Origin of the sequence: Pseudomonas entomophila (genome assembly GCF_013523125.1) — a bacterium.
GTDB lineage: Bacteria > Pseudomonadota > Gammaproteobacteria > Pseudomonadales > Pseudomonadaceae > Aquipseudomonas > Aquipseudomonas entomophila_B.
Map to the genome: position 1 here is coordinate 1 of NZ_JAAMQJ010000034.1, position 54404 is coordinate 54404.

The 54404-nt window shown below is 63.3% G+C and carries 40 protein-coding genes, 1 other RNA gene and 1 pseudogene; 20 read left to right on the top strand and 22 right to left on the bottom strand.

Annotated features, from left to right (window positions below; all coding sequences use genetic code 11):
• Window positions 1-293: 293 nt before the first annotated feature.
• The 9 genes from gcvH to G7007_RS16325 form a co-directional block, all read right to left on the bottom strand.
• Window positions 294-677 (bottom strand): glycine cleavage system protein GcvH, encoded by a 384-nt coding sequence (gcvH, locus tag G7007_RS16285; protein WP_181103283.1) that lies wholly within the window; start codon window positions 675-677, stop codon window positions 294-296.
• A gap of 46 nt (window positions 678-723) precedes the next feature.
• Window positions 724-1806, bottom strand: coding sequence for a glycine cleavage system aminomethyltransferase GcvT (gene gcvT, locus G7007_RS16290; RefSeq protein WP_181103284.1), 1083 nt, complete (start codon window positions 1804-1806; stop codon window positions 724-726).
• 119 nt (window positions 1807-1925) lie between these two features.
• Complete coding sequence (locus G7007_RS16295; RefSeq protein ID WP_181103285.1) at window positions 1926-3548, bottom strand: ABC transporter permease; 1623 nt, start codon at window positions 3546-3548, stop codon at window positions 1926-1928.
• Between the two features lie 309 nt (window positions 3549-3857).
• Window positions 3858-4859, bottom strand: coding sequence for an extracellular solute-binding protein (locus G7007_RS16300; RefSeq protein WP_181103286.1), 1002 nt, complete (start codon window positions 4857-4859; stop codon window positions 3858-3860).
• 105 nt (window positions 4860-4964) lie between these two features.
• A complete protein-coding gene (locus tag G7007_RS16305) occupies window positions 4965-6182 on the bottom strand; it encodes a 2-octaprenyl-3-methyl-6-methoxy-1,4-benzoquinol hydroxylase (RefSeq protein ID WP_181103347.1) in 1218 nt (405 codons plus the stop codon).
• Between the two features lie 9 nt (window positions 6183-6191).
• On the bottom strand, window positions 6192-6674 hold the full coding sequence (locus G7007_RS16310) for a DUF4442 domain-containing protein (protein WP_181103287.1): 483 nt from the start codon (window positions 6672-6674) through the stop codon (window positions 6192-6194).
• Window positions 6671-7870, bottom strand: a complete 1200-nt coding sequence (ubiH, locus tag G7007_RS16315) for a 2-octaprenyl-6-methoxyphenyl hydroxylase (protein WP_181103289.1) — start codon at window positions 7868-7870, stop codon at window positions 6671-6673. The genes G7007_RS16310 and ubiH overlap by 4 nt, the downstream gene beginning before the upstream one ends.
• Entirely contained in the window at window positions 7867-9201 is a 1335-nt protein-coding gene (gene pepP, locus G7007_RS16320) for a Xaa-Pro aminopeptidase (RefSeq protein ID WP_181103291.1), read from the bottom strand. Before pepP ends, ubiH begins: the two co-directional genes overlap by 4 nt.
• A 23-nt stretch (window positions 9202-9224) precedes the next feature.
• Entirely contained in the window at window positions 9225-9788 is a 564-nt protein-coding gene (locus G7007_RS16325; RefSeq protein WP_181103293.1) for a YecA/YgfB family protein, read from the bottom strand.
• A gap of 152 nt (window positions 9789-9940) precedes the next feature.
• Here G7007_RS16325 and G7007_RS16330 point away from each other — a divergent pair, with 152 nt between their 5' ends.
• From G7007_RS16330 to G7007_RS16345, 4 genes are all read left to right on the top strand, one after another.
• Window positions 9941-10150 carry a TIGR02449 family protein gene (locus G7007_RS16330; RefSeq protein WP_181092328.1) on the top strand — a complete coding sequence of 70 codons (210 nt, stop codon included), beginning with the start codon at window positions 9941-9943 and terminating at the stop codon, window positions 10148-10150.
• Window positions 10147-10464, top strand: coding sequence for a cell division protein ZapA (locus G7007_RS16335; RefSeq protein WP_181103295.1), 318 nt, complete (start codon window positions 10147-10149; stop codon window positions 10462-10464). The genes G7007_RS16330 and G7007_RS16335 overlap by 4 nt, the downstream gene beginning before the upstream one ends.
• An 18-nt stretch (window positions 10465-10482) precedes the next feature.
• Window positions 10483-10661, top strand: a non-coding RNA gene (gene ssrS, locus G7007_RS16340) — 6S RNA.
• Between the two features lie 84 nt (window positions 10662-10745).
• Entirely contained in the window at window positions 10746-11354 is a 609-nt protein-coding gene (locus G7007_RS16345; RefSeq protein ID WP_181103297.1) for a 5-formyltetrahydrofolate cyclo-ligase, read from the top strand.
• A 19-nt stretch (window positions 11355-11373) separates the two neighbouring features.
• Here G7007_RS16345 and G7007_RS16350 read toward each other — a convergent pair whose 3' ends face one another.
• A complete protein-coding gene (locus G7007_RS16350) occupies window positions 11374-11523 on the bottom strand; it encodes a hypothetical protein (protein ID WP_181103299.1) in 150 nt (49 codons plus the stop codon).
• Between the two features lie 171 nt (window positions 11524-11694).
• Here G7007_RS16350 and G7007_RS16355 point away from each other — a divergent pair, with 171 nt between their 5' ends.
• Complete coding sequence (locus G7007_RS16355; RefSeq protein WP_181103302.1) at window positions 11695-12147, top strand: EVE domain-containing protein; 453 nt, start codon at window positions 11695-11697, stop codon at window positions 12145-12147.
• Here G7007_RS16355 and G7007_RS16360 read toward each other — a convergent pair whose 3' ends face one another.
• Both G7007_RS16360 and G7007_RS16365 read right to left on the bottom strand, forming a co-directional pair.
• Window positions 12148-12558 carry a flagellar basal body-associated protein FliL gene (locus G7007_RS16360; protein WP_181103304.1) on the bottom strand — a complete coding sequence of 137 codons (411 nt, stop codon included), beginning with the start codon at window positions 12556-12558 and terminating at the stop codon, window positions 12148-12150.
• Between the two features lie 95 nt (window positions 12559-12653).
• Entirely contained in the window at window positions 12654-13304 is a 651-nt protein-coding gene (locus tag G7007_RS16365; RefSeq protein ID WP_181103306.1) for a gamma-glutamylcyclotransferase, read from the bottom strand.
• A gap of 398 nt (window positions 13305-13702) precedes the next feature.
• Between G7007_RS16365 and G7007_RS16370 the strand changes: the two genes are divergently transcribed.
• Entirely contained in the window at window positions 13703-16705 is a 3003-nt protein-coding gene (locus tag G7007_RS16370) for a T6SS effector BTH_I2691 family protein (RefSeq protein WP_181103308.1), read from the top strand.
• A 2-nt stretch (window positions 16706-16707) separates the two neighbouring features.
• Complete coding sequence (locus tag G7007_RS16375) at window positions 16708-17574, top strand: hypothetical protein (RefSeq protein WP_181103309.1); 867 nt, start codon at window positions 16708-16710, stop codon at window positions 17572-17574.
• A 9-nt stretch (window positions 17575-17583) separates the two neighbouring features.
• Here the strand turns inward: G7007_RS16375 and G7007_RS16380 are convergent, their stop codons facing one another.
• The 3 genes from G7007_RS16380 to G7007_RS16390 are packed head-to-tail and all read right to left on the bottom strand — an operon-like array spanning window position 17584 to window position 20956.
• Window positions 17584-18552, bottom strand: coding sequence for a CDP-6-deoxy-delta-3,4-glucoseen reductase (locus G7007_RS16380; RefSeq protein ID WP_181103311.1), 969 nt, complete (start codon window positions 18550-18552; stop codon window positions 17584-17586).
• Complete coding sequence (gene ubiD, locus G7007_RS16385) at window positions 18553-20019, bottom strand: 4-hydroxy-3-polyprenylbenzoate decarboxylase (protein WP_181103312.1); 1467 nt, start codon at window positions 20017-20019, stop codon at window positions 18553-18555.
• A 40-nt stretch (window positions 20020-20059) separates the two neighbouring features.
• The gene (locus tag G7007_RS16390; RefSeq protein WP_181103313.1) at window positions 20060-20956 is read right to left on the bottom strand and encodes a LysR family transcriptional regulator; all 897 of its coding nucleotides are present in this window, start codon (window positions 20954-20956) and stop codon (window positions 20060-20062) included.
• A gap of 104 nt (window positions 20957-21060) precedes the next feature.
• Here G7007_RS16390 and G7007_RS16395 point away from each other — a divergent pair, with 104 nt between their 5' ends.
• The 10 genes from G7007_RS16395 (at window position 21061) to G7007_RS16440 (ending at window position 31625) form a co-directional block, all read left to right on the top strand.
• Complete coding sequence (locus G7007_RS16395; protein ID WP_181103314.1) at window positions 21061-21912, top strand: isocitrate lyase/PEP mutase family protein; 852 nt, start codon at window positions 21061-21063, stop codon at window positions 21910-21912.
• 87 nt (window positions 21913-21999) lie between these two features.
• A complete protein-coding gene (gene zapE / locus G7007_RS16400; protein WP_181103315.1) occupies window positions 22000-23097 on the top strand; it encodes a cell division protein ZapE in 1098 nt (365 codons plus the stop codon).
• 88 nt (window positions 23098-23185) lie between these two features.
• Window positions 23186-23938 (top strand): sulfite exporter TauE/SafE family protein, encoded by a 753-nt coding sequence (locus tag G7007_RS16405; protein ID WP_181103316.1) that lies wholly within the window; start codon window positions 23186-23188, stop codon window positions 23936-23938.
• Between the two features lie 65 nt (window positions 23939-24003).
• The gene (locus tag G7007_RS16410; RefSeq protein WP_181103317.1) at window positions 24004-25530 is read left to right on the top strand and encodes a 4-hydroxyphenylacetate 3-hydroxylase family protein; all 1527 of its coding nucleotides are present in this window, start codon (window positions 24004-24006) and stop codon (window positions 25528-25530) included.
• Between the two features lie 70 nt (window positions 25531-25600).
• Window positions 25601-26644, top strand: coding sequence for an aromatic ring-hydroxylating dioxygenase subunit alpha (locus G7007_RS16415; protein WP_181103319.1), 1044 nt, complete (start codon window positions 25601-25603; stop codon window positions 26642-26644).
• A 14-nt stretch (window positions 26645-26658) separates the two neighbouring features.
• On the top strand, window positions 26659-28029 hold the full coding sequence (locus G7007_RS16420; RefSeq protein ID WP_181103321.1) for a diaminobutyrate--2-oxoglutarate transaminase family protein: 1371 nt from the start codon (window positions 26659-26661) through the stop codon (window positions 28027-28029).
• The gene (locus tag G7007_RS16425; RefSeq protein ID WP_181103323.1) at window positions 28026-29327 is read left to right on the top strand and encodes a SidA/IucD/PvdA family monooxygenase; all 1302 of its coding nucleotides are present in this window, start codon (window positions 28026-28028) and stop codon (window positions 29325-29327) included. The genes G7007_RS16420 and G7007_RS16425 overlap by 4 nt, the downstream gene beginning before the upstream one ends.
• Window positions 29320-30576, top strand: a complete 1257-nt coding sequence (locus G7007_RS16430; RefSeq protein ID WP_181103325.1) for an NAD(P)/FAD-dependent oxidoreductase — start codon at window positions 29320-29322, stop codon at window positions 30574-30576. Before G7007_RS16425 ends, G7007_RS16430 begins: the two co-directional genes overlap by 8 nt.
• Window positions 30577-30603: 27 nt before the next feature.
• Window positions 30604-31233, top strand: a complete 630-nt coding sequence (locus G7007_RS16435; protein WP_181103327.1) for an FMN-binding negative transcriptional regulator — start codon at window positions 30604-30606, stop codon at window positions 31231-31233.
• Window positions 31234-31235: 2 nt separating this feature from the next.
• Window positions 31236-31625 (top strand): tautomerase family protein, encoded by a 390-nt coding sequence (locus G7007_RS16440; RefSeq protein WP_181103329.1) that lies wholly within the window; start codon window positions 31236-31238, stop codon window positions 31623-31625.
• 73 nt (window positions 31626-31698) lie between these two features.
• Here the strand turns inward: G7007_RS16440 and rho are convergent, their stop codons facing one another.
• Window positions 31699-32958 carry a transcription termination factor Rho gene (rho, locus tag G7007_RS16445; protein WP_060395408.1) on the bottom strand — a complete coding sequence of 420 codons (1260 nt, stop codon included), beginning with the start codon at window positions 32956-32958 and terminating at the stop codon, window positions 31699-31701.
• A 240-nt stretch (window positions 32959-33198) separates the two neighbouring features.
• Window positions 33199-33525: a thioredoxin TrxA gene (gene trxA / locus G7007_RS16450; RefSeq protein WP_181103331.1), complete on the bottom strand. Its 327-nt coding sequence runs from the start codon at window positions 33523-33525 to the stop codon at window positions 33199-33201.
• A 240-nt stretch (window positions 33526-33765) separates the two neighbouring features.
• Here trxA and ppx point away from each other — a divergent pair, with 240 nt between their 5' ends.
• Complete coding sequence (gene ppx, locus G7007_RS16455; RefSeq protein ID WP_181103333.1) at window positions 33766-35268, top strand: exopolyphosphatase; 1503 nt, start codon at window positions 33766-33768, stop codon at window positions 35266-35268.
• On the opposite strand, the gene ppk1 is transcribed toward ppx, so the two are convergent.
• On the bottom strand, window positions 35255-37483 hold the full coding sequence (gene ppk1 / locus G7007_RS16460) for a polyphosphate kinase 1 (RefSeq protein ID WP_181103335.1): 2229 nt from the start codon (window positions 37481-37483) through the stop codon (window positions 35255-35257). The genes ppx and ppk1 overlap by 14 nt on opposite strands.
• A 19-nt stretch (window positions 37484-37502) precedes the next feature.
• Complete coding sequence (gene hemB / locus G7007_RS16465; RefSeq protein ID WP_060395412.1) at window positions 37503-38513, bottom strand: porphobilinogen synthase; 1011 nt, start codon at window positions 38511-38513, stop codon at window positions 37503-37505.
• 206 nt (window positions 38514-38719) lie between these two features.
• Here hemB and G7007_RS16470 point away from each other — a divergent pair, with 206 nt between their 5' ends.
• Together G7007_RS16470 and elbB are read left to right on the top strand one after the other, a co-directional pair.
• Entirely contained in the window at window positions 38720-39349 is a 630-nt protein-coding gene (locus tag G7007_RS16470; RefSeq protein ID WP_181103337.1) for a DedA family protein, read from the top strand.
• A gap of 156 nt (window positions 39350-39505) precedes the next feature.
• Window positions 39506-40174: an isoprenoid biosynthesis glyoxalase ElbB gene (gene elbB / locus G7007_RS16475; protein ID WP_181103339.1), complete on the top strand. Its 669-nt coding sequence runs from the start codon at window positions 39506-39508 to the stop codon at window positions 40172-40174.
• Window positions 40175-40229: 55 nt separating this feature from the next.
• On the opposite strand, the gene G7007_RS16480 is transcribed toward elbB, so the two are convergent.
• The 3 genes and pseudogenes from G7007_RS16480 to G7007_RS16490 all read right to left on the bottom strand — a co-directional run.
• Window positions 40230-40685 carry a YaiI/YqxD family protein gene (locus G7007_RS16480; protein ID WP_181103341.1) on the bottom strand — a complete coding sequence of 152 codons (456 nt, stop codon included), beginning with the start codon at window positions 40683-40685 and terminating at the stop codon, window positions 40230-40232.
• A 145-nt stretch (window positions 40686-40830) separates the two neighbouring features.
• Complete coding sequence (locus tag G7007_RS16485) at window positions 40831-41172, bottom strand: tryptophan synthase subunit beta (protein WP_181103343.1); 342 nt, start codon at window positions 41170-41172, stop codon at window positions 40831-40833.
• A gap of 156 nt (window positions 41173-41328) precedes the next feature.
• Window positions 41329-54369, bottom strand: a pseudogene (locus G7007_RS16490) (immunoglobulin-like domain-containing protein); the annotation flags it as partial.
• Window positions 54370-54404: the final 35 nt, after the last annotated feature.

The window sequence follows — 54404 nt, forward strand, 5'->3', positions numbered from 1 at the left end:
CCCGACCTCGTCAGACATTGGGCTGGAAATTCCCTGTTGAAGTGTTGACGGATCATCTGCAACTGCTGGCAACCAATCGGCTCAACATTATCAACTGACTGTTGCACTTGGAACCTGAGGCCGCCATCCTTCAACAATGGCCGTTCCATATCCATGACGAACTAGCGCCCCATAAAAAGCCCCTGCTTAGCAGGGGCCTTCTAGGTATTGCCTGACCGCGTCATTATCAGTATCACATCCGCAGACGCAAACCATGGAGCACGGCTTCAACCCAAATGTCTTTTAAATGCTGCTCATTCACCAATTGCACTCTTGTACCCCGCCGCATCCAGCAGCTTGTCCAGCTCGGCGGTATCGTTGGGCTTGAGCTTGAAGATCCAGGCGCCATAGGGCTTCTCATTGAGCTGCTCGGGCGAATCGGCCAAAGCGTCGTTGACCGCAATGACCTCACCGCCAATCGGGGCGTAGATGTCCGAAGCGGCCTTCACCGATTCGACCACGCCAGCCTGATCGCCGGCAGCGAAAGTCTTGCCGACTTCGGCCAGTTCGACGAACACCACGTCACCCAGGGCTTCCTGGGCGTGGTCGCTGATGCCGACGGTGACGGTGCCGTCGCTTTCCAGACGCGCCCACTCGTGGCTTTCGGCGAAACGCAGTTCGTCGGGAATATTGCTCATGTGTCTACTTCCTCGTTTGAATCAGCGGCGGTCCGCCGGAATGGGTTCAGATCAGGATCTTGCCATGGCGCACGAACGTCGGCTTGACCACGCGCACCGGGTACCACTTGCCACGGATCTCGACCTCGGCGCGGTCACGGCTGGCCATGGGCAGCCGGGCCAGGGCGATCGACTTGTTCAGCGTAGGCGAGAAACTACCACTGGTGATCTCCCCTTCGCCAACCCCGGCGACGCGGACCACCTGGTGAGCGCGCAAAACACCGCGCTCTTCGAGCACCAGACCGACCAGCTTGTCCTGCACGCCCTGCTCGATTTCGGCCAGCAGACCGGCGCGGCCGATGAAGTCGCGATCGCTCGGCTCCCAAGCGACACTCCAGCCGAGGTTGGACGTCAGAGGGGTATGGGCCTGATCGATGTCCTGGCCGTACAGGTTCATGCCGGCTTCCAGGCGCAGCGTGTCACGGGCGCCCAAACCACTGGGGGCGATACCGGCACCGATCATGTCGTTGAACAGCTGGGGAGCCTGCTCGCCGGGCAGGATGATTTCCAGCCCGTCTTCCCCGGTGTAGCCGGTGCGCGAGATGAACCAGTCGCCGTCGGCCTGCCCTTCGAACGGGTGCAGCGCCTGGATCAGCTTGGCCCGTGCCGCGCTGACCAGGCCGACGACCTTGGCGCGAGCGTGGGGGCCCTGTACCGCCAGGATCGCCAGTTCGGGCCGCGGCACGAGACTCACCTCGAAGCCCTCGGCCTGCCGTTGCAGCCAGGCCACGACCTTGTCGCGGGTCGCGGCGTTGGTCACCAGGCGGTAGCCCCCTTCGGTGCGATAGACGATCAGGTCATCGATCACCCCACCGCGTTCATCGAGCATGGGGCTGTAGAGCGCCTTGCCGAGGTGGTCCAGGCGGGCGACGTCGTTGGCCAGGACGTAGCGCAGCCACGCCGTGGCCTCGGGGCCGCTGACATCGAGGATGGTCATGTGGGAAACGTCGAACACGCCGCAATCATCGCGGACCTGGTGATGCTCTTCGACCTGCGAACCATAATGAAGCGGCATATCCCACCCGCTGAAATCGACCATCTTGGCGCCAAGCGCCAGATGCCAGTCATGCAGGAGCGTGCGCTGTCCCATGGGTTTCTCCTTCCAAGCAGGGTGAAGGCAGTGGATGACAGAACCTTGTCATCATTCGTTGTAAGACCTGCCGTCACAAATGCCGCGCATTGTAGCGGCATGGTCGCGGGCTGACACCCTCAGCGAGCCGTGCCATGGCCTTGGGCCGACCGCCGTATCAAGCCAATGACCGGCAGCAGCCCGACCAGCACCAGGGTCAACGCTGGCAAGGAGGCCCGGGCCCACTCGCCTTCGCTGGTCATCTCGAACACCCGTACCGCCAGGGTGTCCCAGCCGAAGGGCCGCATCAGCAAGGTGGCGGGCATCTCCTTGAGCACGTCGACGAAGACCAGCAAGGCAGCGCTGAACGCACCGGGCAGCAGCAAGGGCAGGTAGACCTTGAAGAACAGGCGAGGTCCCGCGACGCCCAGGCTGCGGGCGGCCTGTGGCAACGAGGGGCGGATGCGCGCCAGGCTGCTCTCGAGCGGCGCATGCGCCACGGCGATGAAGCGGATCAGGTAGGCCAGCAACAAGGCCGTCAGGCTGCCGAGCAGAACCGGCTGCGCGGCGCCGCCCAACCAGCCGGACAGCGGGATCATCAGCTGGTTGTCCAGGTAGCTGAAGGCAAGCATGATCGCCACGGCCAGGACCGACCCCGGCAAGGCATAGCCCAGGTTGGCCAGGCCGACGCCTGCGCGGATGCCACGCGTCGGTGCCTGGCGCTTGGCGAAGGCCAGCAGCAGCGCCACGGACACGGTGATCAGCGCGGCCAGTGCGCCCAAGTAGAGGGTATGCAGCACCAGACCCAGGTAGCGCTCGTCGAGGTCGTGCCGCCCGCGGGTGTACAGCCAGGCCAGCAGTTGCAGCACCGGGATGACGAAGGCGCAGGCGAACACCAGCAAGCACCAGGCGCTGGCCGCGAAGGCCTTGGGGCCACGCAGGTGGTACAAGGCCTGGGTGCGCGCACGCTCGTGAGCGGCATGCACCGGCCCTCGCGCCCGGCGCTCGCCGTAGAGCAGCACGGCGACCAGCAACAGCAGCAGGCTGGCCAGTTGTGTGGCGCTGGAAAGGCTGAAGAAGCCGTACCAGGTCTTGTAGATGGCCGTGGTGAAGGTGTCGAAATTGAACACGGCCACGGCGCCGAAATCGGCCAGCGTTTCCATCAGCGCCAAGGCGACTCCTGCAGCGATCGCCGGCCGCGCCATGGGCAGTGCCACCCGCCAGAACGCCTGCCAGGGCGAAAGCCCCAGCACCCTCGCCGCTTCCATCAGCCCCCGGCCTTGCGCCAGGAAGGCACTGCGGGCCAGCAGGTACACGTAGGGATAGAACACCAGCACCAGTACGGTGATCACGCCGCCTGTCGAGCGCACACGCGGCAGACGCAGGGGGCCGAACAGCTCGCGCAGCGCGCTCTGCACGGGTCCGGCGAAGTCCAGCAGACCGACGAAGACGAACGCCAGCACGTAGGCAGGAATGGCGAACGGCAGCATCAGCGCCCAGTCCAGCCAGCGCCGCCCGGGGAATTCGCAGAGGCTGGTGAGCCAGGCCAGGCTGACGCCCAGCAGCGTGACGCCGATGCTCACGCCCAGCACCAGGATCAAGGTATTGCCCAGCAGGCGAGTCATCTGCGTCTCGAGCAGGTGCGACCAGATGTCCAGGTCGAGGGTCTGCCAGGACAGCAGCAGGACGCTCAGCGGCAGCAGCACCAGGCTGGCGATGAGGGCGACGGGGAGGTACCAGCGGCGATGAGGCGAGGATGGCAAGGGTGAACCTCAGTGATAGAAAGGCAGAGTGGCGCAGAGCGGGGGCTGTCCTGGTAGCGGTGGGCACACGCACCTCATTGCGGCAATCGCGGGCAAGCCCCACAAGCTGCTTGCGCAGCCATGGCTACACCGACGGCTGCAGAGGTCTGGGTGGGAGCTGGCTTGCCAGCGATAGCGTCCGGTCAGGCGCCGCCTGCATCGCAGGTAAGCCCACACATCAGCCCATAGGGTCGGGCATGTACCGAGTAGAAAAAAGACAGTTGCTCCCACACCCGTAGCAGCACGCGCGTCGCGGCACACAGGCATGACTCAGCGCCAGCCTGCCCGGTCCATCAGCTTGATCGCCTCGGCCTGGCGCTTGCCGGCCACCTCGACCGGGATGTCGTCGGCCTTGAACGTGCCCCAGGCCGCCACCTCGGCCGACGGCTCGACCTTGGGGTTGGCGGGGAACTCCTGGTTGATATCGGCGAACAGCTTCTGCGCCTGGGCGCCCGTCATCCACTCGACCAGCCGGATGGCGGCCTCGGGGTGCGGTGCATGCCGGGTCAGGCCGATGCCGGACAGGTTCACATGCACGCCACGGTCGTCCTGGTTGGGCCAGAACAGCTTGATCGGCAAGTCCGGCTGCTGCTTGTGCAGGCGTCCGTAGTAGTAGGTGTTGACCACGCCCACGTCGCACTGCCCGGCCTCGATGGCCTGCAGGACGGCGGTGTCGTCGGAGAACACGTCGGTGGACAGGTTGTTCACCCAGCCCTGGACGATCTGTTCGGCCTGCTGCTCGCCATGGTTCTCGATCAGCGTGGCGGTCAGGGACTGGTTGTAGACTTTCTTGGCGGTGCGCAGGCATAGCCGCCCTTCCCATTCCTTGTCGGCCAGGGCTTCGTAGGTGCTCAGGGAAGCCGGATCGACGCGATCGGTGGAGTAGGCGATGGTGCGCGCGCGCAGGCTCAGGCCCGTCCACGCATGGGAGGCAGCCCGGTACTGGGCCGGGATGTTCTGCTCGATCACCGGCGACTCGATGGGCTGCAGGATGCCCATCTGCTCGGCCTGCCAGAGGTTGCCGGCATCGACGGTCAGCAACAGGTCGGCGACACCGTTCTGCCCCTCGGCCTTGATGCGCTGCATCAGGGGGGCTTCCTTGTCGGTGATGAAGGTGATCGGTACGCCGGTCTTGGCGGTGTAGGCGTCGAACACCGGCTTGATCAGCTCGTCGATACGCGAGGAGTACACCACGATTTCATCGGCGGCCTGGACAGGACTGCCCCAAAGCGTCATGGCCAGAGCGGCCAGGAGGGACTTGCGCGACAGCATGGCGATTCCTCATCGATTCACAGAGGCGCAAATCGTAGTCAATCCCATTTGCCGGACAAAGCGTCCCGTCTTGGCAAGCCGTTACGGGATGTTGCGATGCGCCGGCTAGCGGCGTGCCAGGTCAGGCAAGTCCCCGCTCAGGCCCAGGGCCTGACGCACGAACAGGGCCTTGGCTTCGGGACGCCGGTCCACCCACTTGAGCCCGGTGTTGCGCAACCAGCGCAGGGGCAACGGGTCGGCCTGGAACAGACGCTCGAACCCCTCCATCGCCGCCATCAACGCCAGGTTGTGCGGCATGCGTCGGCGTTCGTAGCGACTGAGCACACGCTCGTCCGCCAGACGCTCGCCGCGGGCCTGCGCGCGTTGCAGTTCCTCGGCCAGCACGGCGGCATCCAGCAGCCCCAGGTTGACGCCCTGGCCTGCCAGCGGGTGGATGGTATGTGCAGCGTCCCCGATCAACACCAGGCCGTCCTCCACGTAACGCTTGGCATGCCGTTGACGCAGCGGCACGCAAAGCCGGGCCTCGGCCTGCAGCACCTGGCCCAGCCGCCCTTCGAAAGCCTGTTCCAGCGCCCGGCAGAAGCTGGCATCGTCCAGGGCCATGGCCGCACGGGCCTGCTCGGGCGTGGTCGACCAGACGATCGAGCACCAGCCCTCGCTCGCCTCGCGCGACAGGGGCAGGAACGCCAGCGGGCCGTCGTCGGTGAAGCGCTGCCAGGCCGTGGCCTGGTGGGACTGGCTGCACCGTACGCTGGTCACGATGGCCTCGTGCAGGTAGTCCCACTCGCGGGTCTCGCACCCGGCCAGCAAGCGTACCGCCGAACGCGCGCCGTCGGCGGCCACCACCAGGGGCGTGCGCACCTGCCGCCCGCCGGCCAGCGTCAGCAGCCAGTCATCCCCCGAGTGGCGCAACTGCTCCAGGCGCGCGCCCGGCACCAGGCTGACGTCGCTGTCCAGCAGGCGCTCGAGCAGGGCGTCCTGGACCACCCGGTTCTCGACGATATGGCCGAGCACCTCGGCATGCACGCTGGCTGCGGAAAAATGGATCTGCCCGGTGCCGCTGCCGTCCCACACCTGCATGTCGGTGTAAGGGCAGCTGCGCCGACGCTCGATGCCTTCCCAGGCGCCCAGGCGCTGGAGAATGCGCTGACTGGCCACCGACAACGCGCTGACGCGTGGCTCGAACGGCCTCGACGCGTCGAACGGCGCGACCGATAGAGGGCCGCCATCGATCAGCAGCACCTCGAGCCCACTGCGGTGCAGGGCCAGGGCCAGCGCACTGCCGACCATGCCTGCCCCGACGATTACCAGATCCGCGCGCATTTCCATGCCTTATGCCTGCCTTGCTCGCGGCTTGAGCCGCACGTAGAGGGTTTTGTCGACGCGGGCGACCAGTTCGCCGGAATCGTCGCGAATATCGACCTGCAACCGCGGCAGGTGTTTCTTGCCGCCCGCGGTCTGCTGGCGGATCTCATCGAGCAAGGCGTCGTCGAGGTGGAATTCGGCGAACACTGGTCCCTTGCCCGGCGCGATGAAGTCGATGCTGGCCGCCTTGTCCCAGACGATGTAGTCGCGCCCGAGCTGCTCGATCAACAGCAGCATGTAGAACGGATCGACCATCGAGTACAGGCTGCCACCGAACTGGGTGCCGACGTAATTGCGGTTCCAGAACGTCAGTTTCATCCGCACCCTGGCACTGCGCAGGTCAGGCCCGATGGACTGCACGCGAATACCGGCGCCCAGGTACGGTGGATAGAGATTGATCAGCCAGCGCATCAGGCGCGCCCGCCAGACGCGCTGGCGCGGCTCGGTCATCGTCCGCCCCGTGGGTCGGGCCGCGTGCCCAGCCCCATCGCCTGCCGTGCGAACCAGCGCTTGGCCGGTGGCAACAGGTCGAGCGCCAGCAACCCCAGGTTGCGCCCGGTGGCGAGCAGGGGCTGACGGGTGCCGAACAGGCGCGTGACCTGGTCCGAGAAACCGATGGTCAACGCCTGGTCCTGGGTCTGACGCTGACGGTAACCTTGCAAGGTCGCCAGATCACCCGGCACGTCAGGCCCGGCCAACAACGCCTCGGCCAGCGCCTGCACATCGCGCAGGGACAGGTTGAACCCTTGCCCGGCGATCGGATGCAGGCTATGCGCCGCGTTGCCCAGCACGACCAGGTGCGGGCGGACCTGCTCATCCGACTCGATCAGGGCCAGCGGGTAGACATGGCGTGCGCCGACCTGTTGCAGCTTGCCCAACCGGTAGCCGAAAACGCCCTGCAGTTCGTCCAGGAACGCGCGATCGTCCACCTCCAGCAGGCGCGCCGTGTCATTGCCAGCACGGGTCCAGACCAGGGCGCAACGGTTGTCGGGCAGGGGCAGCAAGGCCATCGGCCCTTGTTCGGTGAACCGTTCGAAGGCCTGTCCGCCGTGGGCTTCGCCTGGGGTGATGTTGGCGATCAGGGCGCTCTGGTCGTAAGGCCGCTGGTGGACGTGGATGCCCAACTGCTCGCGCAACGTCGAGCGGCCACCGTCGGCCAGCACGGCCAGGTCGCAATCCAGGTGCGTGTCGTCGTTCAGCTGCAGGCGATAACCGCCGTCGATGGTGCTCATCCGGGTGACTTCGGCCGGACAACGCCAGCTGACCACGTCAGGGTCCAGGGCCTTCCACAACGATTGCCCGAGCCAGGCGTTCTCGACCACGTAGCCCAGGGCTGGTACGCCTTCTTCGAGGGCGTCGAGCCGGGTGGAGCCGAAGCGGCCACGGTCGGAGACCTGAATCTGCCGGATCGGTTCGGCGCGATGGCGGATGGTCTGCCACAGGCCAAGCCGCTCGTAGATCTGCCGGGTGCCGAACGACAGGGCCGAGGACCGCGCATCATAACTGGGCTGGTAGCTGTCGCCCGGCGCGAACGGCTCGATCAGCACGATCGACCAGCCCCGCGCCTTGGCGCCGGCCTGCAAGGCCACGGCCAGGCTGGCGCCGACCAGGCCCCCTCCAATGATCGCCAGGCTGAACCGGCTCATGCGGCGTCTCCCCGCGCGGCGCTCATCAGGGCTTCGATCTCGGCCACCGTCTTCGGCACGCCCGTGGTCAGGATCTCGCAGCCTTGCCGGGTCACCACCACGTCGTCCTCGATGCGGATGCCAATGCCGCGCCACTTCTTGGCCACGGCCTGGTTGTCCGGGGCGATGTAGATCCCCGGCTCGACCGTGAGCGCCATGCCGGGCTCGAGTACCCGCCACTGGCCGCCGATCTTGTAGTCGCCTACGTCATGCACGTCCATGCCCAGCCAGTGGCCAGCACGGTGCATGTAGAAGGCGCGGTGTGCCTCGTTGTCGATCAACGTCTGCACGTCGCCCTTGAGAATGCCGAGGCGCACCAGCCCTTCGGTGATCACGCGCACGGTGGCCTCGTGAGCCTGATTCCAGTGCCGGCCCGGCGCGATCTGTTCGAAGGCGGCAGCCTGCGCCTCGAGCACCAGCTCATAGATCGCCTTCTGCTCCGGCGAGAAGCGCCCGCTGACCGGGAAGGTGCGGGTGATGTCACTGGCGTAGCAGTCGAGTTCGCACCCGGCATCGATCAGCACCAGGTCGCCGTCCTTGAGCACGGCGTCGTTCTGCTGGTAATGCAGGATGCAGGCATTGCGCCCGGCCGCGACGATCGAACCGTAGGCCGGCATCTTCGCTCCGCCCTTGCGGAATTCGTAGTCCAGCTCGGCCTCGAGGCTGTATTCGTGCAACCCGGCGCGGCAGGCCTGCATGGCACGGACATGAGCGCGCGCCGACACGGCAGCCGCCTCGCGCATCACCTTCACTTCGGCCGCCGACTTGTACAGCCGCATGTCGTGCAGCAGGTGATCCAGGGCGACGAACTCGTTCGGCGGCTGGGCCCCCAGGCGGGCCTTGGAGCGGATCAGGTTGATCCAGTCCATCAGCCGCCGGTCGAACTCCGGATTGCTGCCCATCGCGCTGTAGACGCGCTCACGGCCTTCGATCAGGCCTGGCAGGATCTCGTCGATGTCGGCGATCGGAAACGCATCGTCCGCGCCATGATCGCGCATGGCGCCTTCCTGACCGGCACGCAGACCGTCCCACTGCTCGCGCTCGGCGTTGCGCTCCCGGCAGAAGAGCACGTACTCGCCGTGCTCACGGCCGGGGATCAGCGCGATCACCGCCTCGGGCTCAGGGAAACCGCTGAGGTACTGGAAGTCACTGTCCTGCCGGTAGACGTGCTCGACATCGCGATTGCGGATGGCGACGGCGGCCGCAGGCAGGATGGCGATGCTGTTAGGGACCATCTGCGCCATCAGCGCCTTGCGACGACGGACATACTCGGCCTTCGGAATTCGGCTCATGGCTGGAACGCCCCCTTCGGGTGTCAGTGCAACGACGGCTTGGCGGCAGGCTCGGCAGCCGCATCAGGCTTGGCGAACTCCGAGAACAGCAGCAGCGGCGCGACGCGCAGGTACTCCATGACTTCCATGTAGTCGCTTTCGCCGTCTTCGGACTCTTCCAGCGCATCCTGGACCTGGGAAATGGCTACCAGGTCCTGGAGGACTTCGCGGGCCTCTTCGCTGAGTTCCTTGCCCCCGGCATTGAGGCCGAAGCCGGCGGCGAAGCCTTGGCACCACTGGCCCAGGGCCGTGGCACGCTCGCTCAGCGGCGCGTCGTCGCCTGGCAGCAGCAGCACGATGGCGATGTCGTCGCCGGTCAGTTCGGCCTTGACCATCTCCTGCAGGCCGACCAGCGCATTGCGCACGGTGTCCTGAGGCTCGACCTCAAGCAGTGCGGCGGCATCGGCCAGCCAGGCCTCGGCGTCGAAACCGGCGCCAGCGCAGCTGCGACCCAGCAGCAGACCGTGCAGTTCGGCAGGGGAAACGGGATGGCCATTGCTGCTGAGCAGGGCGGTGAAGGCGGTGTACGGCGATTGGGTATTGGGCATGGGCAACTAGGCGCCAGGCGGCGCAATGACTAGAATGAAGGTCTCGTATCCTAGCACCGGCACGCGCGGCACACTATCGGCACTGGCCGTGAGCGCGCGATCCGGGGCATCATCGCCGGGGACGTGACGACGGAGCGAAGCGAGTGCCATCCATGCAAGAGAACGAGCTGCAAGCGCTGATGAGCCGATTCGAGCTGCTGATCGAGCGTGTGGAGCAACTAAAACGGCGTAATGCACTCCTAGTAGCGCAGGAACGATCCTGGCGCGAAGAGCGCGCCCATCTCATCGAAAAGAACGAGACTGCCCGGCGCAAGGTCGAATCGATGATCGTGCGCCTCAGGGCCCTGGAGCAAGACTCATGAGTTCAAGCAACAACGTCACCGTGCAGATTCTCGACAAGGACTACTCGATCATCTGTCCGCCCGAGGAGCGCAATAACCTGGTCAGCGCCGCCCGTTACCTGGACGCCAAGATGCGCGAGATCCGCAGCAGCGGCAAGGTGATCGGGGCCGACCGTATCGCGGTGATGGCTGCGCTGAACATTACCCATGACCTGCTGCACAAGCAGGACCGTCCGGATGCCGTTGCCACGGGCACGTCCCGCGAGCAGGTTCGTGATTTGCTGGAGCGCGTCGACCAGGCGCTGACCGACGACCCGGATGCAAAAAGCGTTTGAATCCGCGTATACTGGCCGCACTCCCTGGTGGATGCGCCAGTCGGTTATGTCCCTGAGCCGATACGCACAACCACGGGGGTTGCACGTGGTGCTGGTGTGCATGTCCGCTCGACGGAAAGCCTTAAAGCGTCCGGCAACCTCCACCTTGAACTTTCGGGTTCAAGGGCTACACCGACAGCGGTCTTACCGGGGAGCCTGAATACGCCGATGCCCGCCCTTGTGGCGGGCATCTTGTCATCTGGCGCAGACTGCGCCAGCACTGTCCCCGAGACGCCCGTGCCATGACCGACACCGCGCCGCTCACCCGTCCCCAGCTTCGCCGCCTGCTGCGCACTGCGCGCCGCGCCCTGACACCCACCGAACAGCGCCAGGCGTCGAAGGGTCTGTACCGCCAGCTGGCCCAGCATCCCTTGTTCAGACGCGCCCGGCACATCGCCTTGTACCTGCCCAATGACGGCGAGATCGATCCAGGCCCACTGCTGCGCGAAGCCCACCGCCGTGGCAAGCAGGTCTATCTGCCGATCCTGCATGCCTGGCCACGCACCCGCATGGTGTTCCAGCGCTTCGAGCGGGGCGAGCCGCTGCGCCTCAATCGGTTCCGCATTCCGGAGCCCGTGGTCAATCGCAGGCGTCAACGTCCGATCTGGGCGCTCGATCTGATCCTGCTGCCTCTGGTGGGCTTCGATGAACACGGTGGGCGCCTGGGAATGGGCGGAGGCTTCTACGATCGCAGCCTCGCTTACCAGCAACGTCGAACGACGTGGAAGAAACCCCTGCTGCTGGGGCTGGCCCATGAATGCCAGAAGGTGGAGCAGCTGACTCAGGCCAGTTGGGATGTACCACTCGAGGGAACGGTCTCGGACCGTGAATGGTACCTGGTGCCGGCATGACCGGCACCGGCGAGGCGACTCAACGCACGGACTGATCTTGAACGGCGACGGCCTGATAAGAGGCGTCTACTTTGCGCTCCAGCAGGTTTTGCGCATAGCCCGTGGTAACCACACCCAGACCAAAGATCAGCACCAGGATCCACAGCGGATCCGTCTTGCGTCGGTTCATCGATTGCCCCCCTCGGGCAAACTGATTCGCCCCACGACCACGATGGTCGCAGGTGCGTCGCCCTGAAAACCGGCGCATTCTCCGCCAACCCGAGTCGACAATCAAATGCTGGCGTCAACCGACTGTCGGTTTGATGCAACGAGTTATTTCAAATAATGTCAGGACCGTGCCATGAATTACTGGTTGATGAAATCCGAGCCCGATGAGCTCTCCATCCAGGCGTTGGCCCATCTGAACGACGCATGCTGGGACGGGGTGCGCAATTACCAGGCACGCAATTTCCTGCGTGCAATGGCGGCGGGCGATGAGTGCTTCTTCTATCACGCCAGCTGCCCACAACCGGGCATCGCCGGCATCGCCAAGGTGACCACTGCGGCCTATCCCGACCCAAGCGCATTGACGCCTGACAGCCCTTACTTCGATCCCAAGGCCAGCCTGGAGAAGAACCCCTGGAGCGCCGTGGACGTCTGCCATGTGCGCACCTTCGCACGCACACTGCCCTTGAGCTCGCTGAAGCAGCAGGCGGCGCTGGCCGAACTGCCGCTGGTGCAGAAAGGCAGCCGTCTTTCAGTGATGCCCGTCACCGCCGAGCAGTGGCAGGCGATCCTGGCGCTCGCACGGTGATCACTGGACGATCAGGTTGTTGAACAGCACGTCTTCGACGATCGGCTTGCCTTCTTCGGTTTCCAGCACCTGCTGGACCTGCTTGAGCGCTTCCTGACGAAGCTTTTCCTTCGCCTCGACCGAACTCATGTCATCCACGCCCTGCTGGGCGAACAGGCCGACCAACTGGTTGCGAATCAACGGCTCGTGGTGCTTGACCGCCGCCGCAGCCGCATCCCCGGTCACGCGCAGGGCCACATCGGCCTTGTACACACGCAGGCGCGGGCCGCCATCAAGGGCGTAGTTGCCCACCAGCGGTGGGGTCAGGGTGATATAGGCGACCTTGGGCGCGCCTTCCTTCTCTTCTTCCTCGGCCGCCAAGGCCACGCCTGGCAGCAACAGGGCCAATACCAACAAGATCCGCGCGTTCACGTTCGCTCCTCATGCAAATGACGTCAGCATACCCGAGACATGCCGACCTGCCTGTTATCGGCGGCAACCGGCAAAGCAGGAGATCGACGACCCGATCAGGCTTGACGCAAACCGTGACAGCGGCGAAAACGCGCTTCGAGGCCGCGGTCGGGCATCTGGTGCACGCGCAAGGCAGCGAGCGTCTGCTCCACGTACTCACGGGTCGTGCCGTAGTGGCCTCTGGCGGTGGCCAGGATCTGGCTCAGCAAGGTGTCGGGCAGGTTTCCAGCGTAGCAGGGTAAATGCCGCTCCAGCACGAACCCCAACGCCTGGATACGCGTGCCATCGGCCAGTTTGCAGTTGAGCCAGTGCGGGCGATAGGCAGGGTAAGGCATTTCACGCTGCCACAAGGCTAGCAGAGCGGCCTCGAGATCGGCTTCGTCCAGTCGATAGGCGACGCCGCTGCACGAACCGCCCCGGTCCAAACCGAACACCAGCCCCGGTTGCTCGGGTGTGCCGCGGTGCGCGTGGGACCACAGGTACAGCCCTCGGTGATAACCATGCACACGGGCGCGCTGACGTTCGAGGGACGTGCACTCCGGCCGCCAGATGAGCGAGCCATAGGCAAAGAGCCAGACCGGACCACCCCGGTGCCGGGCCATGGTGCTCTTCATCGAGGCAGCGAGTTGTTCAGGGGTGTGTTGCAGGCCGAAATCGAGCGAAGGGGGATACGTCAATTGCCCGCTGGAGGCGTGAGTCGATGACATCGGGGCGCTCGTCCTTTCTCCGGGACCGTGGTAGGTCGTAATCTACCTGAAGGGGTCGTCGCGGTTTCAAGTTACAACAGAAATTCCGACGGCAGGTAGGAAAAAGGGCTGTATTGGGTAATCCAATTACTTATATCGATAGAGCCAAAATATAAAAGGCCTTGATATCCCAGACCGCTTTAACTTCTATGCCTGAACCTGTTTAAGCATTCGACACGTCCATTGATTAACTTCAAAGACCGGCATGCATTAGGCTCTGGAGAAATTTCCCACGGAATTTTAAGTAGGCTCCGATAGCAGCACTTTGGTCAGCTCTCCATCCTTCGTGCACATCCATGCAGGGACGCTGATCATCGCCCTTCGCCAGGCGTTGAGCGTCCGCAACGAAGGATCTTTTCATGACGACCGGTGCACGCCTGCACGCCCTGTCCCCGCCCAATTGTGGCTGGAGTCGGATTCCGATTCTGCCCATTCGCTATGCTGTCGTACCACGCGACACCGAGTCGGGCAGTACGCGCTATGCCGGCTCTGGCTATGCCTTGGAGACGGAATTTCCCGCCTTGAAGCGATCGGTCTACACCTTGCGGGCGCTGCGGCCTGGTTATGTGTATGTCTTCATGAAAGGCCCGGAGGGTGAACGGCTCGTCATCCATGAACACGATGGCGAAGGTCACTTCAAGGAACTGAGGTATCAAGGGCTGGAGTGCTATCACCGTCGCGACTGCTTCGTGTCCAACCGATCCTTGGGCTGGGTATGGGTCGAGCAAGACGAGGCCACGGCCGCAGAGGTCTGGATCGGGTACAGCTCGCACCTGTGGACCAACGCCATGACGGCCAGGCTGTGCAGCAGCCAGGCGATGCGTACCCGTCATATGCGACGGCTCGATCTTGCCGATCTGCTCAGCGGCGAGCCGTCACCGTCGACCCAGCCCCATGTTCTGCCAGCCGGGGCGCTCGTCCAGTGGGTGGAAGACTACAAGCCCGCCGGCCAACGGATGCCGCTGTTCTGGAGCTGTCACGAAAGCGGCCCCAATCTGACGCCCTATGCCTTCATGAACCTGCGCGTCCATTACCCTTGCCTGACGCCACGTGTGCCTGCCGTCGTCGCACTCAACGACGCCGAAGGCATCGGCCTGGACCTTGGCCTGTCGGTCTCGGCGTATCAGCACCAGGTGCGCGATCTCATGCCCACACCGGTGCACATGCGTTTTGATGACCCCAGCCAGAGGACTCACGATGCCGTGCCTTCGTGTTTTTACAAGACGTCTGGAATGTTGAGCGCGGACAGTCAGGCGTATCACCGAAAGAATGCAGTCGCGCTCTTGATCGAGCAAACATTGGAAAGTGTGTCCCGCCATAGGAGTACTACAACGGGCCTGATCCAAAGTGAGCGACATCGGGCAGTGAAGCGCCGCGAGCCCAGACAACGACACGACTATTCGCCTAGTCAACAACGGTATATCAGGTTGACTGACCCTCGCTCATCACCACAGGGTGCACGATTGGCAAAGCGGCTGGATGTCGATAGGTACATGGAGTTTCTGGGCCAGCGCGATCAGATGCAGGCCAAGGTAATGCAGCTACAAACCCTCGCGTCAGAAGCCGCGTGTGATCATGACCTATGGCTGGCCTCAGCAGAAAGCGCTTCGTCGGAAGATAGCCGCAGCCTGGCTGCAGCATTGGCTACTTACGACCGAGAGCATCTAGCCTCGGCTACAAACTTGGAGACCACGCTTGCCTTGCTGCTTCACCCCATGAGCCAGTCCTTGCCAAACATGGAAGATGAGGACCCACGCCTCAGGCGACTCGAGCTCTGGCTAGACCATGAAGACAGTCCATTGTTTGTCGCCTTGGCGCCTTTCAATCCCTTCAAAGAGCGAGCGGATGCGATTGCTACTCTGCTTGGTGCTCATGCAAGCATCCTCAATGACGTGGGTGGACGTTTTCCGGCGCTTGCCGGAGCCACAGACTTGACGGCCCAAACTGTCAGTACCGTGGTGCTCAAACGCTTGCGCGGCAAAGCGCGCTGGAATGCCAGTCATACCCTGCAGCAACACGTGTTGGCCGCTGCACAGGAGGCCAATGCGGTAAAAGCCTTGGGCTTGTTATCTGCACGCTATCAGATAACTCATGAACGTGTCGTGGCCGATGCTTTCAGCCGTGAGGTTGAGGCGTTTCTCAAAACGGGCATGGCCGAGGTACAGAGAACCACGTCGCTGCGTGTACATGGGAGTCGCACTGTCACGCTGGAAGAAACCACTACGCTGCGAGTCGTACCGAAAATTTCAGCCCTCGTGAAAGCGAGCAGTGCGGGCGCTTTGAATATCGGGATGTTGTGGTTCAACATCATCAGTCTGAGAACCGCCTATGAAGCCTTGAAAGCTGACGGTGCCATCGAGTATTCATCAGGTTTTGTGTCATCCCTCTTTGCAGTGTCTGCCTCGGTAGGCGCTACCCTCTCAAGTAGCCATGCGATTGCTAGGATCATCCAGTCCAGGTACACGTCGGGCCTCCCACAGGCCGTGCCTGGGAAGAAAATGTTGGGACTCTTATCGACCAATGGATTTTCAAGATGGCTGGGCTACCCGGCCATTTTCTTCGGTTTGTTTTCTGACCTGAGCAAGGCTTACAGGCAATCCGAACAAGGCGATCACGTTTCCGCTCTGTACACTGCAAGTGGCGGCCTCGCAATGTTCATCGGCAGCAGTCTTGTGCTTGAGGGTGGGCTTGCAATCCTGGGGCCGACTTTTTTCATACCCGTCGCAGGATGGATAGCAGCAGCCATCGTTCTCGCGGGTATAGCTGTTGGAGCCGGCGGCCTTTATCTTTTTTCGCAGGCTGCCGCACGGAAGCACACACCTTTAGAACTCTGGATCGCACGCTCAACGTTTGGAAACCGTTTGAACGATGGAGAGGTTAGAAACCACCTGAAGCTCGACCATGAGCGTAAATTACCGGCTTACCATGGCCTGTCGGAAGAACTCAAAGCCTGGCATGCGGCCTATCATGAACCTCTGCTGTTAGAAAGGATAACGCTCAAAGGTGCATCGCATCAGGAGCTACGTAGCACCTGGCATCACGCGCCTCCCGTATCGCCCCTTGCCAGGGAGCTGGCCCTTTATGGCGAGCCGAGCCTTGCAGAGTTTACCGTATTACTCAAACATTTCGTGGTCGGTAGGAGTACGTGGACTGCCCACCTCACCGGGCACTCGGTCAAGGCTGAACTAGAAACGATGGCTACCTACTCCGTCACATGTTTCGAACTACCGACAGCGTTAGTTCTGAATTTCAAATGCCCAGTCAGAAAATTCCATAAGATCTCCTTGTCCATTACCTACCTTCCTTATAGCGCGTTCGCCGAGAGCGACCCGATTGACGCCACTTTCTACCTAGAGCCTTGACCGTGCGCACGCCATCTAGAAAACCTTGTGGCGATGACGACCCCAAGCCACACCTCTTCGACCAGTTGATCTGCATGGATGAAGAGTGTCTGCGTTTACGTAATCCAGACATCGCAGAATGCGCATTCATGGGAAAGCTCTATGTCTCATTAAGCAGCGCTTTCGTAGTGGCCATCACGCTCCAGTTTCTGGATCATTTCCCCTTCGAGCCAATAGTGCTTTACTTGTATCTGATAGGGCTGGCCGCACCATTATTCGTGATACTCTTTCTATGTTATCGCATCTCTCTCTTGAAGCATTTATCGCACTATTCATTCAACCGTAACACTCAACGCATCTCAGCACACTGTGGCAAAAAGCAGTTCACGTGTCCCTGGCATCGTGCCGAGTTGTTTCTGTTCATCCGCAACGGATTCAACGGGTCAGGCCTCTTCACACAACAGTCGCTGGCCGTCAGGGATCGGTGCAATCCGACGCGTCATCCTCACGGCCTTGCCTTTTGCATAGACGGCAACCCAGCCAGCTTTCCAGACCCCCTTCAGGTCCTTTCTGTGAAAGCCTATATCGAACACTTCATGGCGCATGGCCCCGAGGGCTTGCCGCTTCCTGTCTGTGGCAACTGGTGGCAAGTGCCCCATCAGCGTCTTTACCTGACACCTAAAGAAGCGTGGCGACACTATGTCCCCTGGCGAACGGGAGAACCTTGGGAAGAGCAGGGTAAATCCAACCGGCTACTATTACTGTGGTTGGTTTTCTTCCCGTGGAATATGTACGCAGCGCTCTGCTGGTACGCCACCTGCCGCCTGTTCAAGGTTCAGCAGGCTCCGCCCTGGGAGCCGGACAAGGTCTATCGCCCGGCAGAGCGCTGACGACCGCGTTCAGGCCCGTGGCGCATAGGCGAATACGTCTGCCCGCATCCGGTGTGCATCCATCCCGGCCTCGACCAGCGCATCGAGGGTGGCGTAGACCATGTTGGGCGACCCGCTGGCGTATACGTGGACCTGGTTGAGGTCGGCAATGTCTTCGCGCACGGCTTCGTGCAGCAGGCCGCAGCGCCCTTCCCAACCGCACAGGTCGCTGACGACCTTGTGCAGGTGCAGGTTGGGCAGCGCCTCCCATTCGGCCCAGTGCTCGAGGGCGTAGAAGTCTTCCGGGCGGCGCACGCCCCAGTACAGGTGCACGGGATGTTCGAACCCTTTGGCACGGCAGTGCTCGATCAGGCTGTGCATCTGGGCCATGCCGGTACCGGCGGCGATCAGCACGAGCGGACCGTCGGGCAATTCGGCCAGATGGGTATCGCCGAAAGGCATTTCGATACGTGCCATCTGGTCGCGCTGCAGCTGATCGATCAACTGGCGCGTGCTGTCTTCGCGTGCCAGCACGTGAAGCTCCAGCTCACGACCGCGATGCGGCGCCGAGGCCAGCGAGAAGGCCGTCTTGCCCGCACCGTCACGCTCGATCATCAGGTACTGGCCAGCGTGATACCGCGGTGGCTTGCCGGCCGGGGCGAGCAGGCGAATGCGCCAGACATCGCCACCGATGTCGCGGCACTCGCTCAAGGTGCAGGCCAGCGCGCGTACGGGCAATTCGCCCAGCGCCAGCACGCCGTCCCACAGCAGCACGCAGTCCTCCAGGGGCTCGGCGATGCAGGTATACAGCTCGCCATGATCACGCACCTCGCCCTCCTGTCGGACGCGGCCCTCGACCAACAAGGCCGCGCAGACGTGACAATTACCGTTGCGGCAGCTCTGTGGGCAGTCATAGCCCAGGCGCCGCGCGGCCTCCAGAATCCGTTCTCCCGGTTCCACCGCCAACACGGCGCCGGACGGCTGCAAGGTTACCTGCATTCAATCGATTCCCAACTGATCCCACAGCTCGTCGATACGGCGAGTGACGGCATCATCCTTGACGATGACCCTGCCCCACTCGCGCGTGGTTTCGCCCGGCCACTTGTGAGTCGCGTCCAGGCCCATCTTCGACCCCAGGCCCGACACCGGCGACGCGAAGTCCAGGTAATCGATCGGGGTGTTGTCGATCAGCACGGTATCACGCTTGGGATCCATCCGGGTGGTGACCGCCCAGATCACGTCGTTCCAGTCGCGGGCATTGATGTCGTCGTCGGTCACGATGACGAACTTGGTGTACATGAACTGCCGCAGGAACGACCAGACGCCCAGCATGACCCGCTTGGCATGACCGGGGTACTGCTTCTTGATGGTCACCACCGCCATGCGATACGAGCAGCCTTCGGGCGGCAGGTAGAAGTCGACGATTTCCGGGAACTGCTTTTGCAGGATCGGCACGAACACTTCGTTCAGGGCCACGCCGAGGATGGCCGGCTCGTCAGGCGGCCGACCGGTGTAGGTGCTGTGGTAGATCGGGCGAGTGCGATGGGTGATGCGCTCGACCGTGAACACCGGGAAACGGTCCACTTCGTTGTAGTAACCAGTGTGGTCGCCGTACGGGCCCTCGTCGGCCATTTCGCCGGGGTGGATCACCCCTTCGAGCACGATTTCGGCACTGGCCGGCACCTGCAGGTTGCTGCCGCGGCACTTCACCAGCTCGGTACGATGACCACGCAGCAAGCCGGCGAAGGCGTACTCCGACAGGCTGTCGGGTACGGGCGTGACCGCCCCCAGGATGGTCGCCGGGTCGGCGCCCAGGGCCACGGCCACCGGGAAAGGTTCCCCAGGATGCTTTTCGCACCACTCGCGGTAGTCCAGCGCACCGCCGCGGTGGCTCAGCCAGCGCATGATGACCTTGTTGCGCGCGATCACCTGCTGGCGATAGATGCCCAGGTTCTGCCGCTCCTTGTTCGGGCCGCGGGTCACGGTCAGGCCCCAGGTGATGAGCGGCGCGACGTCGCCAGGCCAGCAGTGCTGGACGGGCAGCGTGCTCAGGTCGACGTCGTCGCCTTCGATCACGATTTCCTGGCAGGCCGCGTCCTTGAGCACCTTGGGTGCCATGGAGATGATCTTCTTGAAGATCGGCAGCTTGGACCAGGCGTCCTTGAGACCCTTGGGCGGTTCGGGCTCCTTGAGGAAGGCCAGCAGCTTGCCGATTTCCCGCAGTTCGCTCACCGACTCGGCACCCATGCCCAGGGCCACGCGCCCGGGCGTGCCGAATAGGTTGCCGAGCACCGGCATGTCGAAACCGACGGGGTTCTCGAACAACAGCGCCGGGCCCTGCTTGCGCAAGGTCCGGTCGCAGATTTCGGTCATTTCCAGCACCGGCGATACCGGCACCGTAATGCGCTTCAGCTCGCCGCGCTGCTCTAGCTGCCGCACGAAGTCTCGCAGATCCTTGAATTCCATCGCCCAGGTCACACTACAAAAGAGGCGCCTAGCTTACCTGCTATCGCTCGCCTGTGCGCAACCCCTCGGCGCATGCCAGCAACCGCTGCACCACGGTACGCGGCGGGTGCGCCCGCGTGGCCAGCCCGAGCACGGCCCGTGGGCGCTCCAATGCAAGGGCACGGAAAGCCAGCCCTGGCCGCTGCATGCGCTGCATGGACGCCGGGACGATCGCTACCCCCATGCCGGCGGACACCAGGTTGACGGCCGACGACACCTGCGGGGCCTGCTGATGGATCAGGGGGTTGAATCCGCGGGCACGGCACTCGGCCACGATGTCGGCGCTCAGCCCATGGCCTGACTGACGTGCGTAGAGCACGAAGCGCTCGTGACGGAGATCCTCCAGGGACACGCCGTCACGTCGCGCCAGGGCATGACTGCTGGGCAGCACCACCATGAGCGGTTCTTCGCTGAGAATGTGAAAGGCCAAGTCATCCGTGTCGGCAAAAGGAGGCCGGACGATGGCGGCATCCAGCTCCCCTTGGCTCAATCGTCGGAGCAGCGTTTCGCTGTCATCTTCGAGCAGCGTGAGGCCGACGTCGGGGCAGGCCTGCTGATAACGGCTGATCAGCTGAGTGACCGCTTCGTTGAACGACGCCGACTCGGTGAACCCCAGGACCAACGTGCCAAGCTCGCCATTGGCCGCCCTTACCGCTTTCTGTTTCGCCTGCTCGACGCGCGCCAGAATGTCCAGCGCCGACGTGAGGAACACGGCACCTGCGTCACTGAGCACCACGCCACGCCCCTGGCGCAAGAACAAGGGCGTGCCGACCTCTTGCTCCAGCGCACGTATCTGCTGCCCCAGCGGAGGCTGGGCGATGTGTAACGCCTGCGCAGCCTTGGTGAAGCTCTGGGCCTGGGCCGTGGCGACGAAATAACGCAGATGGCGAAGCTCCATGGAACCTTTTACATCCTAATCAAGAATTTTTTAAATATTAGACATCCTCGATGAGGCCCGCCAAGCTTTTCCCTCCTTCCCAAGAGCAAGAGGCAGAGGCCGTCATGACCGTCACCGCACAGCTGCGCAAACACCTCGCTAGCGGTACCAGCCTGGTCGCACCGGGCGCCTACGACGGGCTCTCCTCCCGCCTGGTCGAGCTGGCCGGGTTCCAGGCCGTCTACGCCAGCGGCGGTGCCATCGCGCGTTCCACGGCGTTGCCGGACATCGGCCTGCTGAGCTTCAGCGAAGTGCTCGAGCGCATCGAGAAGATCGTCGACGCCACTACACTGCCAGTGATCGCGGACGCCGATACCGGCTTTGGGGGAGGTCCCAACGTCGAGCGCACCGTGCGTGCCTTCGAGCGCATCGGCGTGGCCGCCTTGCACCTGGAAGACCAGGTCTTTCCCAAGCGCTGCGGGCACCTCAACGACAAGACACTGATCGCCGCGTCGGAAATGTGCACCAAGATCCGGATCGCGCGCCATGCGCTGCGGGATCCGGACTTCGTCCTGATCGCCCGTACCGATGCGATTGCCGTCGAAGGCTTCGACGCTGCACTGGATCGTGCAGAGGCCTACATCGAAGCGGGCGCCGACATGATCTTCGTGGAGGCTCCGGAAACCCTGGCGCAGATCGAGACGATCGCGCGGCGCCTACCCGGCCCGAAACTGATGAACATGTTTCACGGCGGCAAGACCCCGATGGTGCCGGTCGAGACGCTGGCAGCATTGGGGTATCAGCTGGTGATCATCCCATCGGACCTGCAACGCGCGGCGATTCATGCCATGCAGCACACCTTGACGCAGATCATGCGCAATGGCGACAGCGCCGCGATGGCCGACCAGCTCACCAGCTTCGACGAGCGCGAAGCGATCGTGCGCACCCAGCGCTACCTGGCCCTGGAAAAAGGCTGAAACGACGCCTGCAATTTCGGATCCAATGTCTATCGTTGTGCAGTGACTATGGCTACTATCCGGCATCGCTCCTTGGTAGGGTTTGAGATGAAACACGCTAACGCGGGAAACGAGGTGGTCGCCGCCATCGAACAGGCCGCCCATGCCAAGGGGTATACCCTCGATGCCTACCAGATGGCCGCCGCAGAGCGCCTGGGCGTCCTGGCCCAGAAGCTGCTCAACCCCTCGCTGCTGATGCGGCTGGGGCATCAGATGCCACGCGGCCTCTACCTGTGGGGCCCGGTGGGCCGCGGCAAGAGCTTCGTGCTGGACACGTTCTTCGCGGCCATACCCTTGGCGCAGAAGCGTCGCATCCACTTCCATGCGTTCTTTCGCGAGTTCCACCAGCGGATGTTCGAGCACGCCGCCACCCAGAATGCCATCGAAACGGCGCTGGACAGCCTGCTCGGCGACTGTCGCCTGCTGTGCTTCGACGAATTCCACCTGCATGACATTGGCGACGCCATGCTCGTCAGTCGCCTGTTCAAGGCCCTGCTCAACCGCCGGTGCGTGATGGTCGTGACGTCCAACTATCCACCTCAAGGGTTGTTGCCGAATCCGCTGTACCACGAGCGCTTCCTGCCGACCATCCAGCTGATCGAACAGCACATGGACGTCCAGTCCGTCGCAGGCGAGCTGGACTATCGGGCCTCCAGCGACGCCTCGGCGGATGCCTTCAACCAGGGCGCCTTCGTGTACCCCGGCACCGCACGACAAAGGCAGCAACTCGGTCTGCCTGCCGAGCGGTCGACGACCGGGCCACTGACCGTCAACCACCGTGTGCTCGAGGGCCTGGTCCTGGATGAGGACACGGTGTACTTCCGGTTCGCGGACCTGTGCGAAGCGGATTCGGCGACCATCGATTATTTGGCCTTGGTCGATCGGTACGCGCGCTGGGTGCTCGATGCCGTGCCCAGGTTATCGACGGCCAGTGCAGCCGGGCAACAGCGTTTCCTGAACGTGATCGACGTGCTGTACGACAGGCGGGCCACGTTGTTTCTGATCAGCGAGCTGCCTTTCGACCAGATGATGGATGCCTGTGAAGCCGGCGACCTGGCGCGTACGCGCAGCCGCGTGAGCCAGCTGCGAGATACCTGCCAGACTCATTCGCAAACCGCGGGCGGAGCGGCAGCGGTGTGCGACTAAAGGTGGATCCAATCCCTGTTGCGTCCGGGCACACCCTTCTTTAGGATCCAAAAACGAATTATCCACATAACAAGAAAGGATTCGTGTGATGAACGATGGGCTGACCATTGGATGGGCTCCCTATGCCCTGATCTTCGCTACCCTGCTGTGCGCCTACGTGATTTTCGGCATCGCCGGGTTCGGCACGGCGCTGGTAGCGAGCCCGGTACTGGCACTGTTTCTACCCGTCGCCAAGATCGTCCCGCTGCTGGCGCTGATGGACCTGTTCGCGGCGCTGGTGAATGTGAGCCGTGACGGCCGCAACGCCGACTGGGGCGAACTGCGACGGTTGGTCCCCATGATGATCCTGGGCAGTCTGGTCGGTGCGGCCATTCTTCTGGCCACGCGTCCGGAATACCTGCTGCCGGCCCTGGGCGTCTTCGTCGTCTGCTACGCGCTGTATTCGCTCAGCGGACTCAAGCCACAGCGCCACTTCAGTGCAGCGGCGGCCTACCCCTTCGGCTCGATCGGCGGTGTGTTCAGTGCCTTGTTCGGCAGCGGCGGGTTCATCTACGCGATCTACCTCAGCGGCCGGATTCCGACCAAGGATGCCATGCGCATCACCCAGACCACGCTCATCGGCCTGAGTACGCTGACCCGCGTGGTGCTGTTCGCACTCGCCGGGGTCTACCTCGACACCAGTCTGCTGTGGCTGGCGCTCTTCCTTGCGCCCGGCATGCTGATCGGCGTCACCGTCGGACGTCGCATCACGCTGAACATGTCGCGAGAACAGTTCCTCAAGGTGATCAACGTCGTGGTGCTCGTCTCCGGCATCGCCTTGATCGCACGTTATTACGCTTGACGGGTGGCCCCTTCAGGGGCCGCTTCAGACCACGACTTTCCCACAACAACAACAAGGAAGTTCTGATGGACGCTGGTGCGCATAACGAAATGATGACAGGGGCTCAGTTTCTGGACAGCCTCGACGATGGACGCGAGGTGCATATCTATGGCGAGCGGGTGAAGAACGTCTGCGAGCACCCGGCCTTCCGCAACAGCGCCTACTCGCTGTCGCGCTTGTACGACGCGCTGCATGATCCCGCCACGCAGACCCTGATGACGGACATCGACCCGGACGGCTATCGAACGCACCGCTACTTCATGCCGTCGCGTTCTTCCGCCGACCTGCTCAAGGCACGCGACGCCATCGCTCACTGGTCGCGCCTGTCCTATGGGTTCATGGGCCGTACGCCGGATTACAAGGCCGGCTTCACGGCCACCCTGCGTTCCGACCCACACCTCTATGCACCGTTTCACGACAACGCCCTGGCGTGGTACCGAAAAAGCGCCCGGCAGGTGATGTTCCTCAACCATGTCCTGGTCAACCCACCCATCGGGCGGGCACGCAGCGTGGCGGAAATGCGCGACATCTACCTGCACGTGGAAAAGGAAACGGACGCCGGCATCATCGTGCGCGGCGTGAAGATGGTGGCCACCAGCGCGGCCTTGTCCAACGCCACCTTCGTGGCGCAGAACAGCGCCACGCAGTACCGGGCAGGCGCCGAAGAAGACTTCGCCCTGTGCTTCATTCTGCCGATGAATGCGCCCAACCTGAAGATCATGTGCCGCCGCTCCTATGAAGCCGCGGCCTTGAGCCCGTTCGACAACCCGCTGTCCAGCCGCTTCGACGAGAACGATTCGGTGCTGATCTTCGACGGCGTGCTGGTGCCGTGGGAAAACGTCCTGATCTACCGAGACGTCGAGCGGGCACGCAGTTTCTACGCCGCGTCAGGCTTCCTGAACCGCTACCCGTTGCAATCCGGTACCCGCCTGGCCGTCAAGATGGATTTCATCTGCGGGCTGCTGGCCAAGGTCCTGGCGTCCAACGGCTCCTCGGAGTTCCGAGGCGTGCGCACGCGGCTGGCGGACATCGTGGCCCTGCGCAACATGCTGTGGACGTTGACCGAAAACCTGTGCCAATCGCCCGAGGTCCGGCAGGACGGCTCGGTCGTGCCACGGCTCGAGGCGGCCGCCACCGTGCGCTACTTCGGCACCCAGATGATGAGTCAGCTCAAGCCGGTCTTCAACACGATCCTTGGTGGCTCGCCGATCATGCAGGTGTCCAGCTGGCTGGACATGGCCGACCCCCAGACCCGTCCGCTGATCGATGACTACTACCAGGGCACGAACCAGACGGCTTCCGAGCGCATGAAGCTGATCAAGCTGCTGTGGGACGCACTGGGCAGTGAGTTCGCCGGCCGCCATGAACTCTACGAGAACAATTACGCCGGCAACAACGAGCAGGTTCGTCTGGACATGCTGCGCCATTGCGAAACCGCTGGTGTGATGGACCAGTGCACGTCCCTGGTCGACCAGTGCCTGGGTGACTACGACGAGACTGGCTGGGCAGCGCCAGGCTGGCGGTTCGAACCGCGCCACCCCGAAATCCGCTGATCGTTGATCCGTGAAAACGATGCCCTCGGGCATCGACGGCCTTTCTTTGCCTGAAAAACAGGAGATACCGATGGTCTACACCGGTGAATGGAATCGTGACGAAGTCGACTACAAGGCGCTGGCGGGGCAATGGCATGTGCTGTGCCGCAGCGAGGATGTCGGTGCGCAGCAACCGCTGGCCGCCAAGCTGCTGGGCGAAGACCTGGTGCTGTGGCGAGACGAAGCAGGCCAGGTCCATGCCTGGAAAGACTACTGCGGCCATCGCGGCGCACGCCTGTCACTGGGCTGCGTCAAGCAAGGCGAAATCGAGTGCCCCTACCATGGCTGGCGCTACAACGCCCAGGGGCAGTGCACACGGGTACCCGCCCACCCGGAGCGCAGCGGGCCGGCCTCGCACCGCCTGGTGTACCGGCATCATGCGCAGGAGCGCTACGGCTACGTGTGGGTCAGCCTGGAAGCACCTCAGCGGCCCTTGCCCGAGCTGCCGCAGTGGGAGGACGACAGTTATCGGAAGGTCTACGCCGGTCCTTACCACTACAAGGCCAACGCGCTGCGGTCGCTGGAGAACTTCATCGACGCTTCGCACTTCCCCTTCGTCCATGCTCACCTCAACGGCCTGCCGGACGCACCGGAACCGCTGAAGAAGTACAGCGTGCACGAGGACGAGCGTGGCCTGCATTCGTCGGAGATCACCGTGTTCCAGCCCTTCGGCGATCACCGTGGCATACCGGTCAACGCTCGCTACACCTACTCGGTGCTCAACCCCACCACCGCCTACTTCATGAAGAAGACCGGCGAAACCGAACGTTTCTGCACGTTCTTCAACGCCACACCGGTGGATGAGGCCGAGTGCATCATCTGGCTGATCGTGGCCATCAACTTCGGCCCCGAGCTGACCCTCGAGCAGATCCTCGCCCGTCAGAACACCGTGTTCGAACAGGACCGGCGCATCGTCGAGTCCCAGCGTCCCGCCCGCCTGCCACTGGACCCCCGTGCGGAAATGCACGTGGTCAGCGACCGCATGGGCCTTGAATACCGCCGCTGGATCCAGACCCTGGGCCAGCGTGCGATCCATCAGAAGCAGGACTCCACCATCGCAACGGTTTCCCTTTGACAAGGAGTGTCCTCATGACCCCGAACGCTTTGCACATGCTGGCCACGCGAGAATCCAATGCCCGTACGTACGCCAGGAACATTCCAAGAATCCTGAGCCACGGCCAGGGTGCCGAAGTCATCGACAGCGAAGGTCGGCATTACCTGGACTGCCTGGCCTGCGCAGGCGCGCTGCCCCTGGGCCATAACCACCCGTTCGTTCGCGACCGGGTGATCGCCTTTCTTCAATCGGGGCAGTTGCAGCAGGCGCTGGACATCGCCACCCCCGCCAAAGTCGATTTCATCGAGGAACTGTACCGCGCGCTTCCCGCCGAATTCGCCGCCAGCGCCCGCTTCCAGCTCTGCGGCCCTACGGGCGCGGATGCCGCCGAGGCGGCCCTCAAGCTGTTCAAGACCGCCACCGGACGGCGTCCGGTCATCGTGTTCCAGGGTGCCTACCATGGGATGACCCACGGGACGCTGGGCATGATGGGCAACCTGGCGCCCAAGCAGGCGATCAGTGGGTTGCCCGGCGAAGTGCAGTTTGTGCCCTATCCGTATGCCTTCCGCAGTTCGTTCGGCACGGGCATGGACGCGGCGGACACCGATACGTTGAGCCTGGCGTGCCTGGACAACCTGCTCAGCGACCCTGAAAGCGGCGTGGGCAAGCCGGCCATGGTGTTGCTCGAAGCCATTCAGGGCGAGGGGGGCTGCATTCCCGCCAGTGCCCAGTGGCTGCGTCAGGTACGCGAAATCACCACGCGCCATCAGGTCCCGCTGGTGATCGACGAGATCCAGAGCGGGATTGGCCGCAGTGGCGACATGTTCGCCTTCGAACACGCCGGCATCACCCCGGATGCCATCCTGCTCTCCAAGGCCATCGGCGGTGGCTATCCCCTGTCGGTACTGGTCTATCTGGAGCAGTACGACCTGTGGAAACCCGGCGCGCATGCCGGCACCTTCCGGGGTAACCAGATCGCGCTGGTCAGCGGCGCCGCTACCCTGGAGTACATTCGCCAGGAGGGTCTGCTCGAGCATGTGCGTCAGGTAGGCGCTCAACTGCGCGAAGGCCTGCTTCGGCTCCAGCAGCAGCATGCCTGCATCGGCGATGTCCGGGGGCGCGGCCTGATGCTGGGCATGGAACTGGTCGACCCGGAAGGTGCGCTGGATGCCCAAGGTCATCGCCTGGCTGCCGGCGAACTGGCCACACAGGTGAAGCGGGCCTGCCTGGACGAGGGCCTGCTCATCGAGACAGGCGGGCGGCACGGTGCGGTGCTGCGGTTCCTGCCGCCGCTGGTGATCACCTGCGCACAGGTGGAGCAGATCCTGCAGCGCCTCGGCCGCGCCCTGCAGCGCACGCGGGCTCATGCGCCGCAGGTGGTCCCGACACTGGAGGCGCAGGCATGAACCGGACCTCGTCTATCGTCGACGTACTGGGCATCGGTTTCGGTCCAGCCAACCTGGCGCTGGCCATCGCGCTCGAAGAACTGGCGCCTCATCTGGACGTGGCATTTCTGGAACGCCGCCTGGGACCACTCTGGCAACCCAACATGCTACTGCCCGGCTCGGACATCCAGAACCATCCGTTGCGTGACCTGGTGACGCCGCGCAATCCACGCAGCCGCTATGGCTTCACCAACTTTCTCTTCGAGCAAGGCCGTCTCTACGAGCACCTGAACCTGCCGCTTCATTATCCGCTGCGCGAGGAGTATGCCCAGTACGTCACCTGGGTCGCCGGCTTCTTCGCCGACCGCGTGCAGTATGGCTGCGAGGCGCAGAGCGTGGCGTTGGTCGACGACGCCGGGGATGGGCGCCACTACCAGGTCACCTGCACCGACGGCCGTGTCCTGCGCGCACGTGCCCTGGTCCTTGCACCTGGACGCACGCCGCATGTACCGGCGCCGTTTGCCGGGATCAGCGACGCCCGTATTCGCCACCTGAACGACTACCTGCCGGCACTGGCCGAAAGCATCGCGGCGACGGGCGGCCAGTCCCGGGTGGCGGTGATCGGTGGCAGCCAGAGCGCTGTGGAAATCCTGCTCCATGCCAGCGACCAGTCGGGCGTCCGGGACGTGGTGGGCTTCACACGCAACTTCGGCTACCGGCAAAAAGACACCAGTCCGTTCTCCGATGAGGTCTACTTTCCCGCCTTCGTCGACACGTTCTATCGCGCGGACCCCGACCAGAAGGCGCGGTTGCGCCGCGAGCTGGTGCACACCAACTATTCGGCGGCCGATATCGACGTCCTCAACCAGTTGTACGTGCGGCGTTATGAGCAGTCCTTGCGCGGAGAAAGCCGGCTGCAGTTGCGCACGTGCGAGGAGATCCAGGCCTGTCGACCGTCGGCCGCCCAGGTGGAAATAGAAAGCCGGCACGCCCTCGAAGGCCGTCATCATCGTCAAGGGTTCGACCTGGTCATCCTGGCCACGGGTTTTCTCGACCTTGGGCAAGGCGAACGGCAGGAGCCTGTGCCACCGCTACTGGCGGCGTTGGTCGGCGAGCATGCGCGCGAGGGGCTGTCGGTCCAGCGCGACTACCGTATCGAGCTGGGGCACGCCTTGCCGATCTACCTGAATGGCCTGTGCGAGTCCACGCATGGGATGGGCGATGCCGGCTCCTTCAGTTTGCTGGCGCTGCGCGCCCAGTCCATCGTCGAGTCGCTGACCGCAGGCCTGGCAGCTTCAGAGCCCGTCGATCATGCATAGCCCCGGTTTGCGCGACCTGCTGATGGCGCCCTCCTGCTGGCAGGCCCAGCTGACCTGCCGCCAGATCCACACCGCGCCCTTGCCGCTGGAAACCGATGTCGCCGTCATCGGTGCCGGCCTTGGCGGCCTGGCCGCCGCGCAGCGGGCGCTCGAGGCCGGGCTGTCCGTCACGGTACTGGAGGCGAACCAGGTCGGCAGCGGCGGCAGCGGGCGAAATTCAGGTTTCGTGGTCCCCGTCCCTGCTCGTCACACGCCAGACTCATTGAGTCGATGCGCAGGCAGTGGCACCGGCGCATTGATGGCGGCGCTTCAAGAGGCCGTTCATGACGTGTTCGAGCAGGTGCCGAGCACGCCTCGGCGGGGTTGGCTGCAACCGTTCACGTCGGCGGCGTCCACCCAGGCACGGACGCTGGCCACCGGTTGGCGCGCCCTGGGCGTGGAGGTCGCCGTGCTCGAAGGCGAGGCCTTGGCGCACGCGATCGGCACCTCTCGCTACACGACGGCCCTGCACTTTCCAGGCGGCGGCGCCATCGACCCCATGGCCCTGCTGCAACAGCTGACCCATGGGATCTATCACCAGGGTGGCTCGATCATCGAGCACTGCCCGGTCGAACGGATCACCCCCAAGGGCCCTGGGTTCACCTTGGAGACGCCAGCAGGCTGCTTGAATGCACGTCGTGTCTTCATCGCCGGCAATGCCTACGGCACCGGCGCCAGCCGGATGACCCGTCGCACCGTAGGGCCGCTTTCGCTCACCTTGGCCACCTTCACCCTGCCACGCCCTGCCGCATCCAGCCCGCTGCCTTTTTCCGACACGCACAAGGACATGTGGTTTGCACGCTGGCTGGACGCCCGTACGGTCCTGACCGGGTGTTTCGCCCTTCCGCTGCAGCGCTCGCCGAAAGCCTGCAGCGATCTGTTGCAGGCGCGCCTGGAGGGTCTGTATGGCCACCGCCCCGCGGCACCGCGCCAACAGTGGGCCGGTTGGGTGGGGTTGACGCCTGATGGCCTGCCCAAGGTCCACGACGACAGGGGACGGATCCTCAGCTGGAGTGGCTGCAACGGCCGCGGTATCGCCCTGTCGCTGATGATGGGCCGAACCCTGATGGACCAGCTGTGCGGGCTGTCCGGGCCACGCCTTCCCCTGGCCGGGCCGGGCTGGCAACCAGGCAACGTGCTGGCCTGGCTGGCGCAGGCCGTCATCGCTCGAGACCGTTACCGACAACGCCGCGCCCTGCTGGCGTCCTGAGTCCCCTTTTCTGCCTGAGAGTCCACCATGAGCGCCTGTCCCTTTCATTATTCGCAGTACCGCGCCACCTCACCTGAACTGATCGATCGCTTCATCGACGCTTTCCCCTTGGCGATTCTCACCTCGCACGCAGAGGGACGTTTCTGTTCCAGCCACATTCCCCTGCTGCGCCAGGCGGACGGTTCGCTGTTCGGTCATGTGGACGGGGGCAACCCCCAGTTTCGTGGACAGGACGAAGTCCATTGCCAGATCATCTTCATGGGGCCGTCTGCCTACATCCCGCCTGAGGCGTATGTCTCCTCGCAGCTACCGACCTGGAATTACCTCGCCGTGCACATGCAGGCCACCGTCCGCGTGTCCGAGAACGCCCACCAGAACCTCGAGATCCTGAAACAGACAGCGCAGCGACTGGCAACCAGCGAGCGGAGCTACCACGTCGATCCTGCCGATCCCAGGGTGCTGAAGAACCTGCCCCATATCCTCGGCCTGAGCATTCACCCGCTTTGCGTGGAGGGGCGCTTCAAGCTGTCCCAGGACAAGACCGCGCCCGACGCTTTGGCTGCGCTGAACCATCTGCTGTCCCAAGGCCTCGACAGGCACCATGACTTGCTGGCCGACCTGCTGACCCCTGCCCCCTTGCATCCCATTGAGGCCTGACCATGCCCATCGTGCGTATAGAAGACCCCGTACAGCGAACGCCTGAAACACGTCAGGCGGTCATCGAGACGGTTTACCGTTGCCTGCGACACGTCTTCAAGGTGAGCGACGAGGAGCTGCAAGCGCGTTATCACACCTACGCCCCTCAGGACTTTCGCAGCCCAGGGGACTGCGAGGCCTTCATTCAGGTCGAGATCACCGTCTTCAAAGGGCGCACCCTGGAAACCAAGCGTCGGTTGTACCAGGCCCTCAGCCAGGCGTTGTCGGAGCAGCTTCACCTGCCGATGGAGGCGGTGCTGATCCTGCTCGACGAGCGTGAGGGTGAGAACTGGGGCATGCGCGGCGGCATACCCGCCTGCGAGATCGACTTCGGGTATGCCATCGACATCTAGTCTCGAGACGACCCTGGCTGGAGCGGCAAACAGAAACGGCGCCCGAAGGCGCCGTTTCTGTGCGAAGCGCTTGTTACTTGCGCTTCATCGACAAGAAGAACTCGTCGTTGGTCTTGGTCTGCTTGAGCTTGTCGACCAGGAACTCGACGGCAGCGATCTCGTCCATCGGGTGCAGCAGCTTGCGCAGGATCCACATGCGCTGCAGTTCGTCGTCTGCAGTCAACAGCTCTTCGCGACGGGTACCGGAGCGATTGATGTTGATGGCCGGGAACACACGCTTCTCGGCGATGCGGCGATCCAGCGGCAGCTCCATGTTGCCGGTGCCCTTGAATTCCTCGTAGATCACTTCGTCCATCTTCGAGCCGGTCTCGACCAGCGCGGTGGCGATGATGGTCAGCGAGCCGCCTTCCTCGATGTTACGCGCGGCGCCGAAGAAACGCTTGGGCTTCTCCAGGGCATGGGCGTCCACACCACCGGTCAGCACCTTGCCCGAGCTCGGGATGACGGTGTTGTAGGCACGGGCCAGACGGGTGATGGAGTCGAGCAGGATGACCACGTCCTTCTTGTGCTCGACCAGGCGCTTGGCCTTCTCGATCACCATCTCGGCGACCTGCACGTGACGGGTCGGCGGCTCATCGAAGGTGGAGGCGACCACTTCGCCACGAACGGTACGCTGCATCTCGGTCACTTCTTCCGGGCGCTCGTCGATCAGCAGAACGATCAGGTGGCACTCGGGGTTGTTGCGCGTGATGTTGGCAGCGATGTTCTGCAGCATGATGGTCTTGCCCGCCTTCGGCGGGGCGACGATCAGGCCACGCTGGCCCTTGCCGATCGGCGCGCACAGGTCGATCACGCGGCCGGTGAGGTCTTCGGTGGAGCCGTTGCCGGCTTCCATCTTCAGGCGCTGGTTCGGGAACAGTGGGGTCAGGTTCTCGAACAGGATCTTGTTCTTGGCGTTTTCCGGGCGGTCGAAGTTGATGGTGTCGACCTTCAGCAGCGCGAAGTAGCGCTCGCCTTCTTTCGGTGGGCGGATCTTGCCCACGATGGTGTCGCCGGTGCGCAGGTTGAAACGGCGGATCTGGCTGGGCGAGACATAGATGTCGTCCGGGCCGGCCAGGTACGACGCATCGGCGGAACGCAGGAAACCGAAACCATCCTGGAGAATCTCCAGCACGCCGTCACCCGAGATCTCTTCGCCGCTCTTCGCGTGTTTTTTCAGCAGGGAAAAAATCACGTCCTGCTTGCGCGAACGGGCCATGTTTTCGATGCCCATCTGTTCGGCCATTTCCAGCAGGTCGGTAATCGGCTTTTGCTTGAGTTCAGTCAGGTTCATAAGGGGAGTGACGTAATCATGTAAGAAGGGAGGATTAAGCTTCTGGCTTAATGAAGCCGCGCCGCAAGAAGGCGACAGGATCGCGTACTGATTCGAATTGGGGGTGCATCGGCGACGGCGTGCAGAGGGCACTGGAGAAACAGTGCGAGGCCGAATGTATCACTTGCTTTTTTCGACGTCTAGTGATTTGCAAAAGAAAAGCCCCGGAAATCCGGGGCTTTTTCGTCGCTCGTGCCAGCCTTACAGGTTGGCGTCGAGGAACGCTGCCAGCTGCGACTTGGACAGTGCACCCACCTTGGTGGCCTCGACGTTGCCGTTCTTGAACAGCATCAGGGTCGGGATGCCACGCACGCCGTGCTTGGCCGGGGTTTCCTGGTTTTCGTCGATGTTCAGCTTGGCGACGGTCAGCTTGCCTTCGTAGGTGGAGGCGATGTCGTCCAGCACGGGAGCGATCATCTTGCAGGGGCCGCACCATTCGGCCCAGTAGTCGACCAGTACCGGACCTTCGGCCTTCAGCACTTCAGCTTCGAAGGTGGCATCGGTGACGTGTTTGATCAGATCGCTCATGGATAGCTCCATATCATAGGCAAGAAAACATGACCCATCATAGCCGCACCGGCGCGCTACAGGAAGCTGCGGGCGATTGGCTGTCACTATGGCAACGCTTGAGCGTTTCAATCGGCCTCCTCGTGCAGGCTCATCGGGTGCCATGTCGCTGCCTCCCCTCAACGCAGATCACGCCGCGCGTTGGCGCGCGCCGTGGATCGTGGCACGATTGCCAGGTAATCGACCGAGAACCTCGAGATCATGCCGCATACCAAAGCGAAGAACCTGTCCCTGATCGCCGCCATCGACCTTGGCTCCAACAGCTTCCACATGGTCGTGGCCAAGGCCCACCTCACCGAGATCCGCATTCTCGAGCGACAGGGCGAGAAGGTTCAGCTGGCCGCCGGCATCGGCGAGGATCGCCTGCTCAGCGAAGAAGCCATGCAGCGCGGCCTGGACTGCCTCAAGCGGTTCGCCCAACTGATCAACGGCCTGCCCGACGGCGCCGTCAGGATCGTCGGCACCAACGCCTTGCGCGAGGCCCGCAACCGGGCCGAGTTCATCCACCGCGCCGAGGCCATCCTCGGCCATCCCGTGGAAGTGATCTCCGGCCGCGAAGAAGCGCGGCTGATCTACCTGGGCGTGTCGCATACCCTCGCCGATACCCCCGGCAAGCGCCTGGTCGCCGACATCGGCGGCGGCAGCACCGAGTTCATCATCGGCCAGCGGTTCGAACCCTTGCTGCGCGAAAGCCTGCAGATGGGCTGTGTGAGCTTCACGCAGCGTTACTTCCGCGATGGCAAGATCACCCCGGCGCGTTACGCCCAAGCCTACACGGCCGCGCGCCTGGAACTGATGAGCATCGAGCATGGCCTGCACCGGCTGGGCTGGGACGAAGCCATCGGGTCGTCCGGCACCATCCGTGCCATCGGCGCGGCCATCAAGGCCGGCGGTCAAGGGTCTGGCGAGGTCAACGCAGCGGGCCTGGCCTGGCTCAAGCGCAAGCTGTTCAAGCTCGGCGAAACCGACAAGATCGACTTCGACGGGGTCAAGCCGGACCGTCGCGCCATCTTCCCGGCCGGGCTGGCGATCCTCGAAGCCATCTTCGATGCGCTGGAGCTGCAGCAGATGACCCACTGCGACGGTGCGCTGCGTGAAGGCGTGCTGTACGACCTGCTGGGCCGCCATCACCACGAGGACGTGCGCGAGCGTACCCTCAGCTCGCTGATGGAGCGCTACCACGCCGATCGACAGCAAGCCGAGCGCGTCGAGCGCAAGGCCTTGCATGCCTTCGACCAGGTGGCTGCCGCCTGGGGCCTGGAGGAAGGCAACTGGCGCGACCTGCTGAGCTGGGCGGCCAAGGTGCACGAGATCGGGCTGGACATCGCGCACTACCACTACCACAAACACGGCGCCTACCTGATCGAGCACTCCGACCTGGCCGGTTTCTCGCGCGAGGACCAGCAGATGCTGGCGCTGCTGGTGCGCGGCCATCGGCGCAACATCCCCAAGGACCGCTTCGCGGAGTTCGGCGAGGAAGGCGAGACCTTGATCCGCCTGTGCGTGCTGCTGCGCTTCGCCATCCTCTTCCACCACATCCGTGGCACCCAGCAGATGCCCAAGGTCGAACTGCATCCAGGGCATGACCGGCTGGAGGTGGTGTTCCCGGAGGGCTGGCTGGAGCAGAACCAGCTGACCCAGGCCGACTTCGCCAACGAGGCGCAGTGGCTGGCCCGGGTCGGTTTCGTCCTCAGCGTACGCTGAGCACCGGGTTGCTCAGGCGCTCGAGCAGGGTGGCCTGGGCATTGCGCGGGTTCTGGTTGCCGGTGGGCGTGCTGCGCACGTAGCGCCCATCGGGCTGCAGGATCCAGGCGTGGGTGTTGTCGGTCAGGTAGCTGTCCAGCTCCTTCTTGACGCGCATGATCAGCTTCTTGCCTTCGACCGGGAAGCAGGTCTCCACGCGCTTGTCGAGGTTACGTTCCATCCAGTCGGCGCTGGAGAGGAACATCTGCTCCTCGCCGCCATTGAGGAAATAGAACACCCGCGTGTGCTCCAGGAAGCGACCGACGATCGAGCGCACCTGGATGTTGTGCGACACCCCTGGGATGCCCGGTCGCAGGCAGCACATGCCGCGCACCACCAGGTCGATGCGCACACCCGCCTGGCTGGCCTTGTACAAGGCACGGATGATCTTGGCATCGGTCAGCGAGTTGAATTTGGCGATGATGTGCGCCGGCTTGCCGTCCACCGCGAACTGGGTCTCGCGGGCGATCATGTCGAGCATGCCCTTCTTCAGGGTGAACGGCGCATGCATCAGTTTCTTCATGCGCAAGGTCTTGCCCATGCCGATCAGCTGGCTGAACAGCTTGCCCACGTCCTCGCACAGTGCATCGTCGGACGTCAGCAGGCTGTAGTCGGTGTAGAGCCGTGCGTTGCCAGCGTGGTAGTTGCCGGTGCCCAAGTGGGCGTAGCGCACGATGTCGCCCGCCTCGCGGCGCAGGATCAGCATCATCTTGGCGTGCGTCTTGAATCCGACCACGCCATAGATCACCACCGCACCCGCCGCCTGCAGACGGCTGGCCATCTGCAGGTTGGACTCCTCGTCGAAACGCGCGCGCAGTTCGATGACCGCGGTCACCTCCTTGCCATTACGCGCCGCGTCGACCAGCGCATCGACGATTTCCGAGTTGGCGCCGCTGCGGTACAGGGTCTGGCGCACCGCCAGCACGTGGGGGTCCTTGGCGGCCTGGCGCAACAGGTCGACCACAGGCGTGAAGGACTCGAAGGGGTGCATCAACAGCACGTCTTGCTTGCCGATGACGCTGAAGATGTTGTCGGCGTTCTGCAACAGCTTCGGAATGGCCGGCGTGAAGGGGGTGTACTGCAGCTCCGGGTGACTGTCCAGGCCCGTGATGCTGAACAACCGCGTGAGGTTGACCGGGCCGTTGACCTGATACAGCTCGCTCTCGCTCAAGTTGAATTGCTTGAGCAGGTAGTCGGACAAGTGCTTGGGACAGGTGTCGGCGACCTCGAGCCGTACCGCATCGCCGTAACGACGCGAGAACAGCTCGCCGCGCAAGGCACGCGCCAGGTCCTCGACGTCCTCGGAGTCCAATGCCAGGTCGGCGTTGCGGGTCAGCCGGAACTGGTAGCAGCCCTTGACCTTCATGCCCTGGAACAGGTCGTCGGCGTGCGCATGGATCATCGACGACAGGAACACATGGTTGGCACCCGGTCCACCGACCTCTTCCGGCACACGGATGACGCGCGGCAGCAGCCGAGGCGCCGGGATGATGGCCAGGCCCGAGTCGCGGCCGAAGGCGTCGACGCCCTCGAGCTCGACGATGAAGTTCAGGCTCTTGTTGACCAGCAACGGGAAAGGGTGCGTCGGGTCGAGACCGATCGGGGTAATGATCGGCGCAATCTCGTCGCGGAAATAGCGGCGCACCCAGGTCTTGAGCTTGGGTGTCCAGTAGCGTCGGCGAATGAAGCGGATCTGATGCTTTTCCAGCTCGGGCAACAGCACGTCGTTGAGGATCGCGTACTGTCGATCGACCTCCAAATGCACCAGTTCGCTAATCCGCGCCATGGCCTGATGGGGTTGCAGACCGTCGGCGCCGGCCTGCTCGCGGGCGAAGGCGATCTGTTTCTTCAGGCCGGCGACGCGGATCTCGAAGAACTCGTCCAGGTTGCTGGAAAAGATCAGCAGAAACTTCAGGCGCTCCAGCAGCGGGTACGACTCATCCAGCGCCTGCTCGAGCACGCGGATGTTGAACTGCAGCTGCGACAGCTCACGATGAATGTACAGACTGCTGTCGTCCAGCCCCGGAATGGCGATGGCCGGCGCAGGAGCCGGGGCCGGCGCCGCAACTTCCTGGAAGGCTTCGGAAGCGGGCAGGTCCGGAGGTGTCTCCACCAGCTCGGTGGGCACTGCGCGGGCTTCCTTGGGGTCGAACGGTGTCGGCACTTCGTTATTCATCAGTCGTTCCTGGAGGGCGTTACTGCCCTTTCAACAGTTGAGCGGCACGCACGGCGAAGTAGGTGAGGATGCCATCGGCACCGGCCCGCTTGAAAGCGGTCAGGGACTCGAGAATGACCGCCTCGCTCAGCCAGCCATTCTGGATGGCGGCCATGTGCATGGCGTATTCACCGCTGACCTGGTAGGCGAACACGGGCACGCGGAACTCGGTCTTGACCCGATGGACGATGTCCAGGTACGGCATGCCCGGCTTGACCATGACCATGTCGGCACCTTCGGCCAGGTCGGTCGCGACCTCGTGCAGGGCTTCGTCGCTGTTGGCCGGGTCCATCTGGTACGACGCCTTGTTGGCCTTGCCCAGGTTGGCGGCCGAACCCACCGCATCGCGGAAGGGGCCATAGTAGGCGCTGGCGTATTTGGCCGAATAGGCCATGATGCGCACGTTCACGTGCCCGGCCAGCTCCAGCGCTTCGCGAATGGCCTGCAGGCGACCGTCCATCATGTCCGAGGGCGCGACCATTTGCGCGCCAGCATCGGCATGGGACAAGGCCTGGCGTACCAGCGCATCGACGGTGATGTCGTTCTGCACATAGCCCTCGTCGTCGAGGATGCCGTCCTGGCCGTGCGTGGTGAAGGGGTCGAGCGCGACGTCAGTGATCACGCCCAGCTCCGGGAACCGGGCGCGCAGGGCACGAGTGGCGCGCTGGGCGATACCGTCAGGGTTCCAGGCTTCGGCGCCGTCGAGCGTCTTCTTCTCCAGTGGGGTGACCGGGAACAGCGCCAGCGCGGGGATACCCAACGCGACCCATTCTTCGGCCGCTTCGAGCAGCAGGTCGATCGACAGGCGCTCGACGCCCGGCATGGAGGCGATGTCTTCACGGCGGCCTTCGCCATCCAGCACGAATACCGGCAGGATCAGGTCATCGACCGTCAGTACGTTCTCGCGCATCAAACGACGGGAAAAGTCGTCCCGGCGATTGCGACGCAGGCGAGTGGCAGGGAACAGACGGTTGGCGGGGGTAAAGCTCACGGCAAACTCCTGAGCCCGCGCAGGCGGGCTAGCGCGACAGTTATAGGCGTCCATTATGACGCCTGCGTTACAGATCTGATCAACCTTGCGACCCATGGACGCAGGGATTGTCCCACGGAAGTCGTTCACGTCGAGACACATTTGGACACTTTCATGAATGCCTGCGAAGGGGTAGGCTGCGCGTTCATTTCGCCAGCACCGATGCCATGCTTCAACAATTCCTACAGGATTTTGGCTATTTTGCCTTGTTCCTCGGCACGTTCTTCGAAGGCGAGACCATCTTGGTCCTCGCAGGCTTCCTTGCGTTCCGCGGCTACATGGACATCAACCTGGTGGTGCTGACGGCCTTCTTCGGCAGCTATGCCGGCGACCAGCTGTGGTATTTCCTCGGGCGTAGCCGTGGCCGTAGCCTGCTGGCGCGCAAGCCGAGCTGGCAGGCTGCCGGCGATCGAGCGCTGGAACACATCCGGCGCCACCCGGACATCTGGGTGTTGAGCTTCCGCTTCGTCTACGGCCTGCGCACCGTCATGCCCGTGGCCATCGGCCTGTCGGGCTACCCTCCCCGTCGCTACCTGCTGCTCAACGGAATCGGCGCGGCCGTCTGGGCCATCGCCCTCGGTGCTGCGGCCTACCACTTCGGCGCCGTGCTCGAAGGCCTGCTGGGCAGTGTGAAGAAGTACGAGCTGTGGGTCTTGGGCGGCTTGCTGCTGGTGGGCATCCTGCTCTGGATACGCCGACGTTTCCGTACCGTGCGCGCCGAACGCAAGGCCACGGCCGATGCCAAGGCGGCCGCACAGGCAGCCCCTGAGAAGACGTCTTCCGACCGGCAACCCTGAGCCTGCGTCGCCCCATCGCGTCATTGCCTGCGCGTAGCTCTGGCATTGGCGCGGCGCGCCCTTCCAGGCTGCGCCGGCCGACGCACAGCGCGCTGTTTTCACCGCGCGTATCTGCCACACTACCGTCATCGATGCCTCGACCTTGGAGAAACGAGCATGCACAAGAAGATTGCGGTAGTCCTGTCAGGTTGTGGCGTCTACGACGGTGCCGAGATTCATGAAAGCGTGATCACCCTGCTGCGCCTCGATCAGCGTGGCGCGCAGGTGCAATGCTTCGCGCCCGACATCGACCAGAAGCACGTGATCAACCACCTGACGGGCGAGGAAGCGCCTGACACCCGCAACGTGCTGGTAGAGTCGGCACGCATTGCGCGTGGGCAGGTCAAGGACGTGCGCCAGGCCAGGGCCGAGGACTTCGACGGGTTGATCGTGCCAGGCGGGTTCGGGGCCGCCAAGAACCTGTCCGATTTCGCCGAACACGGCGCCGACTGCAGCGTGCAAGCCGACGTGCTGGCCTTCATCAAAGCCTTCGCCGAACAGGGCAAACCCGTGGGCTTGATGTGCATTTCGCCGGCCTTTGCGGCGAAGATCTATGGCGAGGGCGTGCTCTGCACGATCGGCAACGATGCCCAGACCAGCGCTGCCGTCCAGCAGATGGGCGCCAGGCACCAGGACTGCGATGTGCACGACATCGTCGAGGACACGGAGCGCAAACTGGTCACTACCCCGGCCTACATGCTGGCTGAGTCGATCAGTGAGGCGGCCAGTGGCATCTACAAGCTGGTCGATCGGGTGCTGGAACTGACTCACGCGCAAGACTGGTAGCACTGCACGCAGGACGGCTGACACAGGCCGGGCGCGGAAGCGCGTCTGGCCGTGATCAATCCTGGCGTAGCAGACGCGTCAGTATCCGGTCCAGCGCATTGGCGAACGCCTGCTTCTCCCGTTCGCCATAGGGCGCTTGCCCTCCCCCGACCTGGCCCTGCTCGCGCAACTCGGTGAACAGGTTGCGCACGGCCAGGCGATCGCCCATGTTGCGCTCGTCGAACTCACGTCCACGCGGGTCCAGGGCAGCGACGCCTTTCTTGATCAGTCGATCGGCCAGCGGCACGTCGCTGCAGATCACCAGCTCACCAGGCAGGGCATGGTCGACCAGGTAGTCGTCGGCAGCGTCCATGCCACTGGGCACGACGATCAGGCGCACGCAACTCAAGGCCGGCTTGACCTGAGGCTGTCCGGCCACCATCACCACCTCCAACTTGCGCTTGAGCGCGAACTTGACGATCAGTTCCTTGGCGGCTTTCGGGCAGGCGTCGGCGTCGATCCAGATGCGCATGGGCGTGAATTCATCCTGAGGAAGGGGAGGTGCAGCAGTATGGCTCAAGGGTAGAGCCTGCTTCAAACCATGGACAAGATGAGGCTCAGTGGCGCCGAGGCTGCACTGTTCGAAGCGCGTGAGGGGTCCTGAGCCCAGCGACTGCTCAGATCAGCCCTTCCTCTTCGTCTTCCTTGATCAAGGTGGTCAGGCTCCCCAGGGCCCTGCGCGCGTGCGAACGGCTAAGCAGCTTGGCCTGCGCACCCGGTGGCAGGTCGGTGATGCTGAAGACGCCCTTGGCGGTCAGTACCTCGATCAGGTCTTCCAGCACGCGGATCATGTCCAGATCGCTCTGCTTGAGCTGCTTGAGGCTGTTCTCCACGACGTCGTCGGCGAACCAGTCCTGAATCTCGGCATGGTCCGGCGGCAGCGTCTCGGTGGATTCGGCATATGGCGCGGCTTCCACACGCAGCAGCCGGCCTTCGGCGTCGCGTTGCACGTAGAACATGGGCGTTCCCTCATCACGATGATGCTTCTTGGTAGATCGCAGCATAGGCAAAGTTCACCCACTGCGCCGGCTGGAGGCGCGAGTATGCGCTGCGCACGGCCAGAGGCAAACCCTCCGCTTCGCGGCAGCCGGTCGAGGCTGCCGCGAAGGCGTGGATCAGTTGTTATCGATCTTGATGGTCGGGTCGGCACCACTGATCAGCGAGTTGATGCTGGAGGTCGACCAGTTGACGCCTTCGAGCTTGATCGACACATCGGCATTGGCCAGGCCACCCGCTGCGTTGAGCTTGCCCTCGCTGCTGACCTGCAAGGTCGAACTGCCATCGACCGTGGTGATCTTCAGGAAGTTGTCGATGGTGCTGGCCTTCTCGCCCTGCAACAGATCACGCAGGTCGATACGGTCGCCTTCACTGGCCTTGAAGTCCTTGATCACGTCGTTGCCCGTGTCACCGGCTCTCCAGATGAAGGTGTCGGCGCCCGCGCCGCCGGTCAGGGTGTCGTTGCCCTTGCCGCCGATGAGGATGTCGTCGCCTTCGCCGCCGTCCAGCAGGTCGTTGCCGTTGCCGCCGAGCAGGATGTCGTTGCCCTTGCCGCCATACAACTTGTCGTCACCGCCCTGGCCGAACAGGATGTCGTTGCCGGTGCCACCGTTGAGGAGGTCACCCCCATCGTTGGTGCGCGAAACGTCGAACTCGTTGTAGTGCTCGGACACGTACTTGTGCATCAGCCGCGCATCCACGCCGCTGGCGTCGACGCCCAGCTTGCCGGCGACGTACCCCTGCAGCGCTTCGACACCCGTGCCGTTCACGCCGTTGAAGGTCACCAGGTCACCGAACAGGATGTCGTTGCCGTCACCTCCGCTGACCGTGTCGTTGCCCGGGGTCGTCGGCTCGGTGTGGCTGAGGATGGCATCGGCCAACTTGCTCGGGTCGATGTCGGTCTGCGGTGTCTGGTCCGAATCGTACGGCTTCAGGTCATTGGCATTGATATTGCTGTTCAGGCCGATGGCTTCGACATTGGACAGTGCCGAGAGCAATTTGAAGCTGTCCTGCGAGTTGGTCAAGGTTGCGTCGTCAGTGGAGTAACCCGTACCCGCCCGGCCTGACAACTCGTAACCACCATTGCCTTCGGCGTGGATCTCGTAGGTATAGGTATTACCGTACCGGTAGACGTACAGGATGTCGTTGCTCACAGCAACGCTCGTGTCCGAGTCCACCGCCGTCCAGCCGATGGAAACCCCCGGCTTGTAGTTGTGCGAGCTGAGGAAGCCATCCAGGGTGACCCCATTGCTCAGACCGGGGTTGGTCTGCTCATAGGCTTGGTAGAACGTAGGCTTGCCATCGGTGATGAAGTACGTCTGATTATTGCCTGTGTTGCCAGCGTTCTTCAGGTTCTGGAACCAGTTGGCCGTGGTCTTGAACGCATCCTCATAGTTGGTACCACCGCCCGATGTCATGGCCGCCAGCGCATCGTTCAGCGTTTTCAGGCCAGCGTCGTTGAGCGGTACCGAGATGCTGCTCTTGACCTGGGAGCCGAAGTCGGTGAGCAGGATATTCACGGTGCCGGACATCGAACCTTTCACACTGTCGGCCAGGGTCTTGAACACCGACGCCAGCGAAGTCTTCGCCGCGTCCACGCCCGATTGCGCCATGCTGCCCGACGTATCGACGACGAACGCCAGGTTGTAGCTCTTGCCAGGCACCACACGCAGGCCTGCCAGGTCGGCGACGACGATGTCGTTAGCGTTGCCGGCCTTGTAGCTGTCATTGCCGGTGGTCAGGTTGGCTGCCGTGTAGGTGTCGGCATAGACCGTCACCTTCAAGGTGCCTTCGTTGATGGCCGTACTGCCGCCAACGCTCTCCGAGGACATCGACGTCACCTTCACATCGAACTGACCGAAGTAGTACGCCGGTGGCTTGATGGTCAGGTTCGCCAGGTTCCAGCCAGTGACGTCCACGGCAGCCGAACCGACCGTGACGCTGTGCCCGGCGTTGTCGCTGACCACGGCGCCCGACGGAATCCCGCTGAGCTTGACGCTCAGGCTCTCGGAGCCATCGGTATCGGTCAGCGCACTGCCGATGCCCACCAGCTTGACGCTGCCGTTCTCCGGCCCTTCGTTGAGCTTGTAACCGTCGTAGTACGTCTGGCCGCTGGCGTTGGTGTGCACGTCCGACGGCGTCAACCCGGCACCGGCCATGTCGCTGAGGCTCTGGTACATCGGGATGTTGGCACGGCTCAGGTCAGTGACCGCGCCGCTGCCGACCTTGATGTTCACGTCGTAGCTGCCCGGACCCGACTGGTTGGCGTGGTACACCTCGATCGGGTAGTAGCCGCTGGTGGTCGGCGTGAAGCTACCCGAGATGCTGCCACCGCCACCCCAGGTCGCGTTGACCACGCCCTTGCCACCGATGGTGATGTACAGGCTGTCGTCCGCCACGCCGCTGAAGGCGTACACCTTGCCGGCTTCCAGGTAGATCAGGCCCGACGTTTTGGAACCGGTCTGGGCCGTCACGCTGCTGTCGGACTGCACGTTCGCCGTGGTTTCGCTGCGGCTGGCACTGCCAGAGTTGGCGAACACGGTCTTGAGCGCTTCGCCAGTGATGCCGTTGCCGTCGCTGCCAAGGCCCTTGAGGGTGGTCCAGGTTTCCTTGGTCAGGCCCAGCGAGGCGACGTTGTTGCTGGCAATGCTCAGCGTCGGCTTGTCCGCCACCGGGGCGATGTCGATCTTCATCGTCGCTTCGGTGCCGACGTTGGTCCCGTCGAACGGCTTGAACTTGACCTGCGCGTAGTCGGCCTGCTTGTTGCCGACACCCGAACCGCCATAGCCGTCGACGCCCGACTGGTTGGCCAGCGGCACGAACTTCAGGTAGCCCTTGCCGATGTCCGCCTGGCTGACCGTCTGGTTCAGCGTGACGTCCACCCAGGCCGTGCCGTTGAAGAACTTCAACGCGCCCAGGTCCGGCAGCTTGGTGATGCTCACGCTCAGGCCGGTGTTGCCATCGGCGTCCGTGACCTTGAAGTTGTCCCAGGTGAAGACGTAGTCGGTGTCCTCGACACCGGTGACTGCGCCGCCGGTGGACACCGGTGCGTTGTCGTTGTCGATGATCGTCGTGGTGATGCTGGACTTGCTGGCGTCGATCGCCAGGTTCTCGAAGCCACCCCCGGTCGCACTGGCGACCTTGACGACGAAGTTCTCCGCCCCTTCGACCAGCTGGTCGTCGATGGTCTTGATGTCGAAACCGACACTGCTGGCGTTGGCCGGGATCTTCACGGTGGTGACACCGGTATAGTCCTGGCCGTTGGTGGCCGTGCCGCTGTACGTCAGCGTGACCGTGACCTCGCTCTTCGAGGGGTTGGTCAGGTTCAGCGTGTAGTGCGCCGTCCCACCCTCGACCACCGAGGTATCGCCGCTGAGGGTCAGGCTGGTCAGGTCGCCCTGCCCGGCCGGCTCGTCGGTGACGGTAGTGGTGCGGACTTCGCCGCCCAGGGTGAGTTTCTCGAAGACCTCGCCGCCGCTGACCGAGGCCAGCTTGTTGACGATGTCCGCCTGGCCACCCACGTAGGCATCGTCCTTCGCGACGATGGTCACGGTGCCCGTGGTGCTGCCGGCAGCGACCTTGAGCAGCGTGCCGTCGGTGAGGGTGAAGGTCAGACCACTGTGGCCGCCGACAGGCAGGCCCTGGACATTGGTCAGCGTCACGGTGTAGGTGACTTGGCCACCTTCGGTGACGGTGGTCTTGTCGGCGGTCAGGGTCGCCACGACCTCGTTGATCGTGTCGCCGATCTGCACGGTGGCGCTGCTGCTGATGTCGAGGTTCTCGAACGACTTGCCGACCACGGCCGCGTCCTTGACGCTCAGGGTCAACGCACCGGCATCCTTGAACACGTCCTCGCCCTGGATAGGTGCCTTGTAGATCGCCTGGGTCTGGCCCGCGTCGATCACGACCTGCGCACCGTTGCTCAGCGTCACGGTAAGCGGCTGGTCGAGTTTCTGGCTGACCTTGACGGTGAACGAAGGCTGTTCGGCTTCGGTGACGTCGCCATTGCTGACGATGGTCACCGCGACCTTGTCGCCCTGGTTGGTGGAGCCGGTCGCGCCGCTGCCTGTCTCGTCCTTCACCGAGGTGAAGACTTCGTCCTGGCTCATCGTCAATTTTTCGAAGATGTCGCCACCGGCCACGGTCACCAGCTTGTTGACGATGGTGGCATGGCCGCCGATGAAGACGTCGTCTGGCGCGGTGACTTGAGTGGTACCCGTGGCGCTGCCTGCTGCCAGGGACACCTTGGTGCCGTCGGACAGGGTGAAGGTCAAGCCATTGTGGCCGCTGACCGGCAGCCCCTGAGCGTTGGTCAGGGTCACGGTGTAATTGAACGTGTTGCCTTCGATGACCGACGTCTTGTCGACCGTCAGGGTCGCGATCACTTCGTTGACCGTATCGCTGATCTGCACGGTAGCCGCGTCGCCCAGTTGCAGATTCTCGAAGGCCTTGCCCGTGACCGTGGCGTCCTTGATGCCAACGGTCAGGGAACCGGCGTCCTTGAAGACGTCGTCGCCCTGGATAGGCGCCTTGTACTGGACCTGGGTCTGGCCGGCAGCGATGACGACGCTGGCGCCATTGGTCAGGGTCACGGTGAGGTCGCGATCCAGCACCTGGTTGACCTTGACGGTGAAGGCCGGCGGCTGCGATTCGTCCACATCGCCATTGCTGGTGATGGTGACCAATACCTTGTCGCCCTGGTTGGTGGCGCCTGTCGTGCCCGAGCCTGGCTCGTCGGTGACGGTCGTTGTGCGGGTTTCGCCGCCCAGGGTCAGCTTCTCGAAGGTATCGCCACCGCTGACCGAGACCAGCTTGTTGACGATGTCGGCCTGGCCGCCGGTGTAGACGTCGTCCTTGGCCACGAGGGTCGCGGTGCCGGTGGTGCTGCCTGCTGGCACCTTGACCACGGTGCCGTCGGTAAGGGTGAAGGTCAGGCCGTTGTGACCAGACACTGGCAGGCCTTGGGCATTGGTCAGGGTCACCGTGTAGGTGACCTGACCGCCTTCGGTGACGGTCGTCTTGTCGGCCGTCAGCGTCGCCACGACTTCGCTGGTGGTGTCGGTGACCTGCAACGTTGCCGGTGTGGTGCTCAGTTGCAGGTTCTCGAAGCCTTTACCACCAGCGTCGACTGCGGTCTGTACACCCAGCTTCACGATCTCGCCGTCTTTGAAGACGTCGTCGCCTTGCGCTGCCAGGGTATAGGTCGCGGTCGTCGCGCCTGCTTTCACAGTAACCACCGCGCCATTGGTCAGGGTGACGCTCAGGTCACGCTCCAGCGCACGGTTGACCGTGACGGTGAAGGTCGCCGGCTGGTTCTCGTTGACGCTGGTCTGGTCGGCAGTGATGCCGACGGTCACCAGGTCGCCACCGTTCGAGGTGCCAGTACCGCCTGGGTTGCCAGGGGTGCCCGGCTCGTCGGTGACGGTCGTTGTGCGGGTTTCGCCGCCCAGGGTCAGCTTCTCGAAGGTGTCGCCACCGCTGACCGAGACCAGCTTGTTGACGATGCCGGCTTGGCCACCGGTGTAGACGTCGTCCTTGGCAGCCACAACGACGCTACCGCTGGCGTTACCGCTGGCGATCACGACTTTGCTGCCGTCGCTGAGGGTGAAGGTCAATCCACCATGGCCTGTCACCGGCAGCCCTTGGGCATTGCTGAGGGTCACGGTGTAGGTGACCTGACCGCCTTCGGTGACGGTGGTCTTGTCAGCGGTCAAGGTCGCTACGACCTCGTTGGTGGTATCGAGCACCTGCAGCGATGCCGGGGTGGTGCTGAGCTGCAGGTTCTCGAAGTCTTTGCCACCGGCATCGACAGCAGACTTCACGCCTAGCTGAACGGTTTGACCGTCTTTGAAGACGTCGTCGCCTTGGGCCGCCAGGGTGTAGGTGGCTGTCGTCGCGCCTGCCTTGACGGTGACGACACCGCCGTTGGTCAAGGTAACGTTCAGGTCGCGTTCGAGTGCGCGGTTGATCGTGACCGTGAAGGTAGCGGCCTTGTCTTCGGTAACCGATGGCTGATCGGCCGTGATGCCCACGGCAACGAGATCGCCACCGTTTGGCGTGCCGGTACTGCCAGGATTGCCTGGCGTGCCGGCCTCATCGGTGACTATGGTGCATGTACTGCCCGAGGTCGACAGCTTCTCGAAGACGTTGCCGCCCGTAATGCCGGTGATGGACTTGACGATGGTTCCCTGCCCGCCAGCGTACACGTCGTCGGCCGTAGTCAGCACATAAGTGCCGCTCGCCTTGCCCGCTTCGAGGGTGACGACACCGCCGCCTTCCAGGGTGAAGGTCATGCCCTTGTGGCCGGTGACTGGCAGGCCGTCCTTGCTGATCAGGGTCACGGTGTAGGTGATCTGACCGCCTTCGGTAACGGTGGTCTTGTCAGCGGTCAGGGTTGCGACGACTTCGTTGACCGTATCGGTGATCTGCAGCGTGGCCGGGGTGGTGCTCAGTTGTAGGTTCTCGAAGCCCTTACCACCAGCATCGACCGCGCTCTGCACGCCCAGCTTCACAGTCTCGCCGTCTTTGAAGACGTCGTCGCCTTGGGCTGCCAGGGTGTAGGTCGCCGTGGTTGCGCCCGCTTTCACGGTGACGGTATCGCCGTTGCTGAGGGTGACGTTCAGGTCACGCTCCAGCGTACGGTTGAGGGTGACGGTGAAGGTTGCAGGCTGGTTCTCGTTGACGCTGGTCTGGTCGGCGGTGATGCCGACGGTCAGCAGGTCGCCACCGTTGTTGCTGCCCGGAGTACCTGGGTTACCAGGTGTGCCCGGCTCATCGTTCACGGTCGTGGTGCGAGTTTCATCGCCGAGCGTGAGTTTTTCGAAGTTGTCGCCGCCGCTGACCGAGGCCAGCTTGTTGACGATGTCGGCTTGGCCGCCAACGTAAGCGTCGTCTTTCACCACGATAGTCGCGGTGCCGGAGGTGCTGCCGGCCGGGACCTTGACCACGGTGCCATCGGTCAGGGTGAAGGTCAGGCCGTTGTGGCCGCCGACCGGTAGACCTTGGGCATTGGTCAGGGTCACGGTGTAAGTGACCTGGCCGCCTTCGGTGACGGTGGTCTTGTCGGCCGTCAGTGTCGCCACGACTTCGCTGGTGGTGTCGGTGATTTGCAGCGTGGCCGGAGTGTTGCTCAGCTGCAGATTTTCGAAGTCCTTGCCGCCAGCGTCGACAGCGCTCTGTACACCCAGTTTGACGGTTTCGCCGTCTTTGAAGACGTCATCACCTTGCGCTGCCAGAGTATAGGTCGCCGTGGTTGCGCCTGCTTTCACGGTAACGGTATCGCCATTGCTGAGGGTGACGTTCAGGTCACGCTCCAGCGTACGGTTGATGCTGACGGTGAAGGTCGCCGGCTGATTCTCGTTGACGCTGGTCTGGTCTGCCGTGACTCCCACAGTGACAAGGTCGCCACCATTTGGCGTACTGGTGCCACCTGGATTGCCTGGCGTACCGGCCTCATCGGTGACTACGGTGCATGTACTGCCCGAGGTCGACAGCTTCTCGAAGACGTTGCCGCCCGTAATGCCGGTGATGGACTTGACGATGGTGCCCTGCCCGCCAGCGTACACGTCGTCGGCCGTAGTCAGCACATAAGTGCCGCTCGCCTTGCCCGCTTCGAGGGTGACGACACCGCCGCCTTCCAGGGTGAAGGTCATGCCTTTGTGGCCGGTGACTGGCAGGCCGTCCTTGCTGATCAGGGTCACGGTGTAGGTGATCTGACCGCCTTCGGTAACGGTGGTCTTGTCAGCGGTCAGGGTTGCGACGACTTCGTTGACCGTATCGGTGATCTGCAGCGTGGCCGGGGTGGTGCTCAGTTGTAGGTTCTCGAAGCCCTTACCACCAGCATCGACCGCGCTCTGCACGCCCAGCTTCACAGTCTCGCCGTCTTTGAAGACGTCGTCGCCTTGGGCTGCCAGGGTGTAGGTCGCCGTGGTTGCGCCCGCTTTCACGGTGACGGTATCGCCGTTGCTGAGGGTGACGTTCAGGTCACGCTCCAGCGTACGGTTGAGGGTGACGGTAAAGGTTGCCGGCTGGTTCTCGTTGACGCTGGTCTGGTCGGCGGTAATGCCGACGGTCAGCAAATCGCCACCGTTGTTGCCGCCTGGAGTACCTGGGTTGCCAGGGGTACCCGACTCGTCAGTTACATCGGTAGTGACATAGCCGGAGGTCGACAGCTTTTCGAAGACGTTGCCACCGGTGATACCGGTGATGGTCTTGACGATGGTGCCCTGCCCGCCGACGTAGACGTCGTCGGCCGTGGTCAGCACGTAGCTACCGCTTGCCTTGCCAGCCTCAATGGTAACGACGCCGCCGCCTTCCAGGGTGAAGGTCATGCCCTTGTGGCCAGTGACTGGCAGGCCGTCCTTGCTGATCAGGGTCACGGTGTAGGTGATCTGGCCGCCTTCGGTGACGGTGGTCTTGTCGGCGGTCAGCGTCGCCACAACTTCGCTGGTGGTGTCGGTTATTTGCAGCGTGGCCGGAGTGTTGCTCAGCTGCAGATTTTCGAAGTCCTTGCCGCCAGCGTCGACTGCGTCCTGCACACCCAGCTTCACGGTTTCGCCGTCTTTGAAGACGTCATCACCTTGCGCTGCCAGGGTGTAAGTCGCCGTAGTTGCGCCTGCTTTCACGGTGACGGTATCGCCGTTGCTGAGAGTAACGTTCAGGTCACGCTCCAGCGTACGGTTGATCGTGACGGTGAAGGTTGCCGGCTGGTTCTCGTTGACGCTGGTCTGGTCGGCGGTGATGCCGACGGTCAGCAGGTCGCCACCGTTGTTGCTGCCTGGAGTACCTGGGTTGCCAGGCGTGCCCGGCTCGTCGGTGACGGTCGTGGTACGAGTCTCATCGCCCAGGGTCAGTTTTTCGAAGTTATCGCCGCCGCTGACCGAGGCCAGCTTGTTGACGATGTCGGCCTGGCCGCCGGTGTACATGTCGTCATTCGCCACGATGGTCGCAGTGCCAGAGGTGCTACCGGCCGGGACCTTGACCACAGTACCGTCGGTCAAGGTGAAGGTCAGGCCGTTGTGGCCGCTGACCGGCAGGCCTTGGGCATTGGTCAAGGTCACGGTATAGGTGACTTGGCCGCCTTCAGTAACGGTGGTCTTGTCAGCGGTGAGCGTGGCCACGACTTCACTGATGGTATCGGCAATCTGCACCGTGGCAGGCCCGCTGAATTGCAGGTCTTCGAAGGTGCGTCCGTCGACAGCCGCATCCTTGACACCGACAGTCACCGAGCCAGCATCCTTGAAGACGTCGTCGCCTTGGGCATCGATGCGATAGATCGCCTCAGTCTTGCCTGCTGCGATGACGACCTTGTCGCCATTGCTCAGGGTGACGGTAAGGTCACGATCCAGCGCCTGGTTCACGCGTACGGTAAAGGCCGGCTGCTGATCTTCAGTGACATTGCCGTTGCTGACAATGGAAACAGTGACTGTATCAACGGTGTCGTTGACCGTCGTGCTGACAGGCGTTTTGTCCGGCACCACGCTTTCGAAGTTGCCGCCGGAAGTACCGACGATGCTGGTGGTGACGACCGGATTATCGGTGTAGACGTTGTTCGGAGCCGTGTAATCCACCGAAGCCGAGCTGGCACCGACCGGGATCGTGATGGTCTGGCCGTTGGCCAAGGTCACGACCAGCGGTGCTTCTGTAACCGGCGCAGTCACACTCGCGGTGTAGGTAATCACACCACCTTCGGTGACCGAAGGCGTCGCGGTCAACGTCACCGTCGAAGTGTCGATGGTATCGGTAACGTTAGTCACTGCTGGCGTGCCGCTGACGGCCAGGTTTTCGAAGTTGCCACCGGTGGCACCGGTGATGGTCGTGCTGACCGAACCTGCGTCGATGTACGGGTCATCGCCAGGCGCAGCCACGTTCACAGAACCAGAGGTCTGGCCTGCGGCGATGGTGATCACCGAGCCGTTGCTCAAGGTCACGCTAACCGGGGTCTGTGCAGCGTTGGTCAACGTCGCGGTGTAAACGATCTGGCCACCTTCGGCAACGGTCGGTGTAGCAGTCAACGCCACGGTCGTCGTGGTGCTGGTACCTGGACCGTCAGTCACGGTGGTGCTTGGCGTACCGGTAGCAACCAGCTCCTCGTAGTTGCCGCCGCTGACGTCAGTGATGCTGTTGGTCACTGGTGGATTGGTGGCATACACATTGTCCGGCGCGGTGAAGTTCACCGAGCCCGAGCTGGCGCCGACTGGGAGGGTGATGATCTGGCCGTTAGCCAGGGTCACAACCAGCGGGGCCTCGGTAACCGGAGCAGTGACGCTAGCGGTGTAGGTGATTACGCCGCCTTCGGTAACCGACGGAGTGGCCGTCAGAGTGACCGTCGAGGTGTCGATGGTGTCAGTGACGGCAGTGACTGCTGGCGTACCGCTGACGGCCAGGTTTTCGAAGTTGCCACCGGTGGCGCCGGTGATGGTCGTGCTAATCGAACCTGCGTCGATGTACGGGTCATCGCCAGGTGCCGCAACCGTGATGCTGCCGGCAGTCTGGCCGGCTGCGATGGTGATCACCGAGCCGTTGCTCAGCGTCACGCTCACTGGCGTCTGCGCAGCATTGGTCAGCGTTGCGGTGTAGACGATCTGGCCGCCTTCGGCCACGGTCGGTATAGCAGTCAACGCCACGGTCGTCGTGGTGCTGGTACCTGGACCGTCAGTCACGGTAGTGCTTGGCGTACCGGTAGCAACCAGCTCCTCATAGTTGCCGCCGCTGACGTCAGTGATGCTGTTGGTCACAGGCGGATTGGTGGCGTATACGTTGTCCGGCGCGGTGAAGTTCACCGAGCCCGAGCTGGCGCCGACTGGGATTGTGATGGTCTGGCCGTTGGCCAGAGTCACAACCAGCGGGGCTTCTGTAACCGGCGCAGTCACACTCGCGGTGTAGGTAATCACACCACCTTCGGTGACCGAAGGCGTGGCCGTCAGCGTTACGGTGCTGGTATCGATGGTATCGGTAACCGAGGTCACCGCCGGGATAGAGCTGACTGCCAAGTTCTCGAAGTTGCCGCCGGTAGCACCGGTGATGGTCGTGCTGACCGAACCTGCATCAATGTACGGGTCATCGCCAGGTGCAGCCACGTTCACCGAACCGAAAGTCTGGCCGGCTGCGATGGTGATCACCGAGCCGTTGCTCAGGGTCACGCTAACCGGGGTCTGTGCAGCGTTGGTCAACGTCGCGGTGTAGACGATCTGACCACCCTCGGCCACGGTTGGCGTGGCGCTCAGGGCAACGGTCGTTGTCGTACTGGTGCCCGGGCCGTCAGTGACGGTGGTGCTTGGCGTACCGGTAGCAACCAGCTCCTCATAGTTGCCGCCGCTGACGTCAGTGATGCTGTTGGTCACAGGCGGATTGGTGGCGTACACGTTGTCCGGGGCAGTGAAGTTCACCGAACCCGAACTTGCGCCGACTGGGATGGTGATGGTCTGGCCGTTAGCCAAAGTCACGACCAGTGGCGCTTCGGTAACGGGTGCAGTCACGCTGGCGGTGTAGGTAATCACCCCGCCTTCGGTCACCGAAGGCGTCGCCGTCAGAGTCACCGTCGAAGTGTCGATAGTGTCAGTGACAGCAGTCACTGCTGGCGTGCCATTGATTGCCAGGTTTTCGAAGTTGCCACCAGTAGCACCGGTAATGGTCGCATTGACCGAACCGGCATCGACGTAGGGGTCATCGCCAGGCGCAGCCACGTTCACCGAACCGGAGGTCTGGCCTGCGGCGATGGTGATCACCGAGCCGTTGCTCAAGGTCACGCTAACCGGCGTCTGCGCGGCATTGGTCAGGGTCGCGGTGTAGACGATCTGACCACCTTCGGCAACCGTCGGCGTCGCGCTCAGGGCAACAGTCGTGGTGGCGCTGGTGCCAGGCCCATCAATCACGGTGGTGCTCGGCGTACCGGCAGTGACCAGATTCTCGTAATTGCCACCGTTGGTAGCCGTGATGCTATTGGTCACAGGCGGATTGGTGGCGTACACGTTATCCGGCGCGGTGAAGTTCACCGAGCCCGAACTAGCGCCAACCGGAATCGTGATGGCTTGGCCATTGGCCAGAGTTACGACCAACGGAGACTCAGTCACCGGCGCAGTGACGCTAGCGGTATAGGTGATCACACCACCTTCGGCAACCGAAGGCGTGGCAGTCAGCGTCACCGTCGAGGTATCGATGGTGTCAGTGACCGTGGTGACCGCAGGCGTACCATCGACGGCCAGGTTCTCGAAGTTGCCACCGGTCGTGGCCATGATAGTGGCATTGACCGAACCGGCATCGATGTACGGATCGTCGCCAGGCGCCGCAACCGTGATGCTGCCGGCAGTCTGGCCAGCGGCGATGGTGATCACCGAGCCGTTGCTCAGCGTCACGGTGACCGGGGTCTGGGCAGCGTTGGTCAACGTCGCGGTGTAGACGATCTGGCCGCCCTCGGCCACGGTCGGCGTGGCAGTCAACGCTACAGTCGTCGTGGTGCTGGTGCCTGGACCATCGGTCACGGTGGTGCTTGGCGTACCGGCAGTGACCAGGTTCTCGTAGTTGCCACCGCTAGTGGCCATGATGCTGTTGGTCACAGGCGGGTTGGTGGCGTAGATGTTATCCGGTGCAGTCGCATCGACGGTGCCGGACGACTGGCCGACCGGAATGGTGATGGTCTGGCCGTTGGCCAGGGTCACGACCAGCGGCGCTTCGGTAACGGGTGCAGTCACGCTCGCGGTGTAGGTAATCACACCACCTTCGGTGACCGATGGGGTCGCCGTCAGCGTTACGGTGCTGGTATCGATGGTGTCGGTAACCGATGTCACCGCAGGGGTGCCGTTGACTGCTAGGTTCTCGAAGTTGCCACCAGTAGCACCGGTGATGGTCGCATTGACCGAACCCGCATCGATGTACGGGTCATCGCCAGGTGCTGCGACCGTAATGCTGCCGGCGGTCTGGCCGGCTGCAATGGTGATCGCCGAGCCATTGCTCAAGGTGACAGTAACCGGTGTTTGCGCGGCATTGGTCAGGGTCGCGGTGTAAATGATCTGACCGCCCTCGGCCACGGTCGGCGTAGCAGTCAACGCTACGGTCGTCGTGGTGCTGGTACCTGGGCCGTCAGTGACGGTGGTGCTTGGCGTACCGGCAGTGACCAGGTTCTCGTAGTTACCACCGTTGGTGGCCGTGATGCTGTTGGTCACGGGTGGATTGGTGGCGTAGATGTTGTCTGGTGCGG

Excerpts from the sequence above, each read along its gene's own strand:
- gcvH (WP_181103283.1), bottom strand. The coding sequence starts at position 677 with ATGAGCAATATTCCCGACGAACTGCGTTTCGCCGAAAGCCACGAGTGG.
- gcvT (WP_181103284.1), bottom strand. The coding sequence starts at position 1,806 with ATGGGACAGCGCACGCTCCTGCATGACTGGCATCTGGCGCTTGGCGCC.
- G7007_RS16300 (WP_181103286.1), bottom strand. The coding sequence starts at position 4,859 with ATGCTGTCGCGCAAGTCCCTCCTGGCCGCTCTGGCCATGACGCTTTGG.
- G7007_RS16305 (WP_181103347.1), bottom strand. The coding sequence starts at position 6,182 with ATGCGCGCGGATCTGGTAATCGTCGGGGCAGGCATGGTCGGCAGTGCG.
- G7007_RS16310 (WP_181103287.1), bottom strand. The coding sequence starts at position 6,674 with ATGACCGAGCCGCGCCAGCGCGTCTGGCGGGCGCGCCTGATGCGCTGG.
- ubiH (WP_181103289.1), bottom strand. The coding sequence starts at position 7,870 with ATGAGCCGGTTCAGCCTGGCGATCATTGGAGGGGGCCTGGTCGGCGCC.
- pepP (WP_181103291.1), bottom strand. The coding sequence starts at position 9,201 with ATGAGCCGAATTCCGAAGGCCGAGTATGTCCGTCGTCGCAAGGCGCTG.
- G7007_RS16325 (WP_181103293.1), bottom strand. The coding sequence starts at position 9,788 with ATGCCCAATACCCAATCGCCGTACACCGCCTTCACCGCCCTGCTCAGC.
- G7007_RS16330 (WP_181092328.1), top strand. The coding sequence starts at position 9,941 with ATGCAAGAGAACGAGCTGCAAGCGCTGATGAGCCGATTCGAGCTGCTG.
- G7007_RS16335 (WP_181103295.1), top strand. The coding sequence starts at position 10,147 with ATGAGTTCAAGCAACAACGTCACCGTGCAGATTCTCGACAAGGACTAC.
- G7007_RS16345 (WP_181103297.1), top strand. The coding sequence starts at position 10,746 with ATGACCGACACCGCGCCGCTCACCCGTCCCCAGCTTCGCCGCCTGCTG.
- G7007_RS16350 (WP_181103299.1), bottom strand. The coding sequence starts at position 11,523 with ATGAACCGACGCAAGACGGATCCGCTGTGGATCCTGGTGCTGATCTTT.
- G7007_RS16355 (WP_181103302.1), top strand. The coding sequence starts at position 11,695 with ATGAATTACTGGTTGATGAAATCCGAGCCCGATGAGCTCTCCATCCAG.
- G7007_RS16365 (WP_181103306.1), bottom strand. The coding sequence starts at position 13,304 with ATGTCATCGACTCACGCCTCCAGCGGGCAATTGACGTATCCCCCTTCG.
- G7007_RS16370 (WP_181103308.1), top strand. The coding sequence starts at position 13,703 with ATGACGACCGGTGCACGCCTGCACGCCCTGTCCCCGCCCAATTGTGGC.
- G7007_RS16380 (WP_181103311.1), bottom strand. The coding sequence starts at position 18,552 with ATGCAGGTAACCTTGCAGCCGTCCGGCGCCGTGTTGGCGGTGGAACCG.
- ubiD (WP_181103312.1), bottom strand. The coding sequence starts at position 20,019 with ATGGAATTCAAGGATCTGCGAGACTTCGTGCGGCAGCTAGAGCAGCGC.
- G7007_RS16390 (WP_181103313.1), bottom strand. The coding sequence starts at position 20,956 with ATGGAGCTTCGCCATCTGCGTTATTTCGTCGCCACGGCCCAGGCCCAG.
- G7007_RS16395 (WP_181103314.1), top strand. The coding sequence starts at position 21,061 with ATGACCGTCACCGCACAGCTGCGCAAACACCTCGCTAGCGGTACCAGC.
- zapE (WP_181103315.1), top strand. The coding sequence starts at position 22,000 with ATGAAACACGCTAACGCGGGAAACGAGGTGGTCGCCGCCATCGAACAG.
- G7007_RS16405 (WP_181103316.1), top strand. The coding sequence starts at position 23,186 with ATGAACGATGGGCTGACCATTGGATGGGCTCCCTATGCCCTGATCTTC.
- G7007_RS16410 (WP_181103317.1), top strand. The coding sequence starts at position 24,004 with ATGGACGCTGGTGCGCATAACGAAATGATGACAGGGGCTCAGTTTCTG.
- G7007_RS16415 (WP_181103319.1), top strand. The coding sequence starts at position 25,601 with ATGGTCTACACCGGTGAATGGAATCGTGACGAAGTCGACTACAAGGCG.
- G7007_RS16420 (WP_181103321.1), top strand. The coding sequence starts at position 26,659 with ATGACCCCGAACGCTTTGCACATGCTGGCCACGCGAGAATCCAATGCC.
- G7007_RS16425 (WP_181103323.1), top strand. The coding sequence starts at position 28,026 with ATGAACCGGACCTCGTCTATCGTCGACGTACTGGGCATCGGTTTCGGT.
- G7007_RS16430 (WP_181103325.1), top strand. The coding sequence starts at position 29,320 with ATGCATAGCCCCGGTTTGCGCGACCTGCTGATGGCGCCCTCCTGCTGG.
- G7007_RS16435 (WP_181103327.1), top strand. The coding sequence starts at position 30,604 with ATGAGCGCCTGTCCCTTTCATTATTCGCAGTACCGCGCCACCTCACCT.
- G7007_RS16440 (WP_181103329.1), top strand. The coding sequence starts at position 31,236 with ATGCCCATCGTGCGTATAGAAGACCCCGTACAGCGAACGCCTGAAACA.
- rho (WP_060395408.1), bottom strand. The coding sequence starts at position 32,958 with ATGAACCTGACTGAACTCAAGCAAAAGCCGATTACCGACCTGCTGGAA.
- trxA (WP_181103331.1), bottom strand. The coding sequence starts at position 33,525 with ATGAGCGATCTGATCAAACACGTCACCGATGCCACCTTCGAAGCTGAA.
- ppx (WP_181103333.1), top strand. The coding sequence starts at position 33,766 with ATGCCGCATACCAAAGCGAAGAACCTGTCCCTGATCGCCGCCATCGAC.
- ppk1 (WP_181103335.1), bottom strand. The coding sequence starts at position 37,483 with ATGAATAACGAAGTGCCGACACCGTTCGACCCCAAGGAAGCCCGCGCA.
- G7007_RS16470 (WP_181103337.1), top strand. The coding sequence starts at position 38,720 with ATGCTTCAACAATTCCTACAGGATTTTGGCTATTTTGCCTTGTTCCTC.
- elbB (WP_181103339.1), top strand. The coding sequence starts at position 39,506 with ATGCACAAGAAGATTGCGGTAGTCCTGTCAGGTTGTGGCGTCTACGAC.
- G7007_RS16480 (WP_181103341.1), bottom strand. The coding sequence starts at position 40,685 with ATGCGCATCTGGATCGACGCCGACGCCTGCCCGAAAGCCGCCAAGGAA.
- G7007_RS16485 (WP_181103343.1), bottom strand. The coding sequence starts at position 41,172 with ATGTTCTACGTGCAACGCGACGCCGAAGGCCGGCTGCTGCGTGTGGAA.